This window comes from Spiribacter pallidus, from assembly GCF_040838495.1.
Classification (GTDB): Bacteria; Pseudomonadota; Gammaproteobacteria; order Nitrococcales; family Nitrococcaceae; genus Spiribacter; species Spiribacter pallidus.
This window is the reverse complement of the sequence record NZ_JBAKFM010000001.1, coordinates 638,278-685,706: the sequence shown is the minus strand read 5'-3', so window position 1 is coordinate 685,706 and position 47,429 is coordinate 638,278. Positions and strand designations below refer to the sequence as shown.

At 65.2% G+C, this 47,429-nt stretch carries 47 protein-coding genes and 1 pseudogene (1 of these 48 running past the window's edge); 32 read left to right on the top strand and 16 right to left on the bottom strand.

The features are described from left to right. Positions 1-13 precede the first annotated feature (13 nt). The 3 genes from V6X73_RS03470 to V6X73_RS03460 are packed head-to-tail and all read right to left on the bottom strand — an operon-like array spanning position 14 to position 4,810. Positions 14-1,828 carry a hypothetical protein gene (locus tag V6X73_RS03470; protein ID WP_367957677.1) on the bottom strand — a complete coding sequence of 605 codons (1,815 nt, stop codon included), beginning with the start codon at positions 1,826-1,828 and terminating at the stop codon, positions 14-16. A 17-nt stretch (positions 1,829-1,845) separates the two neighbouring features. After that, positions 1,846-4,191, bottom strand: a complete 2,346-nt coding sequence (locus tag V6X73_RS03465; protein WP_367957679.1) for a hypothetical protein — start codon at positions 4,189-4,191, stop codon at positions 1,846-1,848. Beyond that, a complete protein-coding gene (locus V6X73_RS03460; RefSeq protein WP_367957681.1) occupies positions 4,178-4,810 on the bottom strand; it encodes a hypothetical protein in 633 nt (210 codons plus the stop codon). The genes V6X73_RS03465 and V6X73_RS03460 overlap by 14 nt, the downstream gene beginning before the upstream one ends. A gap of 298 nt (positions 4,811-5,108) precedes the next feature. On the opposite strand from V6X73_RS03460, the gene V6X73_RS03455 reads away from it, so the two are divergent. The 7 genes from V6X73_RS03455 to V6X73_RS03425 all read left to right on the top strand — a co-directional run bounded on the left by V6X73_RS03455 (position 5,109) and on the right by V6X73_RS03425 (position 11,152). Further along, entirely contained in the window at positions 5,109-6,293 is a 1,185-nt protein-coding gene (locus tag V6X73_RS03455) for an RNA-guided endonuclease InsQ/TnpB family protein (RefSeq protein WP_367957683.1), read from the top strand. Between the two features lie 135 nt (positions 6,294-6,428). Then, positions 6,429-7,391 carry a tyrosine-type recombinase/integrase gene (locus V6X73_RS03450; protein ID WP_367957685.1) on the top strand — a complete coding sequence of 321 codons (963 nt, stop codon included), beginning with the start codon at positions 6,429-6,431 and terminating at the stop codon, positions 7,389-7,391. A gap of 106 nt (positions 7,392-7,497) precedes the next feature. Continuing rightward, a complete protein-coding gene (locus tag V6X73_RS03445; protein ID WP_367957687.1) occupies positions 7,498-8,541 on the top strand; it encodes an STAS-like domain-containing protein in 1,044 nt (347 codons plus the stop codon). A 387-nt stretch (positions 8,542-8,928) separates the two neighbouring features. Continuing rightward, positions 8,929-9,489 carry a type IV toxin-antitoxin system AbiEi family antitoxin gene (gene abiEi / locus V6X73_RS03440; protein WP_367957689.1) on the top strand — a complete coding sequence of 187 codons (561 nt, stop codon included), beginning with the start codon at positions 8,929-8,931 and terminating at the stop codon, positions 9,487-9,489. After that, complete coding sequence (locus tag V6X73_RS03435) at positions 9,486-10,364, top strand: nucleotidyl transferase AbiEii/AbiGii toxin family protein (RefSeq protein WP_367957691.1); 879 nt, start codon at positions 9,486-9,488, stop codon at positions 10,362-10,364. Before abiEi ends, V6X73_RS03435 begins: the two co-directional genes overlap by 4 nt. Positions 10,365-10,481: 117 nt before the next feature. Beyond that, positions 10,482-10,724: a type II toxin-antitoxin system Phd/YefM family antitoxin gene (locus tag V6X73_RS03430; RefSeq protein ID WP_367957693.1), complete on the top strand. Its 243-nt coding sequence runs from the start codon at positions 10,482-10,484 to the stop codon at positions 10,722-10,724. After that, positions 10,724-11,152, top strand: a complete 429-nt coding sequence (locus V6X73_RS03425) for a type II toxin-antitoxin system VapC family toxin (protein ID WP_367957695.1) — start codon at positions 10,724-10,726, stop codon at positions 11,150-11,152. The genes V6X73_RS03430 and V6X73_RS03425 overlap by 1 nt, the downstream gene beginning before the upstream one ends. A gap of 66 nt (positions 11,153-11,218) precedes the next feature. Here the strand turns inward: V6X73_RS03425 and V6X73_RS03420 are convergent, their stop codons facing one another. Then, positions 11,219-12,388 (bottom strand): ATP-binding protein, encoded by a 1,170-nt coding sequence (locus tag V6X73_RS03420; RefSeq protein ID WP_367957697.1) that lies wholly within the window; start codon positions 12,386-12,388, stop codon positions 11,219-11,221. A gap of 310 nt (positions 12,389-12,698) precedes the next feature. Next, entirely contained in the window at positions 12,699-13,988 is a 1,290-nt protein-coding gene (locus tag V6X73_RS03415; RefSeq protein WP_367957699.1) for an O-antigen ligase family protein, read from the bottom strand. A 183-nt stretch (positions 13,989-14,171) separates the two neighbouring features. Between V6X73_RS03415 and galE the strand changes: the two genes are divergently transcribed. From galE to V6X73_RS03360, 11 genes and pseudogenes are all read left to right on the top strand, one after another. Next, positions 14,172-15,401 (top strand): UDP-glucose 4-epimerase GalE, encoded by a 1,230-nt coding sequence (gene galE / locus V6X73_RS03410; protein WP_367957701.1) that lies wholly within the window; start codon positions 14,172-14,174, stop codon positions 15,399-15,401. A gap of 83 nt (positions 15,402-15,484) precedes the next feature. Next, the gene (locus V6X73_RS03405) at positions 15,485-15,685 is read left to right on the top strand and encodes a hypothetical protein (protein WP_367957703.1); all 201 of its coding nucleotides are present in this window, start codon (positions 15,485-15,487) and stop codon (positions 15,683-15,685) included. Between the two features lie 2 nt (positions 15,686-15,687). Continuing rightward, the gene (locus V6X73_RS03400; protein ID WP_367972791.1) at positions 15,688-16,122 is read left to right on the top strand and encodes a putative toxin-antitoxin system toxin component, PIN family; all 435 of its coding nucleotides are present in this window, start codon (positions 15,688-15,690) and stop codon (positions 16,120-16,122) included. Between the two features lie 134 nt (positions 16,123-16,256). Then, a complete protein-coding gene (locus V6X73_RS03395) occupies positions 16,257-16,532 on the top strand; it encodes an AbrB/MazE/SpoVT family DNA-binding domain-containing protein (protein WP_367957707.1) in 276 nt (91 codons plus the stop codon). 5 nt (positions 16,533-16,537) lie between these two features. Further along, positions 16,538-16,918, top strand: a complete 381-nt coding sequence (locus V6X73_RS03390; protein ID WP_367957709.1) for a type II toxin-antitoxin system VapC family toxin — start codon at positions 16,538-16,540, stop codon at positions 16,916-16,918. Positions 16,919-16,948: 30 nt separating this feature from the next. Next, complete coding sequence (gene rfbB / locus V6X73_RS03385) at positions 16,949-18,187, top strand: dTDP-glucose 4,6-dehydratase (RefSeq protein WP_367957711.1); 1,239 nt, start codon at positions 16,949-16,951, stop codon at positions 18,185-18,187. Between the two features lie 102 nt (positions 18,188-18,289). Further along, a pseudogene (locus V6X73_RS03380) lies at positions 18,290-18,425 on the top strand (type II toxin-antitoxin system YoeB family toxin). Positions 18,426-18,436: 11 nt separating this feature from the next. Then, positions 18,437-18,988: a glutathione peroxidase gene (locus V6X73_RS03375; protein ID WP_367957713.1), complete on the top strand. Its 552-nt coding sequence runs from the start codon at positions 18,437-18,439 to the stop codon at positions 18,986-18,988. A gap of 141 nt (positions 18,989-19,129) precedes the next feature. Continuing rightward, the gene (locus tag V6X73_RS03370) at positions 19,130-19,981 is read left to right on the top strand and encodes an ElyC/SanA/YdcF family protein (protein WP_367957715.1); all 852 of its coding nucleotides are present in this window, start codon (positions 19,130-19,132) and stop codon (positions 19,979-19,981) included. Between the two features lie 56 nt (positions 19,982-20,037). After that, entirely contained in the window at positions 20,038-20,286 is a 249-nt protein-coding gene (locus V6X73_RS03365) for a type II toxin-antitoxin system Phd/YefM family antitoxin (RefSeq protein WP_367957717.1), read from the top strand. Continuing rightward, positions 20,283-20,699 carry a type II toxin-antitoxin system VapC family toxin gene (locus tag V6X73_RS03360; RefSeq protein ID WP_367957719.1) on the top strand — a complete coding sequence of 139 codons (417 nt, stop codon included), beginning with the start codon at positions 20,283-20,285 and terminating at the stop codon, positions 20,697-20,699. The genes V6X73_RS03365 and V6X73_RS03360 overlap by 4 nt, the downstream gene beginning before the upstream one ends. Before the next feature lie 19 nt (positions 20,700-20,718). Here V6X73_RS03360 and V6X73_RS03355 read toward each other — a convergent pair whose 3' ends face one another. Both V6X73_RS03355 and rpiA read right to left on the bottom strand, forming a co-directional pair. Continuing rightward, positions 20,719-20,919, bottom strand: a complete 201-nt coding sequence (locus V6X73_RS03355) for a DUF2905 domain-containing protein (RefSeq protein ID WP_367957721.1) — start codon at positions 20,917-20,919, stop codon at positions 20,719-20,721. Positions 20,920-20,974: 55 nt separating this feature from the next. Further along, positions 20,975-21,637 carry a ribose-5-phosphate isomerase RpiA gene (gene rpiA, locus V6X73_RS03350; RefSeq protein WP_367957723.1) on the bottom strand — a complete coding sequence of 221 codons (663 nt, stop codon included), beginning with the start codon at positions 21,635-21,637 and terminating at the stop codon, positions 20,975-20,977. A gap of 52 nt (positions 21,638-21,689) precedes the next feature. Here rpiA and ilvA point away from each other — a divergent pair, with 52 nt between their 5' ends. Then, positions 21,690-23,201: a threonine ammonia-lyase, biosynthetic gene (gene ilvA, locus V6X73_RS03345; RefSeq protein WP_367957725.1), complete on the top strand. Its 1,512-nt coding sequence runs from the start codon at positions 21,690-21,692 to the stop codon at positions 23,199-23,201. A 133-nt stretch (positions 23,202-23,334) separates the two neighbouring features. On the opposite strand, the gene V6X73_RS03340 is transcribed toward ilvA, so the two are convergent. Further along, positions 23,335-23,724, bottom strand: coding sequence for a TraR/DksA family transcriptional regulator (locus V6X73_RS03340; RefSeq protein ID WP_367957727.1), 390 nt, complete (start codon positions 23,722-23,724; stop codon positions 23,335-23,337). An 824-nt stretch (positions 23,725-24,548) separates the two neighbouring features. Between V6X73_RS03340 and V6X73_RS03335 the strand changes: the two genes are divergently transcribed. Continuing rightward, a complete protein-coding gene (locus tag V6X73_RS03335; protein WP_367957729.1) occupies positions 24,549-24,923 on the top strand; it encodes a hypothetical protein in 375 nt (124 codons plus the stop codon). 92 nt (positions 24,924-25,015) lie between these two features. Beyond that, positions 25,016-25,363, top strand: coding sequence for a HigA family addiction module antitoxin (locus V6X73_RS03330; RefSeq protein WP_367957731.1), 348 nt, complete (start codon positions 25,016-25,018; stop codon positions 25,361-25,363). Between the two features lie 170 nt (positions 25,364-25,533). Here the strand turns inward: V6X73_RS03330 and V6X73_RS03325 are convergent, their stop codons facing one another. After that, positions 25,534-27,057 (bottom strand): CoA-acylating methylmalonate-semialdehyde dehydrogenase, encoded by a 1,524-nt coding sequence (locus tag V6X73_RS03325; protein ID WP_367957733.1) that lies wholly within the window; start codon positions 27,055-27,057, stop codon positions 25,534-25,536. A gap of 175 nt (positions 27,058-27,232) precedes the next feature. Between V6X73_RS03325 and V6X73_RS03320 the strand changes: the two genes are divergently transcribed. The 4 genes from V6X73_RS03320 to V6X73_RS03305 all read left to right on the top strand — a co-directional run bounded on the left by V6X73_RS03320 (position 27,233) and on the right by V6X73_RS03305 (position 29,351). Continuing rightward, entirely contained in the window at positions 27,233-27,583 is a 351-nt protein-coding gene (locus V6X73_RS03320; RefSeq protein WP_367957735.1) for a DUF1289 domain-containing protein, read from the top strand. After that, positions 27,570-27,854: a cysteine-rich CWC family protein gene (locus V6X73_RS03315; protein WP_367957737.1), complete on the top strand. Its 285-nt coding sequence runs from the start codon at positions 27,570-27,572 to the stop codon at positions 27,852-27,854. The genes V6X73_RS03320 and V6X73_RS03315 overlap by 14 nt, the downstream gene beginning before the upstream one ends. 79 nt (positions 27,855-27,933) lie before the next feature. Next, positions 27,934-28,665 (top strand): FadR/GntR family transcriptional regulator, encoded by a 732-nt coding sequence (locus tag V6X73_RS03310; RefSeq protein ID WP_367957739.1) that lies wholly within the window; start codon positions 27,934-27,936, stop codon positions 28,663-28,665. 143 nt (positions 28,666-28,808) lie between these two features. Next, positions 28,809-29,351 (top strand): adenine phosphoribosyltransferase, encoded by a 543-nt coding sequence (locus V6X73_RS03305; protein WP_367957741.1) that lies wholly within the window; start codon positions 28,809-28,811, stop codon positions 29,349-29,351. 5 nt (positions 29,352-29,356) lie between these two features. On the opposite strand, the gene V6X73_RS03300 is transcribed toward V6X73_RS03305, so the two are convergent. The 4 genes from V6X73_RS03300 to V6X73_RS03285 are packed head-to-tail and all read right to left on the bottom strand — an operon-like array spanning position 29,357 to position 35,363. Beyond that, on the bottom strand, positions 29,357-30,205 hold the full coding sequence (locus V6X73_RS03300) for an ABC transporter permease (RefSeq protein WP_367957743.1): 849 nt from the start codon (positions 30,203-30,205) through the stop codon (positions 29,357-29,359). Then, positions 30,205-31,212 (bottom strand): ATP-binding cassette domain-containing protein, encoded by a 1,008-nt coding sequence (locus V6X73_RS03295; protein ID WP_367957745.1) that lies wholly within the window; start codon positions 31,210-31,212, stop codon positions 30,205-30,207. The genes V6X73_RS03300 and V6X73_RS03295 overlap by 1 nt, the downstream gene beginning before the upstream one ends. Positions 31,213-31,215: 3 nt before the next feature. Further along, positions 31,216-34,263: an efflux RND transporter permease subunit gene (locus V6X73_RS03290; protein WP_367957747.1), complete on the bottom strand. Its 3,048-nt coding sequence runs from the start codon at positions 34,261-34,263 to the stop codon at positions 31,216-31,218. After that, positions 34,260-35,363: an efflux RND transporter periplasmic adaptor subunit gene (locus tag V6X73_RS03285; RefSeq protein WP_367957749.1), complete on the bottom strand. Its 1,104-nt coding sequence runs from the start codon at positions 35,361-35,363 to the stop codon at positions 34,260-34,262. The genes V6X73_RS03290 and V6X73_RS03285 overlap by 4 nt, the downstream gene beginning before the upstream one ends. Before the next feature lie 156 nt (positions 35,364-35,519). On the opposite strand from V6X73_RS03285, the gene V6X73_RS03280 reads away from it, so the two are divergent. Then, positions 35,520-36,380, top strand: a complete 861-nt coding sequence (locus V6X73_RS03280; protein WP_367957751.1) for a universal stress protein — start codon at positions 35,520-35,522, stop codon at positions 36,378-36,380. Positions 36,381-36,383: 3 nt separating this feature from the next. Here V6X73_RS03280 and V6X73_RS03275 read toward each other — a convergent pair whose 3' ends face one another. From V6X73_RS03275 to folE, 3 genes are read right to left on the bottom strand one after another with little or no spacing between them, the layout of a single operon-like run. Continuing rightward, entirely contained in the window at positions 36,384-37,022 is a 639-nt protein-coding gene (locus V6X73_RS03275; protein WP_367957753.1) for a LysE family translocator, read from the bottom strand. Between the two features lies 1 nt (position 37,023). Further along, positions 37,024-37,404 carry a dihydroneopterin triphosphate 2'-epimerase gene (folX, locus tag V6X73_RS03270; protein ID WP_367957755.1) on the bottom strand — a complete coding sequence of 127 codons (381 nt, stop codon included), beginning with the start codon at positions 37,402-37,404 and terminating at the stop codon, positions 37,024-37,026. Further along, positions 37,401-37,964: a GTP cyclohydrolase I FolE gene (gene folE / locus V6X73_RS03265; RefSeq protein WP_367957757.1), complete on the bottom strand. Its 564-nt coding sequence runs from the start codon at positions 37,962-37,964 to the stop codon at positions 37,401-37,403. Before folE ends, folX begins: the two co-directional genes overlap by 4 nt. A gap of 103 nt (positions 37,965-38,067) precedes the next feature. Here folE and V6X73_RS03260 point away from each other — a divergent pair, with 103 nt between their 5' ends. The 6 genes in view from V6X73_RS03260 to V6X73_RS03235 are tightly spaced (at most 54 nt apart) and all read left to right on the top strand, a layout consistent with a single transcriptional unit that may run on beyond the window. After that, positions 38,068-40,368, top strand: a complete 2,301-nt coding sequence (locus tag V6X73_RS03260; protein ID WP_367957759.1) for a glycoside hydrolase family 15 protein — start codon at positions 38,068-38,070, stop codon at positions 40,366-40,368. Further along, entirely contained in the window at positions 40,369-41,664 is a 1,296-nt protein-coding gene (locus tag V6X73_RS03255; protein WP_367957761.1) for a glycosyltransferase, read from the top strand. Between the two features lie 54 nt (positions 41,665-41,718). Beyond that, positions 41,719-42,678, top strand: a complete 960-nt coding sequence (locus V6X73_RS03250) for a glutathione S-transferase family protein (RefSeq protein ID WP_367957762.1) — start codon at positions 41,719-41,721, stop codon at positions 42,676-42,678. A gap of 12 nt (positions 42,679-42,690) precedes the next feature. Further along, positions 42,691-43,311: a GTP cyclohydrolase II gene (ribA, locus tag V6X73_RS03245; protein WP_407810459.1), complete on the top strand. Its 621-nt coding sequence runs from the start codon at positions 42,691-42,693 to the stop codon at positions 43,309-43,311. Positions 43,312-43,330: 19 nt separating this feature from the next. Then, complete coding sequence (locus V6X73_RS03240; RefSeq protein ID WP_367957763.1) at positions 43,331-44,404, top strand: efflux RND transporter periplasmic adaptor subunit; 1,074 nt, start codon at positions 43,331-43,333, stop codon at positions 44,402-44,404. 4 nt (positions 44,405-44,408) lie between these two features. Beyond that, positions 44,409-47,429 carry the 5' portion of an efflux RND transporter permease subunit gene (locus V6X73_RS03235; RefSeq protein ID WP_367957764.1) on the top strand. It continues 126 nt past the right edge of the window, so only the first 3,021 of its 3,147 coding nucleotides appear in the window; its start codon is at positions 44,409-44,411; the stop codon falls past the right edge of the window.

Below are 47,429 nucleotides of genomic sequence, written 5' to 3'. Positions count from 1 at the left end.
AAAACCGCTCATCTCAGACCGTCAAGGAGGCCGCTATAGAGGAACCCGGGGAAGACGAGACCTTGATGTGATGATCGGGGGACATCTCACTCCGGTGAAAAGGGCCCTTCTGGATCCGGTGTTTACAGAGGCCCAGCACATCCGCCGAGCGCAAGCCGCCATAGAACCCCAGCATGACCGCGGCGGCCGCTTGCGCGCCCCATACACCGCCGTGGTGCAGGCAATGATTCCAGATAAGGCCCGCCTCGTAGGGGGTGAGGATGTGGATGCGCTTCGCGGTATGCACGTGGGCCTGCCCGCCGGGCAGATGCTCCACCTCCGGCAGGTGCCCGATGCGCTTGGCATAACGCAGGCAATCCCCCCAGGTCTGGCGAAAATGCCCCACGGTTGTGTGCTGCCAGTCGCGCGAGGCGATGATCCGGGTTTCCATTCCATACACGATGTCGTCATCCCAGAGCGGGAGATTCATGGCTGGCTCGAGGGCGAGGGTGGAAACGGCCAAGAGGCGGCTTACGTAGGTGCGCAGGGTCGAGATCTTGGCCCGCTTGAGGGCGAGCTCGCAGAGCCAGCCAAGGCCGATATGGGCAAGGGTCGGCCCTGCCCAGAGGGCATTGAGCTCCCCGAGGCGCTTGTCGCGCTGGTCTTTGAGTTTTTGGTGATTGGCCTCGGTGACGTAATGGTTCTTGCCCTGTAGCGCCTCGGCGTCCTGGCAGAAGCGCTGCAGAATGCGATTGGCCTTCGTCGCCCAGTCCTCGGGCAGGGCCTCGGTATCAAACCACTCACCGCCCGCCGGCGCGGTCAGGTTGGCCAAATCCGCCGTGGGCGGTTTGATGGGCGCGCTCGCGAGTGTGTTCCCCGATAGACGCACCGATTGACGGGCGTCCGGTGCCGTAAGCGCATGCAGATCCGTGCAGGCGGGCAGCGGAAAGCCCTTGCCCAGTTCGATCAACGCCGGCGGCATCCCCCGGCCCTGGGGAATGAACCGCCCCACTAGGCAGAAGGTCGTCCAGCTTTTAAGCGGCACACCGCCGCGGTGGCCGGTATCCCGGCGAAAGTCCTGCGCAAACGCCTGAAAGGCCTTTTGCAGGGCATCCGTGACAGCCTTTTGCTTCTCGGCCGCGGCATCGATGAGCGCATCCTCGTGCAAGGTCGGATCGATGGGCTCGCCGAGGGCCTCGGCTAACAGCAGGACCTCGTCGCGGGTGTCCTTGTGGCTGCCCGGTGGCAGAAGCCGCGCGCAGCCCGGGGGCAGGGGCCAGTGGTAGTAAGCGCGGCTGAAGTTGGCGATATCGATGGGCAGGCGCAGGTTCCCGTCAGTGGTCACGCACGCCGGGGTAAGCCGCGCGAGGCTGCCGCTCACCAGATCCGCGCCCATGCCCGTGCGCGTGGTGAGCCGCAGGGCAAGGGCCAGGGCCCGGTCCATGGGTTCTAAGGCCGCGCGCTCGGCAAGCCAGCGATCGAGGTACTGGTCCATCGCATAGGCGATGGCCTGCTGGTGGAACTGCAACGCGCTGCTCGCGGTGGTCTGTGGGCGCGTGGGGTGATGGGTCTGGCCCGGCATGGCACAGGTGGCAGCCTCGGTGAGATTAATGGCCTCCAGCACCTCGGTGACAAGCTTGAATGCCCGGCGCTTGCGACCGTCCGGAAGCGCCTGGCGCGTAGCCCTGACCAGTTGATTCGCCTGAGCGCGAGGCAGCCGGTGGTTCTCATCAATGAGCGCGGCGGTATGGGCGATCAGGCTCGTCACGACTTCGGCATCGGGGCCCTTGAACCGCTTTGGGCAGAGGCGCTTCACCTGGTCGTAGAGCTTTTCTGGGTCGATGGACATGGGAGGGCCTCCTCAGGCTAGATCAATCGAAAGCCCGCGCGATGCAGCACATCGGCGAGCGCGTTTTTCACCGCGCCCATATCGAGGCTCGCGAGGGATTCCGGCTGGAAATACGTCCCGCCGGCGCCGGTATGGCTCATGACCGCATGCACGGCCGCCTCATCAAGCACCGGATCGAGCGCGGTGCACACGGTATGGCGGGTGGCGTTGGGGCTCGGGCGCGGGTCGTCGATGTTGTAGTCCGCGAGCACCCGGGCGAAATCGGTGTTGCTGAATACCTGCATGACGGCCTGCTGCCCGCGCTCGAGCTCGATCCAGGTGGGCAGGTCCTCACGACCCGGGCCGCGCGCGTCCGTGATCCGCCAGCCGGCGGTTTTAAGCATTTTCGTGCAGCCATTCACGGCCGCATTGAGCTGATCCAACGCCTTGCCAAGCGCATTGGCCACCGGCAGGACGCGCGCCTCGCGGTAGGCCTGGCTGTCCTTATCGCGGATTAAAAGCAGGGCGTGCTGGGGGCTTTGCACTCCCTTACCCACCCGCGTGGCGAGGGCGCGATCGGCGATTGGGCGGGCCCCGGTGCCGAGCTCAAAGGCGAGATAGGTCTGCGCGGCGAGCAGGCGCAGGTACTCAATCTGCGCCTGCGCTTCGGCGCTCGAGCCCTTCGGTTCGCGCCTGATTGCCTTGCGCGCCTGGATGAGTGCCGACCGCAGGGCCTCGAAAACACCGCGGTAGTCCTCAGGCGCCAGCGCTCGGGCCGAGCCGGTGGGACGCGCCAGGTTATCGCGCGGCGTCTTAAGACCGTCCAACCAGGGCCTAAGGCCATTGCGGGGTGCAGAGCGCTTGAGCAGTTCGGCGGCGAGCGTTTCATTGTGCTCGGCGAAAAGCGCCTGCAGCGTACCGGCGCGCTCGCGGCGATAGGTGCCGGGTACGATATGCCCGAAGTTAAAGCCGCCGGAGAGGATCTGCGCGGTGTTGCGCGTCTCGGCGAGGCGCTCGAGGGCATAGGCCCCGGTCTTTCGCAGCCGCTTTAAGCTGGGCGTCGCGCCCGGGGTATTGCCCAGGCGGTAAGCGAGCTGACGGTCAATCGGGTCGCGCCGGCCGGCCAAGGGCCGCTCCCCGCCCCAGGTGCGCAGGTAGTGCGCGATGCGAGGCGGCAGGACCAGCTCCACCATCAGGTTATCGTCGTCATCGTCGCCGGCGGTCGGGCCGTTTTTAAGCCGATAGATGAGTTGCTCCCCATCAAAATGCGGCGTCTCATCCGGCGGTTTCGCCGCGGACTGGGTTAAACGCATCAGCCGCTCGGGGTCGATGGTGGTGGTGAGTGCGAGCCAGGCGGTGAGAAAATCCAGCGGTTCGTTGGCAAGGACCTCTAGGGCATCCCGCACCCGCCCCAGCGGGAGGAGCGAGGCGCCGGCCGGGCTCTGCACGGCACTTGTCGCTGCCCGATCGGCGATGAGTCGTGCCATTCGTCGGCCGTCTTTCGGCGCGGTGGTGCTTGTCTCGCTGAGCGCGATGGAGAGCGCGGCCTCGAAATCGCTGGACGCCGCTTTGACCTCGGCCCGAGTCCCGCCGAGGTTCACCGTCAGGGTGTCCGTCCCGGGCGCCGTCAGCGTTGGGTCGGCGCGATCAGGCTGAGGTGTCTGGTCGCGGCACTTGCCCGATCGGCGGGGGATTGAGCGGCCAAAATCCGGGGCGTGGAGGTCTTTGTCATCCAGGCGCTCCATCGCCCGGCGGGGACCGGGCGTGCCGCCGCCCCCGTCACGAAGCCGCTCACCGACTTCCCGCGTGCCATCCAGGAGTTTGCCGAAGTTCTCAAGCCACTCGTCGAGCTCAGCCGGGGCGACCGCTTCACTCGCCTTTTTGGCTGCAAGGGCGTTATGGGCTGCCCACGCGGTGGCCCGCCAGTCTCCAAGCGGCGTGGGCATGTCGGTGCCAAGCCAGGTCAGACACCGGCGGATCTTCAGGAACTGGTCATAGTAAATCGTAACCTCGTGGCCATCGAAGCCACCGAAAAGCCCCACAAGGATCTGGCGCCGCGCCCGCTCGCCGGCCGCCTCATCTGGCGCTGACTTGGCCGTCCGCAGCGATTCCTGCAGTGTCCCGAACAGCGGATACTCCTGCTTAAGCCTCGATGGCTTGGTGTCGTTGAGCTCCAATGACCGAAGATCGACATCCAGGGTGACGTCGAGCTCATCGGCGATGGTCTCGATCACATCGACTGCCCCGTTCCACGGCGGGGCCATGGTGCATTCGACGAGCGTACCGAGCGCGCTTGTCTCGAGCGCAAGCGCCCTGGTGGGGTCGGCGCGCCATTCGCTGAGAATCGCTGAGAGGCGCTTCGGGCCGGCGTTAGAACGGGTCATCGAGGTACCATTCATCGGAGCGGTCAGCATCAATGGCATCGTTGTCGGAGGGATCGCGCCGGTGGTGATGCCGGAAGCCTTTTGCTGCCCGATAGGCGTTTTGATGATCGATACCCGGGTCGTCATCGGTGTCGGGGCCGTCCGGCGCTTCAGCCGGCGTGTGGGGGTCGGGCTCAACCGCCGCGACAGTCGGGCCATCAACACCGCTCTCATCGGAGGGCTCGGTCGGCTCGGCCGGCTCAGACGGATTGCTGACCGCCGGCGCTGGCTCCGGCTCCGGCTCCGGCTCGGGGTCGTCGGGCGTATCATCGGCAGCCTTGGGCTTCGCCGCCTCCTTCGCCGCCCGCTCGTAGGGCTTGAGCGCGCGCTGGACTGAGTCCAGGCTCACCGCATCCGCGAGCAGGGCGCGGATCTGCCTGGCTGAGAGCACTTCGGCGGGCTGGTTGAACAACACCTCCGCGAAAACTCGTTGCTTGCGGGGGTGATCGACGAACCAGTTCAACACATCGCGCCAGTTGTGGTCGGGCACTCCCTCCGCGGCCGGTTTGATGACCTGGTAGAGGTCCTTGACCACCTCCTGGTGGGTGGGCGTGGCAAGGTCATCGGCATCGATGAGCAACACGAAAACCGGACGATCCGGATGAAAGCGCTGAGTGAATGGCTCAGCGCGATCGGTTTGCGCGCCTTTCTCACCGTGGTTGATCCACGGCCGGTGTATAAGCTCGACGTTGGACGAGATATGGATATCGAGGACCCCGCTGCCTTGAGTGATCGCGGAGCGGGTAGCGAACCCAGCTTCGATTGCAGGCGTTGGTTCGCCGCGAGGCGCGCGGGCAGCGGCCAATTTCATCCCGATCCGACGCGGCCTGGGTTGGGTCACAATTGTGGTAACGGTGCTCCCGGGTAGACTGATTGTAGTGACCGATTTGCCATCAACAATCCAGCGCAGTTATCGCATTCGGATCTATCCGAATGCCGATCAACGCGCCGTGCTTAACCGCTGGTTCGGCACGGCGCGCTGGGCGTGGAATCATGCGCTGGAGCGTCGGAGCAAAGCCTATCGCCGGCGCGGGGAGTCGGTGAGCGGCGTTGATGTCTCGCGCGCGATCACGGCGCTCAAAAAGACGACACGCTACAACTGGCTCACCGAGGTGCCGGCAGGGGTCATCGTCCAAAAGCTCCGCGATCAGGATCGGGCGTTTACCAACTTCTTCTCAGGCCGGGCGAGCTACCCCCGCTTTCGTAAGCGATCGAGCGCCCAGTCGGTGCGCGTGCAGATCGACCAGCGCCAGCATCGAGCGCTTTCGCGTTGGGCGAACGAGGACGTTTTCGTCCCCGGGCTCGGGGCGATGCGCTGGCGCAATGGTGCTCACCCGGCGCAAGCGCCGAAGATGGTGACGATCCGGCGTGACGCCGCCGGGCGGTATTTCGTCACCGCGATGGTCGAAGAGGCGCCAGCCAAGCGGCCCGCGCCGACGAACAAGAGCGTTGGCATCGACCTGGGACTCAAGTCGCTCGCGGTGCTCTCGACCGGCGAGGTACTGGCGAACCCCCGGCACTTGCGGGCAAAAGAGCGGCGGCTGCGGCGCGCACAGCGTGCGCTGTCACGAAAGCGGCGCGGCTCAGGGCGCTGGCATCGTACCCGGCGTTCGGTGGCGCGCCTTCATGCACGGGTTGCCGACACCCGGGCCAATCACCTGCACCAACTCACCCGGCGGCTCGTTGACGAGAACCAAGTCATCGCCGTTGAGGATCTATCGGTGAAGGGCCTCGCCCGCACACGGCTAGCAAAGTCGGTGCATGACGCGGGCTGGGGCGAGTTCGGCCGGCAACTCGCCTACAAGGCCGAATGGGCCGGGCGGCAATTGGTGGCCATCGACCGCTTCGCCCCGAGCACCCGGCAGTGCTCAGGGTGCGGGCATGTGCGCGCCGCCGTGCCGCTTAGCACCCGCCGGTGGCAATGCCCCGAGTGCGGGGCCGAGCATGATCGCGACATCAACGCCGCGGTCAACATCGAGCGCATTGCGCTCGAACAACTACCCGGGGGAACCGGGGAAGTAAAGCGCGTGGAGAGTGGACGACCCCGGGGTGAGGCAGCGTAATCCGATGTCTGCACCTCGGCACTCAGCGAAGCGCGAACCGGGCAACCGCCGAACGGATCAGCCGGCAGGGGGTTAGCGTCGGATTTCAACGACTACGGGGCGTGGTTTCCCGAAAGCCTCAAGAAGGATGAGGCGATGCGCTGGATTCATGACCGGGATCCGCGCGAGCCGGCGAGCAGCTTCACCCGCTATGCCCGGCAGTGGTGGGCGCTGCACCGGGAGGGCTGGAAGCCGAGTTACGCAAAGCGTATCGAGCAGGTGATCGAGCGCTACCTCATCCCGGTGTTTGGTGAGCAACCGGTGCGCCAGATCGACGAGCGCGCGATTCTCGCCTTTCGGGAGTCGCTCGCTGCCGAGACGCAGACCGACGGCACCCGGGCGATCAGCAATACTCGGATCAACACGATCATGTCGCCGCTCTCCGGGATCCTGCAGTTCGCCGAACGTGAGCTTGGGATCAATAACCCCATGCGGCATGTTCGGACCCTTCGCGAGGAGCGCCCGGACGTCCAGCCCCTGACCGCCGAGGAGGTCTGGGCGTTTCTCGATGCCGTCGACCCGGCCTTTAGGCTGTACTTCGAGGTGCGCTTTCACACCGGGCTTCGCACCGGCGAGATCAATGGGCTGAAGGTGAAGCACGTCGATGTCGAGCGCGCTCGGCTGCGCATTCGTGAGGCGGTGGTGGATGGCGTGCCAACGAGCCTTAAACGCGCCACCGCCCGGCGGGACGTGCCGGTGTCATCGGGGCTCGCCGAGGCGCTCGCCGCGCATATCGCCCGTCGTGACCCCGATGACTATGTGTTCCTGGACGAGGATGGCCGGGCGCTCGATCCCTCCAAGGTCTCGCGCCGGGTCTGGCATCCGACGCTAAAGGCGCTCGGCCTGCGGCCGCGCCGGGTCTACGAGACCCGGCATACCGCAGCCGTCCTGCATCTCGCCGCTGGGGAGAACCCGATCTTCATCTCCCGGCTCCTTGGGCACAGCTCCGGCGAGCTGCTGTTCCGCCGCTACGCGCCGTTCGTCCCTAACGCCGTGGGCGGCGACGGGGCGGCGTTTGAAGGGATGATGGCGCGGGTGCGGGCGAGGCGGGCGGCGTGAGGGTCGTGGCAGTCTGCGAGATCGCAGGAGGGGTCAGTCATAGGTTGACAATAAGCGGTCGTAAATTGACAATAATTTGACGTTAGATTGTCAATCAAGGCGCGATATGAACAAAGTGCGGGCACGCGGAGAATCGATTCGGCAGTTCATCTTCGAACAAATTGGAGACCACCACCACGACATTGCTGCGGTCACGGCAGAACACTTTGGCATTAGTCGCCAGGCCGTAAACAAGCATTTGCAGCGACTGGTGGAGGAAAAGGCGCTGGTTGCGCACGGTGAGACGAAGGCTCGGCGATATGCCCTGCGGCCGCTAGACATCTGGCACAAGACTTACCCCATCGAGGGTAAGCTTACCGAAGATGGCGTCTGGCGGTCGGATATCGGGCCAGCCTTCGAGCATCTGCCGGAGAACATTCGCGATATTTGGCACTATGGATTCACCGAGATGTTCAATAATGTCATCGATCATGCGCAGGCGAGCAGCGTGACGGTGCATTTCAAACGAACGGCGATGGCCAGTGAGTTGATGATCATCGATGATGGAATGGGTATCTTTCGAAAAATTCAAGACGCGCTGGGTTTGCTCGATGAGCGCCATGCGGTTTTAGAACTCGCCAAGGGAAAATTCACCACTGATCCTTTTAATCACAGCGGCGAGGGGATCTTTTTTACCTCACGGATGTTCGATTGCTTCGACATTATTTCAGGTGATGTCTATTTCACGCACCACTTTGAAGCGGACGAAGACTGGATTCTGGAGGCCGGAAATGTATCAGGGACGCAGGTGTGGATGAAGATTAACAACCACACCGCGCGTAATGTTAAAAAGGTTTTTGATCAATATACCGCTGGCGATGATTTTGGCTTTGATAAGACGGTAGTCCCGGTCCAACTCGCTCAGTACGGGGACGACAAGTTGGTGTCGAGGTCGCAGGCTAAGCGTCTGCTGGCGCGCGTTGACCGATTCAAAGTGGTGATTTTGGACTTTGAAGGTGTAGAAACAATTGGGCAGGCATTTGCTGATGAAGTTTTCCGCGTTTTCACCCACAAACATCCGCAGATAGATTTGGTTCACATTCACACAACCGATGCAGTGATGCGAATGATTAAACGAGCGACAGCCGGTGGTTACCCCCCGGAGAATTGATTAAGATGATTTTTTGACCTAGAACAAGGCTGCGAAGTGCATCCGCGGGTCATCGCCCTACGCGAAGCAGGCCGCGGTCGTGCCGATCAATGGTCGAGACTCCGCGAAGCCATCGACTTTGCTGAGACCCATTGCGGCGGTGATTTACTCAATTGTGTCCTGGATCTGAAGGGCCCGGGGCGTATCACCCTGCATCCGATTCCAGAGAAGTGATCCATGAGTGGCACACGCCCGGCTCCAGGCAGAGAATAATTCAACGCAACAGCTCGCATAAATATCCGTTAACACGCTATCCCCTTCCGAAACCACCAGTCGGTCTAGCGCGCCAAGTAGACAATAAAGCGATTCTCAAATAATATTTCTGTCTACTTAATGGCTGCGGCGGCGATGCAACAGATTGACGCGCTGAAGATTCTAACCGAGCAGGCGGCAAGCGGGCGTGCGGTGTTCACCCGCCGCGACCTCGAGCGCATGTTTCGCGCCGATCGTCCCGCGGCACGGGCGGCGACGCTCAAGCGTCTTGTCCAGTCCGACTGGCTGCGGCCCGCCGCCCGCGGCGTGTACGTGTATCCGGCAGGGCTGCGCAACGACGGCTATGATCTCGAGCGGATCGCCCGGGCCATCCGCCGCGGTGACTACAACTATGTGAGCCTCGAGTCGGCACTCTCGGAGTGGGGAGCGATCTCGCAGGTTCCGATGGGCTATCTCACGCTTATGACCACCGGCCGCAAGGGAGTCTTCAAAACCCCTTTGGGAACGATCGAGTTCACGCACACGGCAAGACCGCTCGAGGCTATTCTGGCCGCGACGGTAAGTCCGTCGGACCGGCCGCTTCGATTGGCTACACCGGAGGCGGCGTGGCGTGACCTGAAGCGCGTGGGACGCAATTGCAACATGGTCGATCAGCAAGCGCTTGAGGAGATCATCGACGAGCGGGGCGTGGGATGAAGCTCGATGCCCTGGTGGATGCTGCCATCAGCGAGGCACCGGATCTGGCACCCTTGCGGCCGGTGGTGGAAAAAGAGCTCCTCCACTACGAGATCCTAAGGGCACTTGATCAGGCCGGCCTGCTCGATCAGCTTACCTTCCAGGGCGGGACCAGTTTGCGGCTCTGCCACGGAGCGCCACGATTCAGTGAAGATCTGGACTTCGCGGGCGGACCCGCTTTTGCTGCCGGCGATGTCGAGGGTATGGCGCGGGCGATTGAATCCTTGATCGAGCGTGATTTCGGGCTTGATGTGCGGGTTAAGGCGCCCACCGGTAAACAAGAGTCCGAGCGCACTGCAGATGTTGCTGTGAGTCGCTGGCAAGTCATTGTCACGACCGCGCCGGCGAGGCCGGATCTGCCGCGCCAGCGAATCCGGCTCGAAATCGCTAACGTACCCGCGTACTCGAGCGAACTGCGTCCATTGCGTCGCAACTACGCCGCGCTGCCCGATGGCTATGAGGATATCCTCGTGCCTGTAGAGAGCCTCTCTGAAGTGCTTTGTGACAAGCTTATCGCCGTGGTGGCGTCGAGATTGACCCGTCATCGGGATCTCTGGGATCTACCCTGGCTGCAGCAGCAGGGCGCGACGATCGACCCAGAGTGGCTGAGAGCCAAAGTCGCCGATTACGGCCTGATTGATTATCAGGGCGCACTCGGACGCCGCCTCGCGGTCTTGCCCGATGATATTAATGCTGAAGCGTTCAGCGCCCAGATGGCTCGCTTTCTGCCGCCTGCGGTCATTGAGCGGACAATCGCGCGACGCGGCTTCCTCGATTACCTTGTCTCCGCGAATCAATCTCTACTCGAGCAGGCTCGCGCGGCGGTCGTGGACTGAGGCGAGTTCGAAGACTTGGCCATGCTGCGCGGGGTCCTTTAACTCATGATTCATGATTGCATGATTACTGATAGACTAGTCGATAGACTGGTTGGGTAAATGGTATGAGGACGCGTCATGACATCTGAAATTGGTTCCTACGAAGCAAAAACAAAACTCCCGGCGTTGCTCAGGGCAGTCCAGGGCGGACATCGATACACCATTACCTCGCGCGGGGTGCCCGTGGCGGCCCTCGTACCAATTAAGACCGACGACGAGGTCGCAAGGCGTGAAGCCGTTGCCGCCATGCGAGCGTTACCTCAGGTGGTTGGTGTCCCTGATGCTGAGCTGCCGGATTGGATTAGCGAAGGCCGCCGGTGATGCTCGTGCTGGATGCCTCCGCGGCACTGGCGTGGCTATTTCGGCGCCAGACCTCTCGCGAAGCAATGGTCGCTGACCATCTCCTTGACGAACTGGAGGCCGCAACGGTCAGGGTGCCGACGTTGTGGCACATCGAAGTGGCCAATGCCGTGCTGGTTGCCGAGCGTCGCGGCGCGGTGACTGAAACCCAAGTGAGCACGTATCTGCAGCGCCTTTCTCAGCTACCCATCGAGACCGACTCAACACCGCCCTCCGCTCGCCAGGAGGGGATTGTTTCCCTGGGACGGCGCTTCGGGCTGAGCGCTTACGATGCCAGTTACCTCGACCTCGCGATCCGCAGTGGTGCGTTGATGGCGACTTTCGACCAGAAACTGGCTGCCGCGACTCGGCAGGTGGGCATCGAGGTTTATGGCGACCGGTTCATCTGAGCGGTCAATCGTTAATTCCTGAAAACCTGGTCCGAGTGGATTTAGCCGGCCGGAGCCGATTGCGAGTTAACCGCCTACCCGCTCGAGAAACCCCACCGGGTCTGCCGAAAACATGCCGAAATGCTCCGGGGTGAGAATGACGGGGACGGCGTCGGGGGTTTGTTCGACAAAGGCGCTGAGGCCCTTGCGGGATTTTCGCCGCCCGGATTTGACTTCAATGGCATAGAGCGCGCCGCGGTATGCATAGACGAAGTCCACCTCGGCCTTGCCCTCGCGCCAGTAGTACAGAGCCCCGGGCTGCTGGGCGAGCTCAGCGCCGACGGCCAGTTCGAAGACCCGGCCGCGCTGCTCGGGGTCGTCCAGTATCCGAGCGCTTTGGTGCATGGTGTAGAGCGCTGGACACGCAGGCAACATTTTCGGGCTGGAGCTGCGGCTTCGCCAAGCTTTCGCTGAGTATTTGGCCAGCGCGTGAAACATGAACGCACTCTCGTAGAGGCTGATGTAGTGCTTGATGAGATCGGTATTGCCACGATCCTGGAGCTGGCCGAGCAGTTTGGTGTAGCTGATCTCCTGGGCGGGGTAGTGGCAGAGGATCTCAAAGGCCTGCCGGAAGAGCGCCGGCTTGCCGACGCGCTGGAACTGCAGAATGTCCTTGCCGATCACCGTCTCCACGATGGCGTCCTTTAGATAGGCATACCAGCGATCGTGATCTGCCTCGAAGGCGACGGCGCCGGGGTAGCCCCCGTAGGCGAGATAACGCTCGAGATCATAACCGAAGGCGGCTTGCAGCTCGCAAAAGCGCCAATGGCCGAGGCGCGTTAACTCAAAGCGCCCGGCAAGGGACTCGGTCACGCCGTCCTGTATTTGGACGGCGCTTGAGCCGAGCAGCACGACCCGCAGACGCTCCTCGGCTGCTCGGCGGGCCTCAGCGTCCCAAAGGGCTTTCATCGTCTCGGGCCAGTTGGGGATTTTCTGGACCTCATCGATGGCGAGCAGCGCGTTGGGGCCAAGGAGCCGCGCGTGCTGCCACTGCTCGCGCAGCCACTGGCTATCGCCTGCAAGCAGATCATCGGCACTGGCGTAGTGTGCCGGCGCCGTCCGTTGATCGATCAATTGCTGGATGCCCGTGGTTTTCCCCACCTGGCGCGGGCCTACGACAACCTGGATTAGGGGGGCGGCCTCATCGAGACGATTGGCCAGGTCGGTGACGAAGGGTCTTTGATAGCCGGTCGCCATCAGGGGTTGCCTCTTATATTTTGCTAGGTGCGTCTATCGAAATTACTAGTTCTGTCTAGCAAATTCAATCAATGAAAGCGGGTCGGCTGCGGGCGAGGCGGGCAGTAATGCAATTCGGCCCGCCGGCTTAGCGGCAGCCGGCTACGGCGCCGGTGAGCTGCTGCTGCGGTGCCAAGGGCGGAGATAGTCCTGTCACGTGGTCCTTGCACACGCCTGATACACACGGCGTGCACACACGCATCGGCCACCCATTGGGTGTGGTGTACGGATGTGTCGAAATCGTGTGCAAGGTGTCTGAAACACCGATGGCTTAGGACCGAGGTGCTGTCCGCAACGCGCCAGTCGACGGGCGTGTCAGCCCCACCAGCACCGCGGTCATAAACGCATAGCTCATCGCCCCGGCGTTGTGGTTGAAGTTGACCTGGGTGAACCCGGTCGCCATGAACCCCAGGCAAAAGATGAGCCCGGCGGTGCTGAGTGCCAGCGTCTCGGCGGACGCGCCCGCCGCCTGATGCCCGCTGCGCCAGAACCAGGCGGCGGGCACCAGATAAAGCCCCAGCAGGATCACCGCGCCCACCAGCCCCCGCTTCGCGAGCACATTTACCCAGTCGTTATGCGCATGGGTAAACCGCGACGCGGGCCGTTCGATGACGCCCGCGTCCCCCAGGGCCCGCAGCTTGGCAATGTAGCCATTCTCGCCGTGTCCGATCACTGGGCTTTGGCCAAATAGGATCAACCCACCCCGCCACATCTCAAGGCGATAGGCCACCGATCCGCGTCGGTCCGTCCCGTTGAAATAATCCTTGAGCTCCTGCGTCGCGGTATCCACCCGGTGGGCCACGCCGGTCTGTGGGGCCAGGTAGGCCGCCGTCGCCATCACGGCCAGCGCCAGCGGCGCCACGATCAGATAGACCCGCGCCCGGCCCAGCCGCCACGCCGTCCACAGCCCGACGCCCACCGCCACCACCGCCGCTAACCAGGCGCCGCGGGTCCCCGAGAGCAACGAGGCGGTGATCCCGCCAACCGCGGAGATGCCCATCGCCGTCATCCACCCCCCTCGGCGGTTTTGATGCCAGGCCCAGAGCAGCCCCGCCAAGCTCATCAGCCCTAGCAGCATGCTCAAGTTGCCGTAGAGGATCGTCTGCATGACCCCGCTGGCCCGGCCGGCGCCCTCGAAGATCTTCTGCCAGACCGCAAAGCCTCCGGTGCCAATGCCTCCCACGGCGATACCCGCCCACAGCGCCGTTACCCGTACCCGCGATCGCGCGAGCGCCACCAGGCAAAACGCGGCGAATAAGAACCGACTGGGCCGGTCAAATTCGCGCAAGCCCTCGCCACGCCAGGCCGCATCTCCCATCCAGACAAGCGCATAGGCGATCATCACCGCCACTAGCAGCCGCACCAGACCGGGTACTGGCGCGGCTGGTGCAGCGGTTCGCGCCTCGATCGCCCAGGCGATCGCCCCGATCAGCAGTACCACCGCGCCGTAGGAATAGCCGCTTGGCAGCAGCAGGGCGAGCGCGGGCAACAAGAACACCCCGGCAGTGAGCAGCGGCTGAGAGAACCGATAAGTGGCGTGGTTAGTGATGGACTTTTCCATAGATGCGTTGTGCCCGGTTGATTTGCGCGGGAGTATAGCGCGAGCGGCCCGGTCCTGGGGGCGTTGGCTTCGGTGGTGGGCGCTTTTTCGGTGGATTTGATGAGCCCCCACGGCGGTGATCCGGCCCGCGCTTTGCTAGGCTGCATGCGCAATGACTGGCTGCCAAAAGGAGTGGCTCCGCCCATGAAAATCCTCGTCACCGGTGCCACCGGGTACATCGGCTCCCATGCGGTGCTGGAACTGCTCAACGCCGGTTATGCCGTGGTGGGTGTGGATAACCTGGTGAATAGCTCGCGCGAGGCCCTGCACCGGGTGGAGGCATTGGCCGGCCAATCCGTGCCATTCATCGAGGCGGATATCCGCGACCGCGCGGCGATGAAGGCGGTATTGACGGGCGATGCGACGGACGGAGATACCAGCGGAACGACTGCGGATGACACCACCGGCGCGACTGCGGGTGACACCGTGGGAACGACTCCGGGCGATGCCGCTGGCGGGCCTGCGGGTAACACCGCCGATGCCCGTACCGAGTCGGCCGCCACCGCCTCAAGCCCCTTCGACGCCGTCATGCACTTCGCTGGCCTGAAAGCCGTGGGCGAGAGCACTGAAATGCCCGTGGCCTACTACCAGAACAACATCGCTGGCACTCTGAGCCTGCTGCAGGCCATGGACGGCGCCGGGGTGCGGCGCATCATCTTCAGCTCCTCGGCGACGGTCTACGGTGATCCCGCCCACGTCCCCATTCCCGAAACCGCCCCCACCGGTGAACCTGCCAACCCCTATGGCCGCTCAAAGCTGATGATCGAGCAGATCCTGCGCGACCTGGCCGCGGCGGATCCACGCTGGTCGGTGGCGCTGCTGCGCTATTTCAACCCGGTGGGCGCGCACTCGAGTGGCCGGATCGGTGAGGATCCCCAGGGGATTCCCAACAATCTTGTGCCCTACATCAGCCAGGTGGCGGTGGGCCGGCGCGAGGCGCTGTCGATATTCGGCGACGACTACCCGACACCGGATGGCACTGGCGTGCGCGATTACATCCATGTGGTCGATCTGGCCCGCGGGCATGTCCGGGCGCTGGAGTTTCTGGCGAACGCAGACGTGGGTCAGACTGACCCGTCAGGCCAGTCGCCACGGGGCGCGGGCGATCAGGCACCTGCCAACTGCCCTGTCTGGAACCTGGGCACCGGCAGAGGCTATTCCGTGCGCGAGGTTATCGCCGCCTTTGAAAAGGCCTCGGGCCAGTCCATTCCTGTCCAGGTCGCGCCACGCCGGCCCGGCGACATCGCCGAGTGCTACGCCGATCCGACCCTGGCCCGCGAGCAGCTCGGCTGGCAGGCCGAACACGATCTTGATGCGATGATGCGCGATGCCTGGCGCTGGCAGCGGCAGAATCCGCAGGGGTACGAGGGCTAAAGCCATCGCGCATCAAGGTATGGGCCGGCGCTGGAATCCGCGCACAGTCAGCTCATTGATGCGCTGGCCCTTGGCGAAGTCGAGTGAAAGACGGTAAGCCGGTTGCTGCTTTGGTGGATGCTCGGCTTTTCGACCGGATTCGTCGCATGCAGGGCCGCTTTGATGCGATTTGTGATCGGCTTGAGGCCGGTTTTTCCGATACGCTCGAGGCTGAAGGGCTGGCTGAAATCGATGCAGCGGTGGCTGAAACGCGAGCTGGCCACAGCAAACAGCCAACCGGCTAGAGATGTCGCCTGCCCTCCGCGTGGTGCTGGATACCAATGTCGTGGTGTCCGGCATCGCCTATCCTGGCAGTACGCCGGGTCAGATCATGACGGCCTGGCGGCATGGGGCCGTGGAGGTGGTTTTGTCTCGATTTATCCTGGATGAGCTGAGACGGGTGTTGCCAAGACTTTCGGCGCGCCATCAACTCAGCCGTCAGGAGATTGATGAATTTGTGGATATCCTCTCGTTTGAGGCGGAGATCCTCGACCCGATGGAAGCGGCCGAGGACGTGCTCCGAGATCCCATGGATTTGCTCGTTCTCGGCACATTGATCCGCGCCCTCGAGCGCGGTGGGGTTGATTATTTGATCACAGGCGATAAAGATCTTCTCGCTGCTTCCCAGGACTATCCCATCGTCATGCCCGCGGTTTTTTGGGCACGGCACGGCGGTCTGTAGGTTATGGCTTAAGAGGGCCCGGGTACACGCATCTATCTGTTCATCGGCCATCAAGGGATGAGTGATGATCTCCGAACGTGGCATCTCTGATAAAATATGGCATAGCTTTTACAGGTGGCACGGCGGTGGTAGTGATGGCTGAGCAAACAAAGGAAATCCAGATCGGACCCCAGGGGCGCTTGGTCGTGCCCGCCGAGTTGCGTCGCGAGCTTGGGCTCAATCCAGGGGGTCGACTGCTCATCCGTGTTGAGGATGGTGCGCTGATTCTCGAGCCGCGCCAGTCCGTCGAGCGCCGATTGCGGGCACGCTTTAGTCAGGTTGATCCAAAAGTTAGCCTTGCAGACGACCTTATCGCCGAGCGGCGGGCTGACGCAGCCATGGATGAGGCGACGGAGACGCCGGCCAGTTGAGTCCTGTGGCGACCGTCATTGACGCCTCCGCGTTGCTTGCCTACCTGCAGGATGAGCCTGGGGCGGTTGCGGTTGGCGATTGTCTGGAGGTCGCGTGCATATCAAGCGTGAATCTTGCCGAAGTCATTCAAAAGGCAGCGCAATTCGGTGTCGAAACCATCGGGCTCGCCTCTGAGCTTGAAGCGTTAGGGCTTGGTATCGAGCCATTCAGTGCTCAACAAGCTGAGATTGCTGCTTCGCTCTGGCCAGCGACGCGGCCATTCGGGCTATCGCTGGCCGATCGGGCATGTCTCGCGCTCGCTATTGACCGTGGATCGGCTGTGATGACGACCGATCGGGCTTGGGGGGAGCTGCGCCTTGATCTGGCGATCGACGTCATACGCTGAGGCGCAACGCGCACGTTGAGGAGAGCGCATGTGAAAATCCTCATCACCGGCGGCGCCGGGTTCATCGGCTCGGCCCTGATCCGTCATCTGCGCGCCCGGCAGCTCGCCGAGGTGGTCAACGTCGATGCGCTGACCTACGCCGGCAATCCGGAGTCCCTCCCGGGTCTCGACGCAGATCCCGGTTACCGGTTCGAGAAGGTCGACATCCGCGATCGCGAGGCCCTCGAGCGCGTCTTTCGCGAACATCGCCCCGACGCCGTCATGCATCTGGCCGCCGAGAGCCACGTCGACCGCTCGATCCTCGGCCCGGCGGTGTTCGTCGACACCAATGTGGTGGGCACTCAGAACCTGCTCGAGGTCGCCCGCGAGTACGCGGCATCACTCGATGACCGGCCGGACGGCCCGGGTACCTCACCCGGTGCCACAGGCCAGGCGGACCCGCTGTCGCCGGGCCCCGCCGGTGCTACCCCGCGCGAGCGCTTCCGGTTCCACCACATCTCCACCGACGAGGTCTTCGGCGATCTGCCCCCCGAGGCCGCTGCTTTCACCGAGGCGACGCCTTATGCGCCGAGCTCGCCCTACGCGGCGAGCAAGGCGGCGAGCGACCATCTGGTCCGTGCGTGGCACCGCACCTATGGGCTGCCGGTGGTCATCACTAACTGCTCCAACAACTACGGGCCGTATCAATTCCCGGAGAAGCTGATTCCGTTGATGATCCTCAATGCGCTCGCCGGCAAGCCGCTGCCGGTCTACGGCGATGGCGGCCAGATCCGCGACTGGCTGCATGTCGAAGACCACGCCGAGGCGCTATGGACGGTGTTGCAGCACGGCGAGATCGGTCGGACCTATAACATCGGTGGCGATGCCGAACGCACCAATCTCGAAGTGGTGGAGGCCATCTGCAGGACTCTGGCGGAATTGCGGCCGGCGGGGCCAGCACCGGACGATGCCGATGCCGCGGATCGGGCGCGGGCGTTCGCCAGCGAGGCGGTAAGCCACGATGATGCCGACCGCGCCAACCCCTATCGCGCCCTTATCCAATCGGTCACCGACCGTCCCGGCCATGACCGGCGCTATGCCATCGACAGCAGCCGCATCCAGCACGAGCTCGGCTGGCGGCCGGCCCACAGCTTCGAGCAGGGCCTGCGCGAGACCGTGCAGTGGTATCTCGACCACCCGGAATGGGTCGCCCGCGTCCAGTCCGGCGCCTACCGCGAGTGGATGGAGGTTAACTACGCTAGGCGTAGCAAGGCCACAGGGTCTCGTTAGACGGCATCTTCGCCGTCGTCATCGAGCCCGTCCAAAACAAGCGCCGCCAGTCCGATTTGAGTGGCAGCATTCAGCACGCGCTGGAACGCATCCGCTTTCGGAATGAAGGTCCTGTTTTCCGCAAATGCCTGGGAGGATTATCTTTTCTGGCAGCGGACGGATCGATCACGAACATCGCTTGGTCTACACGGTGTCTGACGGGATACTAATGATCGCCCAGCTCCGCTATCACGACTGAAGGGGAAGACCATGGGATTCGCACGCACGGTGAACTGCCTGATGACCATCGCTTTAGGAGCCATCCTTATGACATCCACCGCCCAGGCCTACGACTGGCTCGACCACGACCTGCGCCGGCTGCACTCAAGCGAAACCGTGAACGTGCGGGATTTGGCCGCCGACGCGCCGGCGGTCCTGCTGGTGAATACCGCCAGCCACTGCGGCTTCACCGGGCAGTTCGAGGGGCTCGAGGCATTGCATCAGGAATACGCTGGCAAGGGGTTGAAGCTCATCGGCTTTTCATCCGACTCCTTCAACCAGGAAGCCGATGAAGAAAAGGCCGCCGAGACCTGCTTTGTGAATTTTGGGGTGACCTTCGACATGATGGCCACCGTCCCGGTACGGGGCTCGAAGGCCCACCCCATCTTCGCCGAGGTCGCCCGCCAGACCCGCGCCCCGCGCTGGAATTTCAACAAGTACCTCGTCAACCGCGATGGCGAGGTGGTCGAGGTGTTTGGCGCGCTCACCGGCCCGGACTCCGGCAAGCTAAAGCGAGCGATCGAGCGGTTGTTGTCTTCGTAGTCTGCCCGACCCGCGATATCCTTAATCTATGAGTAAAAGCACGGACCAATCGAATCATCCGAGCGTCGCCTTTGGGCTGTGGCGCGAGCGCCGGGATGAAATCGGTGACGGCGTCGCGTATCAACGGCAGATGCGCGCAGAGTGGCGCAGGGAAAGCGTGTGTTCTTCTTCACCAAGCTCGCCGGCGCGCTCCTAAAGCCACTGAGCCTTGTTGTCCTTGGCCTGGTCGTAGGGCTGATCCTCGCCGCGTTCACGCGCTGGCGGCGCAGTGGTCTGGCGCTGATCGGCGTGACGACGCTGGCCCTTGCGTTGATCAGTTGGTGGCCGGTGTCGAACAGCCTGATGGCGCCGCTGGAACGCGTTTATGCGCCCATTGAGGTGGGCGCACCCGATGGAGCCCGCGGCCAGGTACTGCCCCGCGACGTCGCCGCCATCGTGGTGCTGGGTGGCGGCGCCGTGGATGACCCCTCGCTGCCGTTGAGCGCCCAGCTATCCGCGACCTCCCTGCAGCGGCTGATCGAGGGCATTCGGTTGTGGCGATTGCGGTCGGATGCGCTCCTGGTGACCAGCGGGGCGTTGCCGCGGGGCCGGTCCCAGGCGGCGATCGCCGCGGATCTGGCGGTGGCGCTGGGCGTGCCGCGTGCGCAGATCCGGATGTTGCCGGCGGCACGGAATACCGCGGAGGAGGCGGCGGCCTACGCCGAGCTTTTGGCGACCGTCGACGGTGATGGCGCCTCGGCCGGCCCAGTCGAAGCCGCCGCGCTTCGCAAGCCCGTGGTAGTCAGCTCGGCGAGCCACCTGCCGCGGGCCATCGCTGAATTCAAACGCCAGAACCTCGAGCCCTTACCAGCGCCAACCGCCCACCGAGCCATTCCCCAGCATTTCGCGCGCCCCGGCGATTTCGCCCCCGAAGCCGATGACCTGCGCACCACCGAGGCGGCCTCGCACGAATTCCTGGGCCGGCTTTGGGCGTGGCTGCGAGGAGGGAAGTAGACGGATCGGTGCGGGTGCGTGTATTCTGACCTAATAGGTCAGAAAGGGCGGATGGAATGAAAGATTGGCAGGTACAGGAAGCAAAGGCGCGCTTTGCCGATTTAATACGTGCGGCAGGCGACTCACCCCAGGAGATCACATACCACGGCAAACCGATCGCGGTGGTGATATCGCGGGACGCCTACGATCACCTCACCGCGCCTCGTGAATCGCTGGTTGATTTCATACGGCGATCGCCGCTTTATGGCGCAGAGGATATCGAGCTTGAGCGGGAGGACAGCTTGCCGCGTGAGGTCGATCTTTGAGTTATTTGATCGATACTAATGTTATCTCCGAGCTCCGGCGGCGCACCCCAGCGCCAGCGGTGCAGAGCTGGTTCGTCGAACGCGATAGCCGCAGCCTTTATCTAAGCGTTCTGACGATCGGCGAGATTCGTAAGGGCGCGGAAAAGATGGCCGATCGTCATCGCCAGCAGGAGATTCTCGATTGGCTCGAGAACGATCTACGACTGTTTTTTGCGGACCGTATCCTCTCGATTGACGAGGCCGTTGCAGAACGGTGGGGGCGGCTCGCAGCGGCTGCAAAGCGTCCCTTGCCTGTCATTGACAGCCTGCTGGCTGCCACTGCGCTCACGCACGACCTCTGCCTTGTCACCCGCAATGTGTCTGACTTTGAGCTACCCGGGCTTGATGTTTTCAATCCTTGGGATGCCGGCTGATGATAAGTTGCGGAGCCGCCTACCGCCGAAACCACCAGATGATGAGCGTGACCACGACGCTGACGATGATCGAGGTGGCGAGCGGGAAGTAGAACGTAAACCCCTCCCGGCGGATGAGGATGTCGCCGGGCAGCCGGCCGAGCCCCAGCTTGCTGACCACCGGCCAGAGCAGGCCAATGATCAGGATGACAAGGCCAATGGTGACGAGGAGCTTTTGCATAGCAAACCCTGAGATCGCCCGATGCGTTGTGTCTGACGCCCAGCCCGGCGCGACGTCAGGCCGCGGTGAACCGCTGCACGCCGGTGTCCGTTCCTACCAGCAGTTCATCCGCCGGGCGCAGGGCGAATAGGCCATTGGTGACCACGCCGGCCAGGTTGTTGAGCTCCTGCTCGCGGTGGAGCGGCTTCGAGAGATCAAGGCTTCGCACATCGAGGATGATGTTGCCGTTGTCGGTGGTGAATCCTTCGCGCAGTTCCGGACGGCCGCCGAGTTTAACCAGCTCCCGCGCCACGTAGGAGCGGGCCATGGGGATGACTTCCACCGGCAGCGGAAAATCCCCCAGCGCAGTCACCCGTTTGCTTTCATCGACAATGCAGATAAAGCGTTTGCTGAGCGCGGCGACGATTTTCTCGCGGGTCAGTGCGCCGCCGCCGCCTTTGATCATCTGCAGGTGGCGATTGATCTCGTCGGCGCCGTCGATATAAACGGCGAGTTCGGTCACCCGGTTGGCATCCACCACGTCGATGCCATGGCCGCGAAGCCGCTCGGCGCTGGCCTCGGAGGCGGCCACGGCGGCTTCGATGCGGGTGTCGCTCGCGGCGAGCGCGTCAATGAAAAGGTTGACGGTCGACCCGCTGCCCACGCCGATTACCGTGCCGGACTCGACCTTTGCCACCGCCACTTCTGCCGCCGCCTGCTTTTGTGCCTCTGCGCTCATGGTCGATTCCTTCTGTACACTGTGGGCTTTTGGGGCCATTACCCGTTCGGTTATGAAATCCTATCTGCAACGCATCCTCACCGCGAGCGTCTACGATGTCGCCGAACAGACGCCGCTGACGCCGGCGGCCAACCTCTCGAGACGCCTTGGCAACGATATCCTCTTAAAGCGAGAGGACATGCAGCCGGTTTTTTCGTTCAAAATCCGCGGTGCTTACAACAAGATCGCGAACCTCACCGACGCGCAGCGCGAGAAAGGGGTGATCTGCTCGTCCGCCGGCAACCATGCCCAGGGGGTGGCGCTGTCCGCCAAGCAGTTGGGGATTCGCGCGACCATTGTCATGCCGCGGACCACCCCGGCGATCAAGGTGGACGCGGTGCGCAACTTTGGTGGCCGTGTGGTTTTGCACGGCGACAATTACGATGCGGCCAAGGCCCATGCCGAAAAGCTCGTCGACGAGCGGGGGCTCACTTATATCCCGCCCTATGATGATCCGGCAGTGATCGCCGGCCAGGGGACGGTGGGTATGGAGATCTTGAGCCAGCATCCGCGGCCCATCGATGCGGTGTTCGTGCCGGTGGGCGGCGGCGGACTGATCGCCGGGATCGCGGCCTATATCAAGCAGTTGCGCCCGGATATCCGGGTGATCGCGGTGGAGCCCGAGGATGCACCGACGCTTGAGCGGGCGATGGCCACTGGCCGTCGGGTGACGCTGGAAGATGTGGGCATCTTCGCCGATGGCGTTGCGGTGCGGCAGATCGGCGAGGAGACCTTCCGCGTCTGCCGCGAGCTGGTGGATGAGTGCATGCTGGTGAGCACCGATGAGATCTGTGCTGGCATCAAGGACATCTTCGAGGATACCCGCACAGTGATGGAGCCGGCCGGGGCGCTGGCGGTGGCGGGGATCAAGAAATACGTCGAGCGCACCGGGGCTCGTGGCGAGACGCTGATCGGGATCAACTGCGGCGCCAACATGAACTTCTCGCGCCTCGCGCATGTGGCAGAGCGTGCCGAGCTGGGCGAGCACCGCGAGGCGGTCCTGGCGGTCACCATCCCCGAGCGGCCGGGGAGTTTTCGTGAGTTCTGCGAGACCATCGGCAACCGCTCGATTACCGAGTTCAACTACCGTTACGCCCATGCCGACGAGGCCCATGTTTTCGCCGGCATCGGGTTGAATGACGGCCTGGATGAGCGCGACGAAGTGGTCGCCGCCCTGGAGGCGAAGGGCTATCCGGTGCTGGATCTCACCGAGGATGAGATGTCCAAGGTGCATGTCCGCCACATGGTTGGCGGCCGCGGCCACAACGTCGACCACGAGGTGCTCTACCACGTGCGCTTCCCCGAGCGCCCGGGGGCGTTGCTGAACTTCTTAAAGCGCCTGGGCCGTCGCTGGAACATCTCGCTTTTCCACTACCGCAACCACGGCGCGGACTACGGCCGGGTGCTGGTGGGCATCCAGGTCCCACCCGACCAGCGCGCGCGCTTCGAAGAAAGCCTGGACAAGCTGGGCTATCCGTATCGGAATGAGTCGGATAATCCGGCATATGCGCTTTTTTTGAGCTAGTAGTCGGGTTTCGAGCTAGCGGTCAGGGAGGGTCGCTGGGGCGATCGGGGACGGTCGCTGAGGGCGATCGGTGAGGTGGTTGACGATCACCGCTCGGGCCAGGGTCATAGGGGCGGGTGTTGGGCAGAAGGCTTTAATCAGCCGGCTGCTCCGCGCACTGGATGCAAAGCGTCGCGGCAGGGTCAACTTCCAGGCGCCGTGGGTCGATCGGGGTCTCGCACCGCAGACAATCGCCGTAGCTGCCGTCGTCGCAGCGCTTGAGCGCCGATTCAATACGCAGCAGATGCGTCCGGGCCCGCTCGCTGGTGGCCTGAGCCATGGCTTGCTGCTGCATCGCATCCATCCGGGATAGCCGGCCAACCCGCGTCTGATCCAACTCAACGGTGGCCTGCGACTCCGAACGCGCCTGCTCGAGCTCGTCGATTTCCTCGCGCATTGCGATCAGCTTCGAGCGGAAATAGGGGATATCGACGGTGGGATCGCTTTCTTCGTCGCGACGATGGGGGTGATGCGTATTGGCCATGGCGCTATGATGTCGCATAAGCGCTGAAGCCGTCGAGCGGCCCCCGGCTTGCTGAAGTTTTAGCTCAGGTGGCGGCCGGTGCCCTGTACGCCCTGCCTTAGGCCCCGTGCCACTTACCCCGTGCCACTTACCCCGAGCCCCGAGCTCCGAGCTCCGAGCCCATCGAACGCCACACCCCTACCGGGCCACACGCCCGCGGGTGTTAACCCCTTTTTCACCGTAAAACCACGGCTGCCGTAACTCCGACTGACGTATTACGTCACTCGCTTCGTATGCTTTACGCATCGTGAACCCCTCGTATGGGGTGTCTTTGGCGAAGCCAGCTTTCCTCGCAAGCGCGAAGCCGCTCCATGCCGGGCCTGCAGCCAGCGATATTTCCTGCGTAGCGGTGATACCAGGGGATGTCGCGTTCCGTAAGTCAGCAGGCGCTATTGATGGATCGCGCACCGCATTAAACTGTATTACGGCAGACGCGAAAAAGCCGATAAAAGGGGGTGATCATCCTCTGCCGGCTCTCCGCAATCGCGATCGAGTCCAATGCATCAGTTCTTCGCGGTGCTACCGCACTGCCGCGCTGCGGACCTGGTGCCCTTCAATGCGCCGCGTTGTTGCCACCCTACCGCGCTGCCACCCTACCGCGCTGCCGCCCTCTACCGAGACGCCTCGCCCCCGCCTTCGCACCGCGCTTTCGCGCTGTCGCGTCGCCTCGCCTCGCCGCCTTGCCGCTTATCCGCTACAACCACCCGCCTGCCGGACGGGTCTCCTCGTCTGCAAATCTGTGGGGTATACCAAGAAGCCCTGGCATAGATAACGGCAGTGCGAAAATGCTCAAGACCTGTAAGTCACTGAGTCTCTCGGCCGCCTGGCGGGATCGTCGTCCAAAGGACATGCATCCAAAGCTTCTGGCGGCGGTGCGGCTGCATCTAGCCGTGTTGCATGCGGCGATTGATGAGCAGGATCTCAAGCAGGCCTTTGCAGACCGACTCTCTCCGCTTTATGACCCATCGGTGCCGTTCCCGGCGAAGGCGCCCGCTGAATCTCCAGCCGAAGCCCTCGAAGATGCCGGGACCGATCACCGCGGCACCCGGCTGCCCTGCGGCTGGCGGGTGGAGCTTGGATATGGCTGGCGGCTTGAGTTTGTCTTCAAGGACGGTCAGGCCTGGGGGGTGTCGCTCGAATCCGGGGAGCCGCTTCGATGATGGCGGATGGGTTCAGCAAGGTGACGGCATCGACGAATCACCTCGGGACGACTCACTCTGCCGTTAAAGGCTAAACCAAAGGAGGGCATTCCATGACGCAGTGGCGACGCCGTATCGATCAGCGCCTTGGCAATGAGTTGCCCGAGGTCCCAACGGTGACACCAGGGGAGGTGCTGACGCACCAATTCATCCTGCAGCGGCATCTCAAGTCCAGTTGGGTTGCGCGGGAGATCGGCGTCCCGGTCAATCGCATCACCGAGATACAGTGCGGGCGCCGGCGGATCACCGCCGAAACCGCGCTACTGCTTGCCCGGTATTTCAAGACCTCAGCGGAGTTCTGGATGCGGCTGCAAATGGAATATGACCTGCGCTTGGCTGCCAGGCGCAGCCCGACGACCCGGCACATGTTGTTCGAGACCGGTGGAAGCCATGAACTCTAGCCACGACACGCACCGAGCAATCGGCACCGTATCGTCCCGGCTTGTCGCGAGCCCGCCAGCCCGCCAGCCCGTCAGCCCGTCAGCCCGTCAGCAAGCCACCCCGCCAGCAAGTCACCCCGCCAGCAAGCCACTCCGCCAGCAAGCCACCCCATCCGCGTGGTCTTTCCCGCCTACATCGTCGGCATCACAAAGGCGCTGCCCTCGCGCACGCCCTTGGGCCAGCGCTGGGTGATCGTTTTCATCTGGGTGTAGAAGCGCACTGCGTCCGGGCCGTGGGCGTGGAGCACGCCGAAGCGGCTTTCTTTCCAGCCGCCGAAGCTGTGGAAGGCCATGGGTACCGGGATGGGGACATTGACGCCGACCATGCCCGCCTGGACTCGATCGCCGAAGCTGCGGGCGGCGTCGCCGTCGCGGGTGAAAATGGCCGTGCCGTTACCGAACGGATGCGCGTTCACAATGCCGAGCGCCGCCTCGAAGTCGGCCGCCCGGACCACGCTGAGCACCGGGCCGAAGATCTCCTCGCTGTGGATGCGCATGCCCGGGCGGACCCGGTCGAACAACGACCCGCCGATGAAAAACCCCTCACCCGGCAGCGACGCCTGGCGGCCATCCACCACCAGCTCGGCGCCCTCGGCGGTGCCGATATCCAGATAGCCGGCGACCTTGTCGCGATGCTCGGCGGTGACAAGCGGGCCCATTTCCGGCTCCGGATCGGCGAGCCCGTCGCCCACGGTCAGTGACTCGAGCCGCTGCTTGAGGCCCGCGACCAGCCGATCGGCCGTTTCCTCGCCCACCGGGACCGCTGCAGAAATCGCCATGCAGCGCTCGCCGGCCGACCCGTAGGCCGCGCCCATGAGCGCATCCACGGTCTGTTCCATGTCTGCATCGGGCATCACCACCGCGTGATTCTTGGCGCCGCCCAGCGCCTGGACCCGCTTGCCGTGATGGGCGCCGGTCTCATAGATATAGCGGGCGATGGGGGTCGAGCCAACAAAGCTGATCGCGCCCACCTGTGGATGGGTCAGCAGCGCGTCCACCGCCTCTTTATCGCCATTGACCACCTGGAAAACACCGTCCGGCAGGCCTGCTTCCTGCAGCAGCTCGGCCAGCAGCATCCCGGCGGATGGGTCCTTTTCGGAGGGCTTGAGGATAAAGCTATTGCCGCAGGCGAGGGCGACCGGCGCCATCCAGAGCGGCACCATGACCGGAAAGTTGAACGGCGTGATCCCAGCACAGACCCCCACCGGCTGCTGCATGGAATAGCTATCCACGCCGGTGCCGACACTGGGCGAGTATTCGCCTTTGATCAGATGGGGGATGCCGCAGGCGAATTCCACGACCTCCAGGCCCCGGACCACCTCACCTTTGGCATCCGAGAAGGTCTTGCCATGCTCGCGGGTGATGCACTCGGCGAGCCGGTCGTGGTTGGCCTCGATCAGCGCTTTGAAGCGGAACATGACCCGCGCCCGGCGGAGCGGCGGTGTCGCGCCCCAGGCGATCTGGGCCTGGGCGGCGGTCTCCACCGCGGCGTTCACCTCATCGGCGCTTGCCAGTGCGACCTCGCCGGTCTGCACGCCCAGCGCCGGGTTATAGATCGCCGCCGTGCGGGTGCCCTCGGCGCCCGGGACGGGCTGGCCGCCGACAAAATGGCCGATCGCGCGCTGATCGGTCTGGGATTGAATTGGGGTGGCCATGGTCTCTCCTCCTGGTAGTGCGACCGGGTAATGCGACCCGAACCTGTGCTGCTCCACGGCGATGGTCAGACCAAAAGCATACCGCGGACACACAGGCCCGGCCCAGACCCGCGCGCCAATTGCCCATGGGTTGGGTTTCTGTTAGAACTGCGCTACTACATCTTGTGGAGGTATTATGTCCGGCTCGTCCCCCTGCGTGAGCATCTGCGAAGTCGAATCCGGCCGCTGCATTGGTTGCGGGCGGACCGAGCAGGAGATTGCCGAGTGGCGCGACTACCCCGAAGAAAAGCGCCTGGCGATCATGGACCGGCTCGAACGCGAGGCGGCCGAGGGCGGCTGGCTAGATGATGCGCTATTCGACTCAGCCAGCCCGTCGGACGCCGCTCCGGCGGTGCGCGACGCGACTGCCGGCGCGTCGGCCCAAGCGACCGCTACCGGCTCGGCGACTGGATCCGCCACCAGCTCGGCGGCCGGGACCGCGTCCGGCTCCGCCATCTCGCCCGGAGGCCGCCGTGCCGGCCCATGAGCCCAAGCGTTGTCCGCGTTGCGGCAACGGTTTTGAATGCCGCCAGGGCAGCATCCATCGCTGCCAATGCGTGGATGTGGTGCTCACCGACGAGGTCCGCGAGGCCATCGCCCACCGCTACGATGACTGCCTCTGCCGGGATTGCCTGTTGGCGCTGGCCGGGCCCGACGGGCTGGCGGCCAATGCACCGGCCGGCCAGCGGCCGGCCCCCGGGGCGGTCCACGCCTCGCCCGCCGCGCTGGTGCGGCACTTCAATCCGCTTCGCTCTTAACTCGCGCTCGTGCTGACGCGGCGGCCATGCATCAGGCGGCGTGGCCCGTTATGATGCGCGCAGCCGAGGAGGGAGCGTCTTGGAAAAGCATTTCAGGCCCATCGAACCGCCCGAGGAAGGACGCCTCAGTGATGCGGTGGCAGAACACATCGAAGGACTGATCGTCGAGGGTCAGCTTCATGCCGGCGATACCCTGCCGGCTGAACGCGAGCTCGCGCGGCTGCTCGAGGTCTCGCGGGCATCGTTGCGCGAGGCACTGCTCATGCTGGTCTCGCGCGAGCTCCTCAGTGTCCGGCGCAATGCCGGTTATACCGTCGCCGAGGTCACCGCCCCCAGTCTGACCGATCCATTGTTGCGGCTAATGGAGGCCCAGCCCAAGGCGGTCGCCGATGTGCTGGAGCTGAGGCAAGGCATCGAGACCCTGACCGCCAGTCTGGCGGCGCGGCGGGCCACCGCCGATGATGTCGCCGATATCACCGAGGCGCTCGAGCGCATGGAAACCGCCCAGGGCGACGGCCGGGCTGGTGAGGCGGCGGACTGGGATGCCCGGCTGCATCTGGCGATCGCCGAGGCCAGTCACAATGTCGCGCTGGTGACCATGATGCGCGGGCTGTTCGAGGTGCTGCGCGAGCATGTCCGTCGGGCCCGGGCGGCGATGCTGATCAGTCCCCATGGCGAAGAGGATCTGCGTCAACAGCACCGCGACCTGGTCGAGGCCATCCGCCAGGGGGATGCCGATGCGGGCCTCGCCGCCGCCGAGCGCCATCTTCAATACCTGCGCGACGGCCTGGATCTCGGGGAGGGTCGGTAGCACCCTCGGTCGCCGACCTTGTTCGCAATCCGGGCGATCGATCGCAACCTGGGCTTGTGACCGACCCGGCGGCGGGGCAGCATGATCCACCAGGCAGCATCCACTTGGCATGAACCACCCACCGGAGGTAGCAGAGGAAGACCATGGCGATGGACAACCGTGCGGCGGCGTTGGCCCGGGTCGAGGGCCTGATCCGGGATATCCCGGACTTTCCCAAACCGGGCATCCTTTTCAAGGACATCACCCCGTTGCTGGGGGATGCCGAGGGGTTTCGGCTAAGTATCGAGTTGCTCGCCGATGCCATTGAGGGGCCCGGGCCCGAGTACATCGTCGGCACCGAATCCCGGGGCTTTATCTTTGGCGCGGCGCTGGCCTTTCATCTGGGGGCGGGCTTCATCCCGGTGCGCAAACCGGGCAAGCTGCCGGCGGATGTGCATAGTTGCGAGTACCAGCTCGAATACGGCACCGACGCCCTCGAGGTCCACCGCGATGCACTGCATCGTGGCGCGCGGACGCTGATCGTCGATGATCTGCTCGCCACCGGCGGCACCGCCCGGGCCACCGGTGATCTGCTTCGCCGCCTGGGTGCCGAGCTGCTCGGCTACAGCTTTGTCATCGAGCTCACCTTTCTCAACGCCCGCCAGCAGATGACCGACGCACCGGTAATGTCGCTGATCCGTTACTAGGCGCTCTAACGCACCAACCGCCGGCGGGCCAGCGCGGCGCTCAGCCAGTACGTGGCGATGATATAACCAACAATCACCGCCAGATGCAGGATCGGCGCATCGATGGCGCCGCCGGTCATCAGTGGCCGGACCAGCATCACCACATGGGCAAGGGGCAGGCACTGGGCGCCGATCTGCACCGCCCCCGGCAGGCTCTCCAGCGGAAAGAACACCCCCGAGAGCAGCAGCATGGGGGTCATCACCAGGGTGAAGTAGTAGAGGAAAAAGTCGTAGCTAGGCGAGATGGCGGTGACGATCATGGCGATGCCGGCAAAGGCAAAGCCAGCGAGCAGGATCACCGGCAGCACCAGCAGGGCCTGGGGGCCGGCCACCAGCCCCAGCAGGGCGGCAACGAGGACGATGGCGCTGGCGTTGATCAACGCCTTGGTGGCCGCCCAGGCGATCTCACCCAGCACCACATCGTCCACGTTCATGGGCGCGGCGAGCATCGCCGCCCAGGTCTGTTGCTGGGTAAGCCGAGTAAAGGCCGAGTAGAGGGCCTCGAAGGTGGCGCCGGTCATCGCCGCCGAGCAGACGATGCCGCTTGCCAGAAAGACCATGTAGCTCATGCCTTCGACTTCGCCGACGAACTGCCCCAGCCCGTAGCCGAGTGCCAGCAGATAAAGCACCGGCTCGCCAAAGTTGCCGAGCAGCGAGGGCAGCATGAGTTTGCGCCAGACGCGGAAGTTGCGCTGCCACACGGCAAAAAAGCGCAGACTGAGGATCGGTGGCCGGCGCAGTTCGGTGCCGAGCCGATCGCCGGCGGCCGAAGCGACCGAGCCCGGCGAGCTGTCTGACTGGGTGGAGATGCTCATCAATCGCGAAGATCCCGTCCGGTGAGTCGCAGAAAGACATCCTCCAGGCTGGCGGGCCGGTAGAGATAGCGCGGGCCGATCAGCCCTTCAACGGCATCCAGCAGCGGGCCGCGGTCATCGCCGTAGATAAGGATGGTCTCGCCCACCGGCTCGACTCGCAGCCCGGCATCGGTCAGCGGCGCCAGGGGAGCGGCATCCCCCTGGCCCAGCCAGTCCCGGGCCAGATCACCGCGCAGTTCCACCACATGGGGCTCGATGTGGCGGGCGATCAATTGCGCCGGGCTGTCGCAGGCGATGATCCGGCCGTGGTCGATGATCGCCGCCCGGTCGCAGAGCCGTTCGGCCTCTTCCATGTAATGGGTGGTGAGCAGCAGGGTCTTGCCGCGGCGACGCAGGGCGTGCATACGCTCCCAGATGTGCTGCCGGGCCTGGGGGTCCAGCCCGGTGCTTGGCTCATCCAGCGCCAGCAGCGCCGGGTCGTTGACAAGCGCCCGGGCCAGGGTGAGGCGGCGTTTCATGCCACCGGACAGGCCCTGGATGGGGGCATCGGCCCGGTCGGTGAGCTCGGCAAAGGCGAGCAGCTCGTCCATGCGCGCTTCGACCTGTCGGCGCGCCAGCCCGTAGTAGGCGCCGTAGGTGATGAGGTTTTCGCGCACGCTGAAATCCGGGTCCAGGTTGTCGAACTGCGGCACGATGCCGGCGCGCTCGCGCATGGCCCGGCCCCGGTGCGGGATGGGCTCGCCAAGGACATGCATCTCGCCACCGCTGGGGGGCGTAAGCCCCAGCAGCATGCGCAACGTCGTGGTTTTGCCGGCGCCGTTGGGGCCAAGCAGGGCAAAGCACTCGCCGGCGGGGATATCCAGATCGATGCCATCGACCACATTCACCCCGCCGTAGCGGCGGGTGAGCCCGCGGGCGGTGATGGCCGGCGCGTCGGCCGCACCCACCGCCGCGCCACCGCCGGCGGCGGCGGATCCGGTGATCGCCTCATCTACCGGCACGGCCATGGCCTAGGCCGCGGTCGCCGGCTGGGCGTTATGGTCCCGGGCGAGGATCAGATAGAACGCCGGCAGCACAAAGAGGGTGAACAGCGTACCGATGCCAAGCCCGGTGGCGATGGTCAAACCAATATGGAACCGGCTGACCGCGCCCGGCCCGGTGGCGATCAGCAGCGGCACCATGGCCATGATCAGCGCCAGCGAGGTCATGATGATCGGCCTCAGCCGAATGGCCGAGGCCTCTTCCACCGCCGCGCGTTTATCCATGCCCTTGTTGATCTGCAGGTTGTTGGCGAACTCGACAATCAGAATGCCGTTTTTGGCCACCACGCCGATCAGGGTGATCAGCCCCACCTGGGTGTAGATATTGACCGTGGCAAAGCCAAGGGTGATGAACGCCAGCGCCCCGGCGATGCTGAGCGGCACCGAGACCAGGATGATGGCCGGATCGCGCCAGCTCTCGAACTGCGCGGCCAGCACCAGATAGATCACCAGGATCGAGAGGAAGAACGTCACCACCAGCGCCGTGCCCTGGTTGGCGAGCTGCCGGGACTGGCCGGTGTAGTCGACGCCAAAGCTCGCCGGCAGGGTGCGCTCGGCGGTGCGCTCGAGAAAGCCAAGGGCGTCCCCCAGCGGCACCCCGGGGGTGGGGATGCCCTCGAGGGTCACTGAGTTGAGCTGCTGGAAGCGGTTGCGAGAACTGGGCACCACCGAGTCGCTCAGGCTCACCACACTGGCAAGCGGCACCTGCTCACCGCTGGCGGTGTCGATGTAGTAGTCCTGGAGCTGCTCGGCGGTCAGTCGGTAGGGCCGGTCCACCTGGGGAATGACCTTGTAGCTACGGCCATCCAGGTTGAAGCGGTTGACGTAGCCCCCACCGAGCATGCCCGAGAGGCTGTTGCCCAGATCGGCCATGGTGATGCCCAGATCCGCCGCCCGATCCCGGTCCACCTCGAGGGTGGTCATGGGCCGGTCAAACTCGGTGGATTTTTTAAGGAACATAAAGTTGCCGCTCGTCATGGCCTGGCCGATCAGCTCGTTGGCCCGGGCGTCCAGGGCCTCGTAGCCCGCCGAGGAGGTCAGCACGAACTGGACCGGCAGACCGCCGCCCGACCCCGGCAGGCTCGAGGGCGGGAACACCGCCGTATCGAGCCCCGGGTTGGCGCTGAACTTGCCGGTCATCTCGCCCTGTACGGCGGCCAGGTCGCGATCGCGCTCGGTCGGTGGTGGCAGCTTGAGCCCGCCAAAGATGGTATCCGGCGAGAAGCCCCCCAGGATCATGAAGGTGGCCTGGTACTCATCGATGCGCTCGGCGGCGGCCTGATAGCGCTTGCCGTAGTGGTCGAGATAGTCGTAGGTGGCGGTCCGCGGGGCCGAGCCCTGGAAGAAGATGATGCTCTGATCCTCAGTGGGGGCGAGCTCGTTCTGGCTGGTGACAAACATAAAGTAGTTCGACGCCAGCACCACCACGCCAAAGAAGATGAGCACGCTCTTGGTCTCGAGCAGTCCGTGGAGGACGCGCTTGTAGCCGGCGGCGAGGTTGTTGAAAAGCCGCTCCACGCCGGCCTCGAACCGGCCCGGGTTGCCGCCGGGCTTGAGCACCTTGGCCGAGACCATGGGCGAGAAGGTAAGTGCCACCACCCCCGAGATCAGCACCGCGCCGGCCAGGGTGAAGGCGAACTCGGTGAAAAGCGTCCCCACCAGGCCGCCCATGAATCCAATGGGCGCGTAGACGGCCAGCAGGGTGGTGGTCATGGCGATGATCGGCACGGCCAGCTCCCGGGCCCCCATGAGCGCGGCCTCGCGGTTGGTGTGGCCTTCTTCGATATGCCGGTGGATGTTCTCCACCACGATGATGGCGTCATCCACCACCAGCCCGATGGCAAGCACCATCGAGAGCAGCGTGAGCAGGTTGAGCGAGTAGCCCAGCGCCAGCATCAGCGTGGCGGCGCCGACCAGCGACAGGGGCACCGCCAGCGAGGGCACGATGGCCGCCCGCAGCGAGCCGATGGTCAGAAAGATCACCACCAGCACGATCAGTACCGCCTCGAGGATGGTCTTTAGCACCTCGTTGATGGAGTCCTCGATGAACTCGCTGGCGTCATAGGGCAGCGCCAGCTCGATGCCCTGGGGGAGCTGGCGGCGCAGGTCCGGGAGCTCTTCTCGTACGGCCCCGGCCACATCCAGCGGGTTGGCGCCGGGGGCCTGTTCCACGGCGATAAACACCGACGGCCGGCCTTTGTACCAGGCCGCCGACGAGTAGGTCTCGGCGGCAAACTCGGTGGCGGCCAGGTCCTCCAGCCGGATGACGGTGCCGTTTTCTTCGCGTACCACAAGCCGCGAGAACGCCGCGGGGTCGCTGATGTCGGTGGTCACCGACAGGTTGATCTGGGTGTAGGGGCCCTTGGTCGAGCCGATGCCCGCCTGGTAGTTGTTGGCCCGCAAAACGCGGCGGACCTCGCTGGCGGTGACATCCAGCGCGGCCATGCGCTGTGGATCGAGCCAGATGCGCATCGCCGGCGAGCGGCCGAACACCCGGGCCTTGGCCACACCCGGCAGGGCCTGGACCTGGGGCTGGAGGACCCGGTCGACAAAGTCGGTGATCTCGGGCACCGGTACCGACTCGCTCGAGATAGCCAGATACATCAGCGCGGTCTGATCGCCGGTGCTGGATTCGATGACCGGGTCGCGGGCCTCGGCGGGCAACACGTTGCGCTGGCTGGCGACCTTGGCCTGGATCTCGGCCACCGCGGCGTTGGCGTCGTAGTTGAGGACCATGTTGACCTCAATCGTCGACTGGCCCTGACGGCTTTCCGAGGTGATGTAGTCAATGCCATCGGCCTCGGCGATGGCCTGGGACAGGGGCTGGGTGATAAAGCCCTGCACCAGTTCGCTGTCCGCCCCGGGGAAGGCGGTGGTGACGGTGACCACGGTGTTTTCGGTGGACGGGTACTGGCGGACTTCGAGCAGCCCCAGCGAGCGGGCGCCGGCCAGCAGGATCAGCAGGCTGACCACCGTGGCCAGCACGGGGCGGTTGATGAAGGTATCGGTAAACTTCATCGCCCACTCACTGCCGCCGGATCCGGCGTCTCGCTGTCATCGATGGTCACCGGCTGGCCGGGGCGGACCTTGACCAGGCCGGCCCCCACCACCCGATCGCCTTCGGCGAGCCCCGAGACCACCTCGACCCGGCCGTCGCGAACGGCGCCGGTCTCGATCTGTACCCGCTCGCTGACCAGGCCGTCGTCGCCTTCGACGATGCGCATGGCGAAATCACCATAGGTGTTGTAGTTCACCGCCGTCCGCGGGATGGTCAGCACCGAGCGCTGGTCGGCCTGCAGCAGCCGGATGCGGGCGAACATGCCCGGCCGCAGCCGGCCGTCGGCATTCTCAAGGGTGGCACGCACCGACACCGATCGGGTCTGGTCGCTGACATCCGGCTCGACGGCGGTCACCGTGCCGGTGAACACCGACGCGTAGGCCGAGGTGCGGACCTCGACCCGCTGTCCGTTGCTGATATCGGGCAGAAACCGCTCGGGCAGGGTGAAATCGGCATAAATCGGATCGATCCGCCGCAGGGTGACGATATCGCTGCCCGGGGCGAGGTACTGCCCGGGGCTGACGCGCCGCAGCCCCAGCACCCCGTCAAAGGGGGCGGTGATGGTTTTCTGGCCGATCCGCGCGCGCTGGCTGCGGACCGCGGCTACGGCGCTGTCGAGCCGGGCCCGGGCTTCGTCGAACTGCGACTGCGAAATGGCGCGCTGCTCGAGCAAATCCTGGGCGCGACGAAACTCGATGCGGGCCAGTTCGGCCTCGGCCTTAAGGCCATCGAGCTCGGCCTGGTCGACGGTCTGATCGAGGGTCAGCAGGGTGTCGCCGGCCTCGACCGCCGCGCCGGATTCAAAGGCGATGGACTCGATGATGCCGGCCACCTCGGTGCTCACCGCCACGGTGTCCACGGCGGTCAGGCTGCCCACCGACTCGCGCTGCTGCTGCCAGTCCTCGCGCTGGACGGTCGCCTCGACCACATTGGCCGGCTGCGGGCCGCCAAATCCCGCCATCTGCTGGGGGATCTGGATGAGAAACTTATAGCCGAAAACGCCGCCGAAGAGCACACCCAGCAGCAGCAGGGCGATCAGAAATCGCTTGGTAAGTCGCATGACCAGGGCCTTATCGTTGATTCTCGCGCGGCATCCGTCCGCGGTTGGGATGACACTGTCGTCACCATAAAGTTGCGATCATATCAGCCGTGCCGGGGGTTTTTGCCAATCGCGCTGGCCGGCCCGGCGACGGCGGGCGTAGGCTTTGGGCAAGGCATGGCAACACCACGAGGTCAGGGGATGCGCGATATCCTGCTCTATCTCACCGATGATGGCCATGAGGCCGATCATATCGCCGCCACGGTGGCACTGGCCGAGGCCCAGGGGGCGCGGCTGACCGGGCTGGCGGTGGCCGAGCCCCTGGCCGCCCACGCCGAATATCTACCCCCCGAGGCGCTCAGCCGCTACCGCGAGGCCTGGCAGACCCGCAATGCCCGGCTGCAGCGCCGTTTTGACGCCGGTGTGGCCCATTCGGCGCTGACTACCGAGTGGCGGTCGGTGGAGGATCTACGGGTCGACCGGGCGGTGGTGGATGTGGTGGCCATGCAGGCCCGCTATGCCGATCTGCTGGTCATGGGCCAGGTGGACCCGGACCGGCCGGCGGATCTCATCGCCGCTGATCTGCCCGGCCAGGCGGCGGTGATCGCCGGCCGCCCGGTGCTGGCCCTGCCCTATGCCTGGACCCCTCGGCCCATCGGCCAACGGGTGATCATCGGCTGGGATGGCGAGCGCGAATCCGCCCGCGCCGTCGCTGATGCCCTGCCGCTGCTCCGCGCGGCCGACTGGGTGCAGGTCTTAAACATCGACACCGGCCCCGGCGGACGTCGGCTGGCCGCCGATCTGCCCGGCGCCGACATGGCCGCCCATCTGGCCCGTCACGGTGTGGCGGTCGAGGCGGCCCATTCCAGCGCCGACATCCCTCTGGCCGATGCGCTGCTCTCGGCGGTGGCGGACGCCGATGCCGATCTGCTGGTCATGGGCGCCTATGGCCGGTCGCGGTTTCGCGAGATGATCCTGGGCGGCACCACCCGGCGGATGCTCCGCGAGATGACAGTGCCGGTGCTGCTCTCGCACTGACGCTCAGCCGCCGGCGACACCCACAACGGTGGTGAGCGCGAGTCCCACCAGCACCACGCCGGTGAGCCGGTCCAGCCAGCGCTGATGGCGTCGCAGCCATCGGGCCGCCCCCGAGCGGGACAACACCGTGGCCACCAAGGCATACCAGCCGGCATCAACGATCATGGCGGTGGCGGCCAGCCCGAGCACCACCGGCCAGGGCGCGCCGGGGGTGACGAACTGGCTGAAAAGCGCCAGAAAGAACACGGCGATCTTGGGGTTGAACAAGGCAATGGCCAGGCCATCCCGACAGGCCCCGCCAAGCCCGGCGGACGGCCCGGGCCGGGCCGCGGTGGTCGAACCCTCGGCCGTCGCCCCGTCCCCGGCGCGCAGGGCGGAGGCCCCCAGCCAGAGCAGGTAGGCGGCGCCGGCGAGCGCCAGCAGGTTGTAGACCCCCGGGCTGCCGGCGATGAGCGCGGCCAGGCCCAGGGCGGTGGCAAGGGCATAGCCGCCCACCATCAGGCCGTGGCTGAGGGCGGTGGCGATGCCGGCGGCGGTGCCCTGCCGCAGGGTGTTGCCCATCACCACCGCCAGGCTGGGGCCCGGCGAGAGGGCGCCGAGCAGGCACACGGCGGCGAGCGATAGCCACTCCGCCGGGGTCAAGCTATCGGCTCGCCGCCATGGTCAGCGAGACCGAATCGGAAAAGCGCAGCGCGTGGGGCTTGTCCACCTCGACCTCGGTGGCCTTAGCCGCGTCATGGGCCATGACGATCTCGACCAGGTCATTGACCAGCTTTTCCAGCAGCAAAAAGCGGTTGTCCTCGACGTGGGCGATCACCTGCTTGGTGATGGTCTTGTAGTCCAGCGCCTCGTCCACCGCATCGCCCCGGGCGGCGGCCAGGGCGTCGTAGTCGATGCGGATGTTGACCACCACGTCCTGGCGCTTGCGCTGCTCTTCGTCGTTAAAGCCGATAAAGGTGCGAAGGCGCAGGTCCTTGATGTGGATCCGCGACAGGGGCCGGTTGAGGGGGTCGTCGCCGCTCATGTCGCCCGCCGCCGGATGAGCTGGAGGAATTCGTTGCGGGTGGACTCGGACTCGCGGAAGGTCCCGAGCATCACCGAGCAGCTCATCTCGGAGTTCTGCTTGCTCACCCCGCGCATCATCATGCAAAGGTGCCGGGCATCCATCTGCACCGCCACCCCCTTGGCATCGGTGGCCGACTGGATTGCGTTGGCCACATCCCGGGCGAGCTTTTCCTGGATCTGCAGCCGCCGGGCGTACATATCGACAATCCGGGCGATCTTCGACAGGCCGATCACCTTGCCATTGGGGATGTAGCCCACCTGGGCGTGGCCGATGAACGGCAGGACATGGTGTTCGCAGAGCGAGTAGAACTCGATATCCCGAACAATGACCATTTCATCGCTGTCCGATTCGAACAACGCATCATTGACTAAATCGTCTAGCGACTGGTTGTAGCCCTGGGTGAGGTACTCCATGGCGCGAGCGGCGCGATAGGGCGTTTTGAGTAGACCTTCGCGGGTGACGTCCTCGCCGACGCCGCGGATAATCTGCTCAAAGTGATGATCCAGATCGGGATTCATGTTCGATCTCCAGTCGCTGGGAATACGCCATGACAATGGCAAGAACCATCAATTCTTACATGGGCGTTGCAGGAATTCGACAAGGGGGCATGGATTGGGGCGATTGAGCGGGGCCATCCGCTGGCTGCCGTGGCGCTGGCTGCTGCGGCGGGCGGCGCGGTCGCAGGGGTTTCTCGACCCGCTGGCGGTGATGGCGCGTCTGCGCCGCTTTGGCCAGCCCGCCGAGGTGGCCGAGCCCATCGAGCTGCTGCGCGCCGGCATGATTTTCCACGCCCGGGGGCTGGTCAACACCCGGGTCATCCAGCACAACCTCGACTGGGTCTGGCCCTGGTGGATCGAACAGCAGTTCGACCCGGCAAGTCCGGCGTTTCTGCCCCGGGCGTTTAGCATCACCCACGTCAACCTCACCCACCGCAACTGGACCGCCGTGGGCCGGCCGGACTGCGCCGCGCTGCCCATCGTCGACCCCCGCGGCCTGGTGACACCGCTCGATGATGGCTGGTCGCTGGATGCCTGGGTGCTGGGCGAGGATGGCAGCGCGCTCTACCCGGCCCGCGCGGCCAGCGCCGATCAGCAGCTCAGACACGGTGACGATGACTTAAGCGTGGTCACCCGCCTCGCAGAGGCCGGGCTCGGGCTGACCAGCGAGGCCTGGCTGGCCCGCGAGGCGGACCGGCCGGTGCTCTACTGCCGCTATCAGGCCGATGCCGATCAGCCCGCGCGGCTCGCCATCTCGCTGCGGCCCTACAACCCTGAGGGCATTAGCTTTGTCCATGGCCTTGAACAAACGCCGGTGGACGGCGGGCTTCGCTGGCAGGTGGATCGCGGCGAGGGCCCGCCGGCAACCCTCGAACTGGACGAGCGGCCCCAGGGCACCCTCAGTTCGGATTATCACGGCGGCGATGTGGCGCTGGCGCTCGATCAGATGCCCCATGGCCAGTCGGCGGCGCCGGATGCCCCGCAACAGCAGGACTGCGAAACCGGGCTTGTGACCGCCGCGGCGCTCTACGCCATCGAACCGGGGGTGGCGCGGACGGTGACCCTGCGCATCCCTTTGAGCCGCGAGGCGGCCCAGTCCACCCCCCAGGGCTGGGCGGCGGTGGATGCCGCGGCGGCGCAGTTGCAACTGCCCGATGCCCGGTATCAGGCCCTGTACCGCAGTGCGGTGCGCACGCTTGCCATGCACTCGGTCGAAGATATCTACCCCGGGCCGTATACCTATCGACGGTTCTGGTTTCGTGATGCGGCGTTCATCATCAATAGCCTTTTGCAGGCCGGGCTGGTGGCCCGAGCCGAAAAGGCCCTGGCGGCGTTCCCCACCCGGCAGACCCGGGCGACGGGCTATTTTCACAGCCAGGAGGGCGAGTGGGATTCGAACGGCCAGGCGTTGTGGATCCTCGAGCGCTTCCATGCCCTGACCGGGCGCTGGCCGTCGACAAGCGCCGGCCGGGACTGGCACACGGTGGTCCGCCGCGGGGCGGAGTGGATCGCCCGCAAGCGGCTTGATGCCGACAGCGACCGCCCGGAGGCGGGGCTTCTGCCCGCCGGTTTCAGCGCCGAGCATCTGGGGCCCAATGATTATTACTACTGGGACGATGAATGGGCGGTGGCCGGGTTGCGGGCCGCCGCCCGGCTGATGGACGCCGAGGCCGACGCGCCGGCGGCGCGCTGGATGCGCGCCGAGGCCGAGAATCTCGCGCAGTGCATCGACCGGGCCCAGGCCAACGACGCCCGGCGACTGGGCGCGGCGCTGCTGCCCGCCTCGCCGCTGCGGCGCATGGATGCTGGGGCCATCGGCTCGGTGGTCGGGGGCTATCCGCTGCAGCAGCGCCCGGCCAATGACGCCGCGCTGCTTGCCACAGTGGATTATCTGCTCGCCGCCCACCGGGTGGGCGGTGGCTTTTTCCAGGAGATGATCCACGCCGGGATCAACGCCTATCTGACGTTGCATCTGGCGCAGATCCTGATGCGTGCCGGCGATGACCGGGGCCTGGCGCTGATCGAGGCGGTGGCCGATCTGGCAAGCCCCACCGGGCAGTGGCCCGAGGCCATCCATCCCCATACCCGCGGCGGCTGTATGGGCGATGGCCAGCATGTCTGGGCCGCCGCGGAGTGGGTGAGCGTCATGCGCAACGCCTTCTGCCGCGAGGAAGACCGCGGCCTGGTGCTGGGCGCCGGAGTGCTGCCCCGGTGGCTGGCGGCGGGCGAGACACTGTCGTTCGGGCCCACCCCCACGGTGTACGGGGCGGTGAGCGTGACGATCACCCCCGAGTCGGGCGGCTGTCAGGTGGAATGGCGGATTGACGGTGGTGATCCGGCGTGGATCACTGTGGCGCTGCCGGGCCACGCGCCGGTGGCGCTGGCCGGCGAGGCGCGGGCAACCCGGGTGGAGGCCGTGGCCTGAATGAACATCGTGATGATGACCAACACCTACACCCCCCATGTGGGCGGGGTGGCGAACTCGGTGGCGGCCTTTGCCGAAGGCTACCGTCGCCGTGGCCACCGGGTGCTGGTGGTCGCTCCGGTTTTCCCGGATATGCCCACCGACGAGCCGGATGTCATTCGCATCCCGGCCTGGCAGAACTTCAACGGCAGCGATTTCTCGGTGGTCCTGCCGGTGCCCACCGGGCTGGACGAGGCGCTGGATGGCTTTGCCCCGGATATCATCCACGCCCATCACCCGTTTCTGATCGGCTCGACCGCCCTGCGGGTGGCCGCCGAGCGACGGGTGCCGCTGGTTTTCACCCACCACACCCTCTACGAATGCTACACCCACTACGTCCCGGGCGATTCGCCGGCGCTCAAGCGCTTTGTCATGGCGCTCTCCACCCATTTTGCCAATAGCTGTGACCGGGTGTTCGCCCCCAGCCAGAGCGTCGCCGAGCTGATCACCGACCGGGGCGTGACCACCCCCATCCGGGTTGTGCCCACCGGGGTGGATGTCAACGCCTTCGCCAGCGGCGATGGCGCTGCGTTTCGCCGTAAGGCCGGGATCCCCGCCGGGGCCCGGGTGATCGGCCATGTCGGCCGGCTGGCCGAAGAGAAAAACCTGGGCTATCTGGCCGATGCCATGATCGCCGCCTGCCGGCAGGATGAGACGGTGCACTGTCTGGTGGTGGGCGATGGCGCGGCGGCGGATGATTTTGACCGGCGCTTCGACAACGCCGGCCTCGCCGGGCGGCTGACCCGCCCCGGGGCGATGACCCTGCCCGGGCTGGCCGATGCCTATGCCGCCATGGACAGCTTTGCCTTTGCCTCGCTCACCGAAACCCAGGGGATGGTGGTGGCCGAGGCGATGGCCGCCGGCCTGCCGGTGGTGGCGCTGGATGCCCCGGGGGTGCGTGAGGTGGTCGACAACCGCAATGGCCGGCTGCTGCCCGCCGACAGCGAAGCCGAGGCGATGGGCGGGGCGCTTTTGGCCATTCTCCACCAATCGCCGGCCGAGTCCCGGGCCATGGCCTCGGCGGTGGCGGCAACCGCCGAGGCCTTTGCCATGGAGCGATCGGTGGCCACCGCCCTGGCCCACTACCAGGGGGTCATCGCCGAGCATGGCTCCTCCGCCGGCGCCCGGCAGGCGGCCCGTGATCGCTGGCAGGAGAGCCTGCGGGGCATCCAGGCCGAGTGGGCGGTCATCCGCGGCCTGGCCCGGGCGGCGGGCAAGGCCATCGCCTCGGACAAGACTCCGGATTACCCGAGCTAGCGGCTGTGCCAGACTGGCCAGTCACGTGATTCCCAACCACAAGGCAGGACAACCATGGGTTTACTTGTTGACGGTGTCTGGCACGATCAGTGGTACGACACCGAGTCCACCGGCGGGCGCTTCGAGCGGCCGGAGACTGTGTTCCGGCGCTGGATCGACCCGGCGGGCGATTTTCCACCGCAATCCGGGCGGTATCTGCTCTATGTCTCGCTGGCCTGTCCCTGGGCCCATCGCACCCTGATCTTGCGCGAGATCAAAGGCCTGGCGCCGCATATCGATGTGGCGGTGGTGCATCCCTACATGGGCAGCGGCGGCTGGCATTTCGACGGCAGCTATCCCGGGGCCACCGACGAGCCGCTCTATGGGCTTTCGCATCTCCATGCCCTCTACCAGCGCGCCGATCCCCACTACACCGGCCGGGTGACGGTGCCGGTGCTCTGGGACCGGGTGGGCGAGACCATCGTCAGCAACGAATCGGCCGATCTGGTGCGCATGTTCAACCGCGCCTTCGATGATCTGCCCGGCGTCGAGACCGGGGTCGATCTCTACCCCGCCGACCGGGCCGAGGCCATCGATGCGCTCAACGAGCGGATCTATCACACGGTGAATAACGGCGTGTACAAGGCCGGATTCGCCACCACCCAGGCCGCCTACGAAGAGGCGGTGGCGGCGCTATTTGACAGTCTGGACTGGCTGGAGGCGCAGCTTGGCGAGCGGCGTTATCTCACCGGTGATGCCATCACCGAGGCCGACTGGCGGCTTTTCACCACACTGGTGCGCTTTGACGCGGTCTATGTCGGCCATTTCAAGTGCAACCTGCGCCGGATCGACGACTACCCCCATCTGAGTGGCTATCTGCGTGACCTCTACCAGCAGCCGGGCATCGCATCGACCGTGGATCTGGATCATATCAAGCGCCATTACTACACCAGCCACCCGATGATTAACCCCACCGGGGTGATCCCGGCCGGGCCGGTGCTGGATCTCGATGCGCCGCACCATCGGGGCGCGTGATATCCTTGTAAGATGATGTCTGAGCAGGCTTTAACCGTTGAATCGGGCGTGCATCACACCGGTGAGGCGCGTCTGCCCACGCGCTGGGGCGAGTACCGCATCCACGGCTTCGAGGATGGGGCGGGCGCCGAGCATGTGGCGCTGGTCATGGGCGAGCCCGACGGGGCGGCCGCCCCGCTGGTGCGGGTGCATTCCGAGTGTCTGACCGGGGATGCGCTTTTCAGCCAGCGCTGTGACTGCGGCCCGCAGCTCGAGGCGGCCATGCAGCGGATCGGCGAGGCCGGCGAGGGCATCATTGTCTACCTGCGCCAGGAGGGCCGGGGAATCGGGCTTTTGAACAAAATCCGCGCCTATGGTGTGCAGGACCGGGAGGGAGCCGATACGGTCGAGGCCAACGAGGCCCTGGGCTTTGCCCCCGACGCCCGCGACTATGGCGTGGCCGCGGCGATGCTCGCCCATCTGGGCATCCAGCGCCTGCGACTTTTGACCAACAACCCGCAGAAGGTGGCCGGCCTCGAGGCCGCCGGGGTCCAGGTGGTAGAGCGGCTGTCGCTGCGCGCCGGGCGCAACCCGCACAATCATGCCTATCTCGAAACCAAGGCGGCCAAATTCGGTCACTGGTTCGAGGACTGAGCCACCGTCGGGAGCCGGGATGAACCTCAAATCCTATCTAATTGCCTTGGCTGTGGCGCTGGTGCTGGGGGCCTGGATGGTCAGTGGGCAATTCGCCGATGAGCCGGTCGCCCAGACCGAAGAGAGCGCTTCTGCGGCAGCGCCGATGACCGTCGAGGTGGTCGAGGTCAGCGCCCGGCCGGTGCAGCGGTTCATCGAAAGCGAGGGCGATACCGAGGCGGATCAGGATGTGCAACTGCGTGCCGAGACCGCCGGGCGGGTCAGCGCGGTGCGCGTCGAGCAGGGCGAGCGGGTGGCGGCCGGCGATACGCTTTTGACCCTTGCCATGGGCGATCGTCAGGCCCGGCTGGCCGAGGCCGAGGCCCGGGTTGCGCAGCGCCAGGCCGATCTGGATGCCGCCGAGCAGTTGCAGCGCGATGGCTACCAATCCGAGATTGCCGTGCGCGAGGCGCGGGCGGCGCTGGAATCGGCCCGGGCCCAGTTGGCAGCGATTCGCGAGGATATCGCCAATACCACGGTCACCGCGCCCATCGACGGGCTGTTGCAAAGCCGGGCGGTGGATGTGGGTGACTACGTGCGGGTGGGTGATGCGCTGGCGCGGTTGATGACCACCGATCCGCTGGTGGCGGTGGCCCATGTCGCGCAGCAGGACATCCGGCAGATCGAGCTGGGTCGGCCCGCTGAGCTGACCCTGGCCACGGGGGATCGCCTGACCGGCCGGGTCCGTTATATCAGCGCCGCCGCCGAGGCCGGGTCGAAGACCTTTCGGGTCGAGGTCCACGCCGACAACCCGCAGGGACTGCCTGTGGGGGTGAGTGCCACCATCCGCATCCCGCTGGGGGCGGCCCGCGGGCATTTCTTGAGTCCCGCCTGGCTGTCACTCAATGAGGCCGGCGAGATGGGGGTCAAGACCCTGGATGAGGACAACCGGGTCGTGTTTCGGGCGGTCGAGGTCATTCGCACCCAGCGGGACGGGGTCTGGGTCGCCGGGCTGCCCGATTCGATCCGGCTGATTACCGTCGGCCAGGGGTTTGTCCAGGCCGGCGAGCAGGTCGACCCGGTGATGGCCGAGCAGCCGGCCACGGAGCCTTAAGGCCGTGCGGGCGCTGATCGACGCCGCCTTCTCGCGCAGTCGCTCGGTGAGCTTTGTCCTGCTGCTGATCGTCGCCATGGGCGTGGTGGCCTACCAGGACATCCCCAAAGAGGCCGAGCCCGACGTCAACATCCCCATCATCTATGTCTCCATGGCCTACGAGGGCATCTCGCCGGAGGACGCCGAGCGATTGCTGGTCCGGCCTATGGAGCGCGAGCTCTCCACCATCGAGGGGCTCAACGAGATCAAGGGCACCTCCACCGAAGGCTTTGCCTCGGTGCTTCTGGAGTTTGACGCTGGCTTTGACGCCGACCGCGCTCTGGATGACGTCCGCGAAGGGGTGGACATTGCCCGCTCGGAGTTGCCCCAGGGCGTGGAGGAGCCCCGGGTCAACGAGGTCAATGTGGCGCTCTTCCCGGTGCTCACGGTGGCGTTGTCCGGTCCGGTGCCCGAGCGGGCGCTGATCGATGCCGCCGAGCAGCTCCAGGACCGGATCGAGGCGGTCCCCGGGGTGCTCGAGGCGGATATCGGCGGCAATCGCGAAGAGCTGCTCGAAGTGGCGGTGGATGACCGGGTCATGCAGACCTACGACGTCTCCTATGCCGATCTTTTCAATCTGGTCGACCGTAACAACCGCTTGATCGCCGCCGGGGCCCTGGATACCGGGGCCGGCCGGCTGTCGGTCAAGGTCCCCGGGGTCATCGAGAGCATGGACGATGTCCTCAACCTGCCGGTAAAGGTGGCCGACGACCGGGTGGTGACCTTTAGCGATGTGGCCGAGGTGCGGCGTACCTTCAAGGACCCGGACGAGTTTGCGCGCATCAATGGCGAGCCGGCGGTCACACTCGAGGTCTCCAAGCGGGTGGGGGCCAACATCATCCAGGTCAATGACCAGGTCCGGCGCATTGTCGGTGGCATGCAGCCGCAGTGGCCGGCGTCGCTGGAGGTTACCTATCTGCAGGATCGCTCCGAGGACATCCGCACCATGCTGCGGGATCTGCAGAACAACGTCATGACCGCGGTGGTGCTGGTGATGATCGTGGTGGTGGCGGCCATGGGCTGGCGCCCGGCGCTGCTGGTGGGGCTGGCCATCCCCGGGGCGTTCCTCGCCGGGATCCTGGTGGTCCACGCCCTGGGCTACACCATGAATATCGTGGTGCTTTTCAGTCTCATCCTGGTGGTGGGCATGCTGGTGGATGCCGCCATTGTGGTGGTCGAGCTTGCCGAGCGGCGCATGACCGAAGGCTGGAGCCCGCGGGATGCCTATCGCTATGGGGCCAGGCGCATGAGCTGGCCGATCATCGCGGCGACGGTGACGACACTGGCGGTGTTCGTGCCGCTGCTTTTCTGGGGCGGCATCGTCGGGCAGTTCATGAAATACCTGCCCATTACGGTGATCATCACCCTGGCGGCCTCGCTTGCCATGGCGCTGATTTTCATTCCCGTGCTGGGCGGCTGGCTGGCCCGGCCGCAGCAGGCCCAGGGGGCGCATCAACGCCGCGTGACCATCGCCGAGCGTGGTGATCTCAACCAGCTCGATGGCTTCAGCGGCCGCTACATCCGCCTGCTGCGGGGGGCGCTGCAGATGCCCGGGACGGTGTTTGTGCTGTTGCTTGCCTTTGTGGTGGCCACCTACATCGCCTACAGCCGGCTGGGTGCCGGGGTGGAGTTCTTCCCCTCCACCGAGCCGGATTATGCCCGCATCCAGATCCAGGCCCGGGGGGATATGTCGGTCCACGAAAAGGATGCCCTGGTCCGCGAGGTCGAGACCCGCGTCATGGCCTTTGACGAGGTGGACTTTGCCTACGCCCGCACCTTTGCCGACCCCACCCGCACCGGTGGCCAGTCCGTCGCCCGGGATGCCATCGGGGTGGTGCAGCTCGAGTTCGTGGACTGGTCGCAGCGGCGGCCGGCGGCGTCGATCATCCGCGATATCCGTGCGGCAGTGGCGGATGTGCCCGGGGTGCGGGTGCAGATCACCGAGCAGCAGGAGGGCCCCGGCCAGGCCAAGCCGGTGGAGCTGCAGGTCACCGGGCTGCCGGATCAACTGCCCGCCGGGGTGGCGCAGTTGCGCGAGCGCATGGGCAGTCTGGGCGGGTTCGCCGATGTCGAGGACAACCGGCCGTTGCCCGGCATCGAGTGGGCGCTGCAGGTGGATCGGCAAAAGGCGGCGCGCTACGGCGCCGATGTGCAGCTTGTCGGTAATGCCGTCCAGCTTGTCACCAACGGGGTGTTGATTGCCGACTACCGACCGGATGATGCCGATGACGAGCTCGATATCCGGGTGCGCTACCCGGTGGCCGAGCGCAACCTCGACAGCCTGGGCGAGCTGCGGGTGCCGACCCGGTTTGGCCAGGTGCCGGTGAGCAATTTCGTCGACTTTCAACCGGCGCCGCGGACCGGCACGCTCGAGCGCATCAACGGCCAGCGCGTGCTCACGGTCAATGCCGATGTCCAGGCGGGCCGGCTGGTGGACGAGCGGGTCCAGGCGCTGCGCCGGTCGCTGGCCGACGAGCCGCTCGCCGGTGACGTGCAGGTGCTTTTCAAAGGTGAGGACGAGGATCAGCGCGAGGCCCAGGCCTTTCTGAGCCGGGCCTTTGTGGTGGCCATCGCGTTGATGGCGATCATCCTGGTCACCCAGTTCAACAGCCTCTATCAGACGCTGCTGGTGCTCTCGGCCATTGTGCTGTCCACCGCCGGTGTGCTACTCGGGCTGATGCTCACCCAGCGGCCCTTCGGGATCGTCATGGGTGGGGTGGGGATGATCGCCCTGGCGGGCATTGTGGTGAACAACAACATCGTGCTCATCGATACCTACAACGGCCTGCGCGGCGAGGGCATGCCGGTGCAGGAGGCCATCCTGCGTACCGCGGCACAGCGTCTGCGGCCGGTGCTTTTGACCTCGGTGACCACTGTGCTGGGGCTCATGCCCATGGTGCTCAAGCTCAACGTCGACCTGCTGGGCCGCAGCATCGAGTTCAATGCCCCCTCGACCCAGTGGTGGGCCCAGCTTTCGGCGACCATC

What these genes read in the sequence shown, in the direction of transcription:
- V6X73_RS03415 (WP_367957699.1), bottom strand. Translation starts at nt 13,988, where the DNA reads ATGGAAAAGTCCATCACTAACCACGCCACTTATCGGTTCTCTCAGCCG.
- V6X73_RS03365 (WP_367957717.1), top strand. Translation starts at nt 20,038, where the DNA reads ATGAAAGATTGGCAGGTACAGGAAGCAAAGGCGCGCTTTGCCGATTTA.
- V6X73_RS03470 (WP_367957677.1), bottom strand. Translation starts at nt 1,828, where the DNA reads ATGTCCATCGACCCAGAAAAGCTCTACGACCAGGTGAAGCGCCTCTGC.
- V6X73_RS03340 (WP_367957727.1), bottom strand. Translation starts at nt 23,724, where the DNA reads ATGGCCAATACGCATCACCCCCATCGTCGCGACGAAGAAAGCGATCCC.
- folE (WP_367957757.1), bottom strand. Translation starts at nt 37,964, where the DNA reads ATGAATCCCGATCTGGATCATCACTTTGAGCAGATTATCCGCGGCGTC.
- V6X73_RS03255 (WP_367957761.1), top strand. Translation starts at nt 40,369, where the DNA reads ATGAACATCGTGATGATGACCAACACCTACACCCCCCATGTGGGCGGG.
- V6X73_RS03400 (WP_367972791.1), top strand. Translation starts at nt 15,688, where the DNA reads ATGTCGCCTGCCCTCCGCGTGGTGCTGGATACCAATGTCGTGGTGTCC.
- V6X73_RS03395 (WP_367957707.1), top strand. Translation starts at nt 16,257, where the DNA reads ATGGCTGAGCAAACAAAGGAAATCCAGATCGGACCCCAGGGGCGCTTG.
- V6X73_RS03330 (WP_367957731.1), top strand. Translation starts at nt 25,016, where the DNA reads ATGACGCAGTGGCGACGCCGTATCGATCAGCGCCTTGGCAATGAGTTG.
- V6X73_RS03450 (WP_367957685.1), top strand. Translation starts at nt 6,429, where the DNA reads ATGCGCTGGATTCATGACCGGGATCCGCGCGAGCCGGCGAGCAGCTTC.
- ilvA (WP_367957725.1), top strand. Translation starts at nt 21,690, where the DNA reads ATGAAATCCTATCTGCAACGCATCCTCACCGCGAGCGTCTACGATGTC.
- V6X73_RS03355 (WP_367957721.1), bottom strand. Translation starts at nt 20,919, where the DNA reads ATGCAAAAGCTCCTCGTCACCATTGGCCTTGTCATCCTGATCATTGGC.
- rpiA (WP_367957723.1), bottom strand. Translation starts at nt 21,637, where the DNA reads ATGAGCGCAGAGGCACAAAAGCAGGCGGCGGCAGAAGTGGCGGTGGCA.
- V6X73_RS03280 (WP_367957751.1), top strand. Translation starts at nt 35,520, where the DNA reads ATGGCAACACCACGAGGTCAGGGGATGCGCGATATCCTGCTCTATCTC.
- V6X73_RS03290 (WP_367957747.1), bottom strand. Translation starts at nt 34,263, where the DNA reads ATGAAGTTTACCGATACCTTCATCAACCGCCCCGTGCTGGCCACGGTG.
- V6X73_RS03320 (WP_367957735.1), top strand. Translation starts at nt 27,233, where the DNA reads ATGTCCGGCTCGTCCCCCTGCGTGAGCATCTGCGAAGTCGAATCCGGC.
- V6X73_RS03305 (WP_367957741.1), top strand. Translation starts at nt 28,809, where the DNA reads ATGGCGATGGACAACCGTGCGGCGGCGTTGGCCCGGGTCGAGGGCCTG.
- V6X73_RS03425 (WP_367957695.1), top strand. Translation starts at nt 10,724, where the DNA reads ATGCTCGTGCTGGATGCCTCCGCGGCACTGGCGTGGCTATTTCGGCGC.
- V6X73_RS03335 (WP_367957729.1), top strand. Translation starts at nt 24,549, where the DNA reads ATGCTCAAGACCTGTAAGTCACTGAGTCTCTCGGCCGCCTGGCGGGAT.
- V6X73_RS03250 (WP_367957762.1), top strand. Translation starts at nt 41,719, where the DNA reads ATGGGTTTACTTGTTGACGGTGTCTGGCACGATCAGTGGTACGACACC.
- abiEi (WP_367957689.1), top strand. Translation starts at nt 8,929, where the DNA reads ATGCAACAGATTGACGCGCTGAAGATTCTAACCGAGCAGGCGGCAAGC.
- ribA (WP_407810459.1), top strand. Translation starts at nt 42,691, where the DNA reads ATGATGTCTGAGCAGGCTTTAACCGTTGAATCGGGCGTGCATCACACC.
- V6X73_RS03435 (WP_367957691.1), top strand. Translation starts at nt 9,486, where the DNA reads ATGAAGCTCGATGCCCTGGTGGATGCTGCCATCAGCGAGGCACCGGAT.
- V6X73_RS03300 (WP_367957743.1), bottom strand. Translation starts at nt 30,205, where the DNA reads ATGAGCATCTCCACCCAGTCAGACAGCTCGCCGGGCTCGGTCGCTTCG.
- folX (WP_367957755.1), bottom strand. Translation starts at nt 37,404, where the DNA reads ATGAGCGGCGACGACCCCCTCAACCGGCCCCTGTCGCGGATCCACATC.
- V6X73_RS03430 (WP_367957693.1), top strand. Translation starts at nt 10,482, where the DNA reads ATGACATCTGAAATTGGTTCCTACGAAGCAAAAACAAAACTCCCGGCG.
- V6X73_RS03375 (WP_367957713.1), top strand. Translation starts at nt 18,437, where the DNA reads ATGGGATTCGCACGCACGGTGAACTGCCTGATGACCATCGCTTTAGGA.
- galE (WP_367957701.1), top strand. Translation starts at nt 14,172, where the DNA reads ATGAAAATCCTCGTCACCGGTGCCACCGGGTACATCGGCTCCCATGCG.
- V6X73_RS03295 (WP_367957745.1), bottom strand. Translation starts at nt 31,212, where the DNA reads ATGGCCGTGCCGGTAGATGAGGCGATCACCGGATCCGCCGCCGCCGGC.
- V6X73_RS03465 (WP_367957679.1), bottom strand. Translation starts at nt 4,191, where the DNA reads ATGACCCGTTCTAACGCCGGCCCGAAGCGCCTCTCAGCGATTCTCAGC.
- V6X73_RS03240 (WP_367957763.1), top strand. Translation starts at nt 43,331, where the DNA reads ATGAACCTCAAATCCTATCTAATTGCCTTGGCTGTGGCGCTGGTGCTG.
- V6X73_RS03325 (WP_367957733.1), bottom strand. Translation starts at nt 27,057, where the DNA reads ATGGCCACCCCAATTCAATCCCAGACCGATCAGCGCGCGATCGGCCAT.
- V6X73_RS03285 (WP_367957749.1), bottom strand. Translation starts at nt 35,363, where the DNA reads ATGCGACTTACCAAGCGATTTCTGATCGCCCTGCTGCTGCTGGGTGTG.
- V6X73_RS03420 (WP_367957697.1), bottom strand. Translation starts at nt 12,388, where the DNA reads ATGGCGACCGGCTATCAAAGACCCTTCGTCACCGACCTGGCCAATCGT.
- V6X73_RS03445 (WP_367957687.1), top strand. Translation starts at nt 7,498, where the DNA reads ATGAACAAAGTGCGGGCACGCGGAGAATCGATTCGGCAGTTCATCTTC.